General features: G+C 63.5%; 50 protein-coding genes, 1 pseudogene and 2 riboswitches (1 of these 53 running past the window's edge). Of the genes and pseudogenes, 42 read left to right on the forward strand and 9 right to left on the reverse strand.

Annotated features, from left to right (window positions below; translation table 11 throughout):
• The 9 genes and pseudogenes from F464_RS0123795 to F464_RS0123835 all read left to right on the forward strand — a co-directional run.
• On the forward strand, nucleotides 1–1,281 hold a 1,281-nt coding region (locus tag F464_RS0123795), incomplete at its 5' end, for an L-serine ammonia-lyase (protein WP_018989911.1).
• 17 nt (nucleotides 1,282–1,298) lie between these two features.
• Nucleotides 1,299–2,549 (forward strand): sarcosine oxidase subunit beta family protein, encoded by a 1,251-nt coding sequence (locus tag F464_RS0123800; RefSeq protein ID WP_018989912.1) that lies wholly within the window; start codon nucleotides 1,299–1,301, stop codon nucleotides 2,547–2,549.
• 14 nt (nucleotides 2,550–2,563) lie between these two features.
• Nucleotides 2,564–2,863 carry a sarcosine oxidase subunit delta gene (locus F464_RS0123805; protein WP_018989913.1) on the forward strand — a complete coding sequence of 100 codons (300 nt, stop codon included), beginning with the start codon at nucleotides 2,564–2,566 and terminating at the stop codon, nucleotides 2,861–2,863.
• Entirely contained in the window at nucleotides 2,860–5,889 is a 3,030-nt protein-coding gene (locus tag F464_RS0123810) for a sarcosine oxidase subunit alpha family protein (protein ID WP_018989914.1), read from the forward strand. The genes F464_RS0123805 and F464_RS0123810 overlap by 4 nt, the downstream gene beginning before the upstream one ends.
• Nucleotides 5,882–6,580 carry a sarcosine oxidase subunit gamma gene (locus tag F464_RS29410; RefSeq protein WP_232429022.1) on the forward strand — a complete coding sequence of 233 codons (699 nt, stop codon included), beginning with the start codon at nucleotides 5,882–5,884 and terminating at the stop codon, nucleotides 6,578–6,580. The genes F464_RS0123810 and F464_RS29410 overlap by 8 nt, the downstream gene beginning before the upstream one ends.
• Nucleotides 6,581–6,692: 112 nt before the next feature.
• Nucleotides 6,693–7,492, forward strand: a pseudogene (locus tag F464_RS32115) (response regulator).
• 216 nt (nucleotides 7,493–7,708) lie between these two features.
• Nucleotides 7,709–8,182: a dihydroneopterin aldolase gene (locus tag F464_RS29420; RefSeq protein ID WP_018992367.1), complete on the forward strand. Its 474-nt coding sequence runs from the start codon at nucleotides 7,709–7,711 to the stop codon at nucleotides 8,180–8,182.
• Between the two features lie 8 nt (nucleotides 8,183–8,190).
• A complete protein-coding gene (gene pabB, locus F464_RS29425) occupies nucleotides 8,191–9,357 on the forward strand; it encodes an aminodeoxychorismate synthase component I (protein WP_018992368.1) in 1,167 nt (388 codons plus the stop codon).
• A 112-nt stretch (nucleotides 9,358–9,469) separates the two neighbouring features.
• Nucleotides 9,470–9,844: a hypothetical protein gene (locus F464_RS0123835; protein ID WP_018992369.1), complete on the forward strand. Its 375-nt coding sequence runs from the start codon at nucleotides 9,470–9,472 to the stop codon at nucleotides 9,842–9,844.
• Between the two features lie 16 nt (nucleotides 9,845–9,860).
• Here the strand turns inward: F464_RS0123835 and cobD are convergent, their stop codons facing one another.
• The 3 genes from cobD to F464_RS31995 all read right to left on the reverse strand — a co-directional run bounded on the left by cobD (nucleotide 9,861) and on the right by F464_RS31995 (nucleotide 12,258).
• Nucleotides 9,861–10,847: a threonine-phosphate decarboxylase CobD gene (cobD, locus tag F464_RS0123840; protein WP_026296277.1), complete on the reverse strand. Its 987-nt coding sequence runs from the start codon at nucleotides 10,845–10,847 to the stop codon at nucleotides 9,861–9,863.
• Complete coding sequence (gene cbiB / locus F464_RS0123845; protein WP_018992371.1) at nucleotides 10,840–11,745, reverse strand: adenosylcobinamide-phosphate synthase CbiB; 906 nt, start codon at nucleotides 11,743–11,745, stop codon at nucleotides 10,840–10,842. Before cbiB ends, cobD begins: the two co-directional genes overlap by 8 nt.
• 213 nt (nucleotides 11,746–11,958) lie before the next feature.
• Complete coding sequence (locus F464_RS31995) at nucleotides 11,959–12,258, reverse strand: CbtB domain-containing protein (RefSeq protein ID WP_040395749.1); 300 nt, start codon at nucleotides 12,256–12,258, stop codon at nucleotides 11,959–11,961.
• 14 nt (nucleotides 12,259–12,272) lie between these two features.
• A riboswitch (cobalamin riboswitch) is annotated at nucleotides 12,273–12,482 on the reverse strand.
• Nucleotides 12,483–12,612: 130 nt separating this feature from the next.
• Nucleotides 12,613–12,802: riboswitch (cobalamin riboswitch) on the forward strand.
• Nucleotides 12,803–12,883: 81 nt separating this feature from the next.
• Here F464_RS31995 and cbpA point away from each other — a divergent pair.
• Nucleotides 12,884–13,042: a modified peptide precursor CbpA gene (gene cbpA / locus F464_RS31740; RefSeq protein WP_018992373.1), complete on the forward strand. Its 159-nt coding sequence runs from the start codon at nucleotides 12,884–12,886 to the stop codon at nucleotides 13,040–13,042.
• On the forward strand, nucleotides 13,039–14,418 hold the full coding sequence (gene cbpB, locus F464_RS0123860; protein WP_051092349.1) for a peptide-modifying radical SAM enzyme CbpB: 1,380 nt from the start codon (nucleotides 13,039–13,041) through the stop codon (nucleotides 14,416–14,418). The genes cbpA and cbpB overlap by 4 nt, the downstream gene beginning before the upstream one ends.
• A 74-nt stretch (nucleotides 14,419–14,492) precedes the next feature.
• Here cbpB and F464_RS0123865 read toward each other — a convergent pair whose 3' ends face one another.
• From F464_RS0123865 to F464_RS0123875, 3 genes are all read right to left on the reverse strand, one after another.
• Nucleotides 14,493–16,055 (reverse strand): trimethylamine methyltransferase family protein, encoded by a 1,563-nt coding sequence (locus tag F464_RS0123865; protein ID WP_018992375.1) that lies wholly within the window; start codon nucleotides 16,053–16,055, stop codon nucleotides 14,493–14,495.
• Between the two features lie 577 nt (nucleotides 16,056–16,632).
• The gene (locus F464_RS0123870) at nucleotides 16,633–18,186 is read right to left on the reverse strand and encodes a BCCT family transporter (protein ID WP_026296278.1); all 1,554 of its coding nucleotides are present in this window, start codon (nucleotides 18,184–18,186) and stop codon (nucleotides 16,633–16,635) included.
• 375 nt (nucleotides 18,187–18,561) lie between these two features.
• A complete protein-coding gene (locus F464_RS0123875) occupies nucleotides 18,562–19,938 on the reverse strand; it encodes a hypothetical protein (RefSeq protein WP_232429023.1) in 1,377 nt (458 codons plus the stop codon).
• 805 nt (nucleotides 19,939–20,743) lie between these two features.
• Here F464_RS0123875 and dctP point away from each other — a divergent pair.
• The 14 genes from dctP to F464_RS0123945 all read left to right on the forward strand — a co-directional run bounded on the left by dctP (nucleotide 20,744) and on the right by F464_RS0123945 (nucleotide 37,112).
• Nucleotides 20,744–21,751: a TRAP transporter substrate-binding protein DctP gene (dctP, locus tag F464_RS0123880; protein WP_018992378.1), complete on the forward strand. Its 1,008-nt coding sequence runs from the start codon at nucleotides 20,744–20,746 to the stop codon at nucleotides 21,749–21,751.
• Between the two features lie 70 nt (nucleotides 21,752–21,821).
• The gene (locus tag F464_RS29435) at nucleotides 21,822–22,367 is read left to right on the forward strand and encodes a TRAP transporter small permease (RefSeq protein ID WP_157354120.1); all 546 of its coding nucleotides are present in this window, start codon (nucleotides 21,822–21,824) and stop codon (nucleotides 22,365–22,367) included.
• On the forward strand, nucleotides 22,355–23,650 hold the full coding sequence (locus tag F464_RS0123890; RefSeq protein WP_018992380.1) for a TRAP transporter large permease: 1,296 nt from the start codon (nucleotides 22,355–22,357) through the stop codon (nucleotides 23,648–23,650). The genes F464_RS29435 and F464_RS0123890 overlap by 13 nt, the downstream gene beginning before the upstream one ends.
• A gap of 308 nt (nucleotides 23,651–23,958) precedes the next feature.
• A complete protein-coding gene (gbdR, locus tag F464_RS0123895; protein WP_018992381.1) occupies nucleotides 23,959–25,128 on the forward strand; it encodes a choline metabolism transcriptional regulator GbdR in 1,170 nt (389 codons plus the stop codon).
• A 384-nt stretch (nucleotides 25,129–25,512) separates the two neighbouring features.
• On the forward strand, nucleotides 25,513–26,490 hold the full coding sequence (locus tag F464_RS0123900; RefSeq protein ID WP_018992382.1) for a dipeptidase: 978 nt from the start codon (nucleotides 25,513–25,515) through the stop codon (nucleotides 26,488–26,490).
• 46 nt (nucleotides 26,491–26,536) lie between these two features.
• Nucleotides 26,537–27,064 carry a DUF5943 domain-containing protein gene (locus F464_RS0123905; RefSeq protein ID WP_018992383.1) on the forward strand — a complete coding sequence of 176 codons (528 nt, stop codon included), beginning with the start codon at nucleotides 26,537–26,539 and terminating at the stop codon, nucleotides 27,062–27,064.
• A 15-nt stretch (nucleotides 27,065–27,079) separates the two neighbouring features.
• A complete protein-coding gene (dgcA, locus tag F464_RS0123910; RefSeq protein WP_018992384.1) occupies nucleotides 27,080–29,143 on the forward strand; it encodes a dimethylglycine demethylation protein DgcA in 2,064 nt (687 codons plus the stop codon).
• 124 nt (nucleotides 29,144–29,267) lie between these two features.
• Nucleotides 29,268–31,247: a (Fe-S)-binding protein gene (locus F464_RS0123915; protein ID WP_026296279.1), complete on the forward strand. Its 1,980-nt coding sequence runs from the start codon at nucleotides 29,268–29,270 to the stop codon at nucleotides 31,245–31,247.
• A complete protein-coding gene (gene etfA, locus F464_RS0123920) occupies nucleotides 31,244–32,494 on the forward strand; it encodes an electron transfer flavoprotein subunit alpha (RefSeq protein WP_018992386.1) in 1,251 nt (416 codons plus the stop codon). The genes F464_RS0123915 and etfA overlap by 4 nt, the downstream gene beginning before the upstream one ends.
• Complete coding sequence (gene etfB, locus F464_RS0123925; protein ID WP_018992387.1) at nucleotides 32,484–33,299, forward strand: electron transfer flavoprotein subunit beta; 816 nt, start codon at nucleotides 32,484–32,486, stop codon at nucleotides 33,297–33,299. Before etfA ends, etfB begins: the two co-directional genes overlap by 11 nt.
• Nucleotides 33,300–33,402: 103 nt before the next feature.
• Complete coding sequence (locus F464_RS0123930; protein WP_018992388.1) at nucleotides 33,403–33,624, forward strand: hypothetical protein; 222 nt, start codon at nucleotides 33,403–33,405, stop codon at nucleotides 33,622–33,624.
• A gap of 422 nt (nucleotides 33,625–34,046) precedes the next feature.
• Nucleotides 34,047–34,937, forward strand: a complete 891-nt coding sequence (locus F464_RS0123935; RefSeq protein ID WP_051092350.1) for a glycine betaine ABC transporter substrate-binding protein — start codon at nucleotides 34,047–34,049, stop codon at nucleotides 34,935–34,937.
• A gap of 101 nt (nucleotides 34,938–35,038) precedes the next feature.
• The gene (gene proV, locus F464_RS0123940; RefSeq protein ID WP_018992390.1) at nucleotides 35,039–36,250 is read left to right on the forward strand and encodes a glycine betaine/L-proline ABC transporter ATP-binding protein ProV; all 1,212 of its coding nucleotides are present in this window, start codon (nucleotides 35,039–35,041) and stop codon (nucleotides 36,248–36,250) included.
• Entirely contained in the window at nucleotides 36,243–37,112 is an 870-nt protein-coding gene (locus F464_RS0123945; RefSeq protein WP_018992391.1) for an ABC transporter permease, read from the forward strand. The genes proV and F464_RS0123945 overlap by 8 nt, the downstream gene beginning before the upstream one ends.
• Nucleotides 37,113–37,190: 78 nt before the next feature.
• On the opposite strand, the gene F464_RS0123950 is transcribed toward F464_RS0123945, so the two are convergent.
• The 3 genes from F464_RS0123950 to F464_RS0123960 form a co-directional block, all read right to left on the reverse strand.
• Nucleotides 37,191–40,385 carry an EAL domain-containing protein gene (locus tag F464_RS0123950; protein WP_018992392.1) on the reverse strand — a complete coding sequence of 1,065 codons (3,195 nt, stop codon included), beginning with the start codon at nucleotides 40,383–40,385 and terminating at the stop codon, nucleotides 37,191–37,193.
• A gap of 48 nt (nucleotides 40,386–40,433) precedes the next feature.
• Nucleotides 40,434–40,628: a hypothetical protein gene (locus F464_RS0123955; protein WP_018992393.1), complete on the reverse strand. Its 195-nt coding sequence runs from the start codon at nucleotides 40,626–40,628 to the stop codon at nucleotides 40,434–40,436.
• Between the two features lie 127 nt (nucleotides 40,629–40,755).
• On the reverse strand, nucleotides 40,756–41,775 hold the full coding sequence (locus F464_RS0123960; protein WP_228217884.1) for a GlxA family transcriptional regulator: 1,020 nt from the start codon (nucleotides 41,773–41,775) through the stop codon (nucleotides 40,756–40,758).
• 531 nt (nucleotides 41,776–42,306) lie between these two features.
• On the opposite strand from F464_RS0123960, the gene F464_RS29440 reads away from it, so the two are divergent.
• The 17 genes from F464_RS29440 to F464_RS0124045 form a co-directional block, all read left to right on the forward strand.
• The gene (locus F464_RS29440; RefSeq protein WP_198292330.1) at nucleotides 42,307–42,837 is read left to right on the forward strand and encodes a 4-vinyl reductase; all 531 of its coding nucleotides are present in this window, start codon (nucleotides 42,307–42,309) and stop codon (nucleotides 42,835–42,837) included.
• 125 nt (nucleotides 42,838–42,962) lie between these two features.
• Nucleotides 42,963–44,204, forward strand: coding sequence for an aromatic ring-hydroxylating oxygenase subunit alpha (locus tag F464_RS0123970; RefSeq protein WP_018992396.1), 1,242 nt, complete (start codon nucleotides 42,963–42,965; stop codon nucleotides 44,202–44,204).
• A 149-nt stretch (nucleotides 44,205–44,353) separates the two neighbouring features.
• Entirely contained in the window at nucleotides 44,354–45,460 is a 1,107-nt protein-coding gene (locus F464_RS0123975; protein WP_018992397.1) for a hybrid-cluster NAD(P)-dependent oxidoreductase, read from the forward strand.
• Nucleotides 45,461–46,097: 637 nt separating this feature from the next.
• Nucleotides 46,098–46,460, forward strand: a complete 363-nt coding sequence (locus F464_RS0123980; RefSeq protein ID WP_018992398.1) for an NADH-quinone oxidoreductase subunit A — start codon at nucleotides 46,098–46,100, stop codon at nucleotides 46,458–46,460.
• On the forward strand, nucleotides 46,448–46,957 hold the full coding sequence (locus F464_RS29445) for a NuoB/complex I 20 kDa subunit family protein (protein ID WP_051092351.1): 510 nt from the start codon (nucleotides 46,448–46,450) through the stop codon (nucleotides 46,955–46,957). Before F464_RS0123980 ends, F464_RS29445 begins: the two co-directional genes overlap by 13 nt.
• The gene (locus F464_RS0123990) at nucleotides 46,954–47,466 is read left to right on the forward strand and encodes an NADH-quinone oxidoreductase subunit C (RefSeq protein ID WP_018992400.1); all 513 of its coding nucleotides are present in this window, start codon (nucleotides 46,954–46,956) and stop codon (nucleotides 47,464–47,466) included. Before F464_RS29445 ends, F464_RS0123990 begins: the two co-directional genes overlap by 4 nt.
• A 10-nt stretch (nucleotides 47,467–47,476) precedes the next feature.
• Nucleotides 47,477–48,691, forward strand: a complete 1,215-nt coding sequence (gene nuoD, locus F464_RS0123995) for an NADH dehydrogenase (quinone) subunit D (RefSeq protein ID WP_018992401.1) — start codon at nucleotides 47,477–47,479, stop codon at nucleotides 48,689–48,691.
• A 43-nt stretch (nucleotides 48,692–48,734) separates the two neighbouring features.
• Nucleotides 48,735–49,241 (forward strand): NADH-quinone oxidoreductase subunit NuoE, encoded by a 507-nt coding sequence (gene nuoE, locus F464_RS0124000; protein WP_018992402.1) that lies wholly within the window; start codon nucleotides 48,735–48,737, stop codon nucleotides 49,239–49,241.
• A 29-nt stretch (nucleotides 49,242–49,270) separates the two neighbouring features.
• On the forward strand, nucleotides 49,271–50,533 hold the full coding sequence (gene nuoF, locus F464_RS0124005; protein WP_018992403.1) for an NADH-quinone oxidoreductase subunit NuoF: 1,263 nt from the start codon (nucleotides 49,271–49,273) through the stop codon (nucleotides 50,531–50,533).
• Between the two features lie 56 nt (nucleotides 50,534–50,589).
• Nucleotides 50,590–53,145, forward strand: coding sequence for a molybdopterin-dependent oxidoreductase (locus F464_RS29450; protein WP_018992404.1), 2,556 nt, complete (start codon nucleotides 50,590–50,592; stop codon nucleotides 53,143–53,145).
• Nucleotides 53,145–54,131 carry an NADH-quinone oxidoreductase subunit NuoH gene (gene nuoH, locus F464_RS0124015; RefSeq protein WP_018992405.1) on the forward strand — a complete coding sequence of 329 codons (987 nt, stop codon included), beginning with the start codon at nucleotides 53,145–53,147 and terminating at the stop codon, nucleotides 54,129–54,131. Before F464_RS29450 ends, nuoH begins: the two co-directional genes overlap by 1 nt.
• A 33-nt stretch (nucleotides 54,132–54,164) precedes the next feature.
• Nucleotides 54,165–54,749 carry an NADH-quinone oxidoreductase subunit NuoI gene (gene nuoI / locus F464_RS0124020; protein ID WP_018992406.1) on the forward strand — a complete coding sequence of 195 codons (585 nt, stop codon included), beginning with the start codon at nucleotides 54,165–54,167 and terminating at the stop codon, nucleotides 54,747–54,749.
• A 209-nt stretch (nucleotides 54,750–54,958) separates the two neighbouring features.
• Nucleotides 54,959–55,462 (forward strand): NADH-quinone oxidoreductase subunit J family protein, encoded by a 504-nt coding sequence (locus tag F464_RS0124025; RefSeq protein WP_018992407.1) that lies wholly within the window; start codon nucleotides 54,959–54,961, stop codon nucleotides 55,460–55,462.
• The gene (gene nuoK, locus F464_RS0124030) at nucleotides 55,462–55,764 is read left to right on the forward strand and encodes an NADH-quinone oxidoreductase subunit NuoK (protein WP_018992408.1); all 303 of its coding nucleotides are present in this window, start codon (nucleotides 55,462–55,464) and stop codon (nucleotides 55,762–55,764) included. Before F464_RS0124025 ends, nuoK begins: the two co-directional genes overlap by 1 nt.
• Nucleotides 55,765–55,768: 4 nt before the next feature.
• Entirely contained in the window at nucleotides 55,769–57,244 is a 1,476-nt protein-coding gene (locus F464_RS0124035; RefSeq protein WP_018992409.1) for a monovalent cation/H+ antiporter subunit D family protein, read from the forward strand.
• Nucleotides 57,241–57,495 (forward strand): hypothetical protein, encoded by a 255-nt coding sequence (locus F464_RS0124040; RefSeq protein WP_018992410.1) that lies wholly within the window; start codon nucleotides 57,241–57,243, stop codon nucleotides 57,493–57,495. The genes F464_RS0124035 and F464_RS0124040 overlap by 4 nt, the downstream gene beginning before the upstream one ends.
• Nucleotides 57,488–57,671, forward strand: the 5' end (the start) of a protein-coding gene (locus tag F464_RS0124045; protein WP_018992411.1) for a Na(+)/H(+) antiporter subunit D. 1,568 nt of this gene lie beyond the right edge of the window; the window shows 184 of its 1,752 coding nt (coding positions 1–184); it begins with the start codon at nucleotides 57,488–57,490; the stop codon falls past the right edge of the window. The genes F464_RS0124040 and F464_RS0124045 overlap by 8 nt, the downstream gene beginning before the upstream one ends.

A 57,671-nucleotide genomic window follows, 5' to 3' on the forward strand; every position in this document is an offset into this window, starting at 1 on the left:
CTCAAGGACGACGGGCTCTTGCCGCGCGTGTGCCGTATCCGGGCCGAGCTGTACGGCTCGCTCGGTGCCACCGGCAAGGGCCACGGCAGCGACAAGGCGGTGCTGCTGGGCCTGGAAGGCGAGGCGCCGGATCTCATCGACCCCGACACCATCGACAGCCGCCTCGCGGCGATCCGCGGGGCCAGGCGCCTCACCCTGCTGGGCCTGCATGGCGTGCCCTACGAGGAGAAGACCGATCTCGTCTTCCTGCGCCGCCAGACGCTGCCCTATCACCCGAACGGCCTGCGCCTGACGGCCTTTGGCGAGGGCGAGTGCGAACTGTCGAGCAAGGTGTACTACTCGGTCGGCGGCGGCTTCGTCGTCAATGAAGAAGCCGCGGGGGCGGATCGCATCGTCCAGGACAGCACCTCGCTGCCGTACCCCTTCCACAGCGCCGACCAGCTGCTCACGCAGTGCGCGGTGAATGAGCTCTCGGTCAGCCAGCTGATGCTGGAGAACGAGAAGGCGTGGAGGAGCGAAGCCGAGACGAGGAACGGCCTCTTGCACATCTGGAAGGTGATGCAGGCCTGCGTGCGCCGCGGCTGCGAGATCGAAGGCACGCTGCCGGGCGGCATGAAGGTCAAGCGCCGCGCGGCCGAGATGCACCGCAAGCTCTCGGGCGCGCCCGAAGCGAGCCTGCGCGATCCGCTCACGACCATGGACTGGGTGAATCTCTACGCGCTGGCGGTCAATGAAGAGAACGCCGCGGGCGGGCGCATCGTCACCGCCCCGACCAACGGCGCGGCCGGGATCATCCCCGCGGTGCTGCACTACTACTACCGCTTCATCCCCGGCGCGACCGAGGACGGCGTGGTGCGCTTCCTCGCCACGGCGGCCGCGATCGGCATCCTCTTCAAGGAGAACGCCTCGATCTCGGGCGCCGAAGTCGGCTGCCAGGGCGAAGTCGGCGTGGCGTGCTCGATGGCCGCCGGTGCGCTCACCGAAGTCATGGGCGGCACGCCCGAGCAGGTCGAGAACGCGGCCGAGATCGGCATGGAGCACAACCTCGGCCTCACCTGCGACCCGGTGGGGGGCCTCGTGCAGGTGCCGTGCATCGAGCGCAACGCGATGGGCTCGATCAAGGCCATCAACGCCGCGCGCATGGCGCTCAGGGGCGACGGCAAGCACTTCGTGTCGCTCGACAAGGTGATCAAGACCATGCGCGACACCGGTCGCGACATGAAGGACAAGTACAAGGAGACGTCGCGCGGGGGACTCGCCGTGAACGTCATCGAATGCTGAAGACGAGGAGATAGGACATGCAGCATTACTCGGGATTCGGGCTCGTCAAGCACGCGCTCACCTACCACGAGAACTGGCAGCGCGCGTGGCGCAACCCGACGCCGAAGAAGAAATACGACATCGTGATCGTCGGCGGCGGCGGCCACGGGCTCGCCACCGCCTATTACCTCGCCAAGGAACACGGCATCACCAACGTCGCGGTGGTCGAGAAGGGCTGGCTGGGCGGGGGCAACACCGCGCGCAACACCACCATCGTGCGCTCGAACTACCTGTGGGACGAGGCCGCGTGGCTGTACGAGCACGCGATGAAGCTGTGGGAAGGCCTCTCCCAGGATCTGAACTACAACGTGATGTACTCCCAGCGCGGCGTGATGAACCTCGGCCACACGCTGCAGGACATGCGCGACATCCACCGCCGCGTCAATGCCAACCGCCTCAACGGCATCGACGGCGAAGTGCTGGACGTCAAGCAGATCCAGGAGATCGTGCCGATCATGGACCTGTCGAAGAACACGCGCTATCCGGTGATGGGCGCCTCCTGGCAGCCGCGCGGCGGCGTGGCGCGCCATGATGCGGTGGCCTGGGGCTTCGCCCGCGGCGCGGACGCGCTGGGCGTGGACATGCTGCAGCAGACCGAAGTCACCGGCATCCGCAAGAACGGCAACAAGGTCGTCGGCGTCGAGACCAACCGCGGCTTCATCGCCGCCGACACGGTGGGGGTCGTGACTGCCGGCAACTCCGGTGTGCTCGCGAAGATGGCGGGCTTCCAGCTGCCGATCGAATCGCACCCGCTGCAGGCGCTGGTGTCCGAGCCGATGAAGCCCATCCTCGACACCGTCGTGATGTCGAACAAGGTGCACGGCTACGTGAGCCAGTCGGACAAGGGCGACCTCGTGATCGGCGCGGGCATCGACGGCTACAACGGCTACGGCCAGCGCGGCAGCTACGCGACCATCGAACACACGCTGCAGGCCATCGTCGAGATGTTCCCGATCTTCTCGCGCGTGCGCATGAACCGCCAGTGGGGCGGCATCGTCGATACCTGCCCGGACGCGTGCCCGATCATCTCGGCCACCCCGGTGGGGGGGCTCTTCTTCAACTGCGGCTGGGGCACCGGCGGCTTCAAGGCCACCCCGGGCTCGGGCAACGTCTTTGCGGCGACCTTGGCCGCGGGCAAGGCGCATCCGCTCGCCGCGCCGTTCTCCATCGACCGCTTCATCTCCGGAAAACTCATCGACGAGCACGGCGCCGCGGGCGTCGCGCACTGACAGGAGCCGCACCCATGCTGCACATCTACTGCCCGCACTGCGCGGAAACCCGCGAAGAGGAAGAGTTCCGGCCGAAGGGCGAAGCGCACATCGCGCGCCCGGTGGAACCGGAAGCCACGAGCGACGAAGACTGGGGCAACTACCTCTTCTTCCGCAAGAACCCGCGCGGCCTGCACCACGAGCTGTGGTACCACGCCGCGGGCTGCCGCAAGTTCTTCAACGTGACGCGTGACACCGTGAGCTACCAGATTCACGAAACCTACAAGGTCGGCCAGAAGCCTTCGGTCACCGCTGACAAAGGAGCGGCCAAATGAGCCAGCAGAATCGTCTCGGTACGGGCGGGCGCATCGACCGCAGCCGCCCGCTGCGCTTCAGCTTCAACGGCCAGACCCTTGAGGGCTTCGCCGGCGACACGCTCGCCTCCGCCTTGCTCGCCAACGGCGTCGATGTCGTGGGCCGCAGCTTCAAGTACTCACGCCCGCGCGGCATCGTTGCCGCGGGCGCCGAGGAGCCGAATGCGATCGTGCAGCTCGGGGCCACCGAAGCGGGCCAGGTGCCCAACGTGCGTGCGACGCAACAGGCGCTCTACGGCGGGCTGGTGGCCGCGAGCACCAACGGCTGGCCGAACGTCGACCGCGACCTGCTGGGCGTGATCGGCAGCGTCGGCGGGCGCATGATGCCCCCGGGCTTCTACTACAAGACCTTCATGGCACCGGCCTCGCTGTGGCCGAAGTACGAAAAGTACATCCGCAAGGCCGCCGGCCTCGGGCGCACGCCGAAGGAGAAGGACCCGGACATCTACGATCACATCAACCGCCACTGCGACGTGCTGGTGATCGGCGCGGGCCCGGCGGGATTGGCCGCAGCCTTGGCGGCGGGCCGTTCCGGCGCACGCGTGATCGTGTGCGACGAACAGGACGAGATGGGCGGATCGCTGCTCGATGCGCGCGAACTCGTCGACGGCCGCCCGGCGTCCGCGTGGGTCGCCAGCGTGCTCGCCGAGCTCGCGACCCTGCCCGAAGTGCTGGTGCTGCCGCGCACCACCGCCAACGGCTACCACGACCACAACTTCGTGACGCTGCACGAGCGCCGCACCGAGCATCTCGCGGATCTCGCGCCGAGCATCAACGGCCGCCGCCAGGTGCGCGCCCGCATGCACCGCGTGCGCGCCGGCGAGGTGATCCTCGCCACCGGCACGCACGAGCGTCCGCTCGTCTTCGCCAACAACGATGTGCCGGGCAGCATGGTGGCCGGTGCGGTGTCGACCTACATCCGCCGCTACGCCGTCGTCCCGGGCCGCCGCCTGGTGCTGTCGACCGCCAACGACCACGCCTACCGCGCCGCGCTCGACTGGGCGGACGCCGGCCGCGAAGTGGTCGCGATCGTCGATGCCCGCGAGCATCCCGAGGGCGACCTCGTCAACGAAGCGCGTGCGCGCAACATCCGCATCATCCCCGGCTCCGCGGTGATCGAAGCGAACGGCAAGAAGCGTGTCACGGGCGCGCAGGTCGCGCGCATCGACATCGGCGGCTTCAAGGTCGCCGGTCGCGTCGAAACCTTGTCCTGCGACACCATCGCGAGCTCGGGCGGCTACAGCCCCGTCGTGCATCTGGCGGCGCACACCGGTGCGCGTCCCGAGTGGCGCGATGACATCCTCGGCTTCGTGCCCGGCAAGGTGCCGGGCATGACCCCGGTGGGCGGCGTGCACGGCAAGAGCGCGATTGCCGAAGCGCTCGCCGACGGCGCCGCGGCCGGCGTGGCCGCGGCCCAGCGCACCGGCTTCAAGGTCGAAGCGCCCGCGCTGCCCAAGGTCGCCAAGGTGCGCGAAGGCAAGGCCGCGGCGCTCTACCAGGTGCCGCACGTGAAACCCGCGATGCGCGCCCCGAAGCAGTTCGTCGATCCGCAGAACGACGTCACCGCGGCCGGCATCGAGCTCGCCACGCGCGAAGGCTTCGAGTCGATCGAGCACGTCAAGCGCTACACCGGCATGGGCTTCGGCACCGACCAGGGCAAGCTCGGCAACATCAACGGCATGGCGATCGCCGCGCGCTGCCTGAAGCAGACCATCCCGCAGACCGGCACCACGGTGTTCCGCCCGAACTACACGCCGATCACCTTCGGCGCGATCGCCGGGCGCCACTGCCGCGAGTTCTTCGACCCGCGTCGGTTCACGGCACTGCACGCGTGGCACGTCGAGCACGGCGCGAAGTTCGAGGAAGTGGGCCAGTGGATGCGTCCGTGGTACTTCCCGCGCGGCAACGAGACCATGCACGAGGCGGTGCAGCGCGAATGCCGCGCCGTGCGCGAAGGCGTCGGCATCCTCGACGCCTCGACGCTGGGCAAGATCGAGATCCAGGGCAAGGACGCGCGCGAGTTCCTCAACCGCATCTACACCAACGCCTGGACCAAGCTCGACGTCGGCAAGTGCCGCTATGGCCTCATGTGCAAGGACGACGGCATGGTGATGGACGACGGCGTGACCGCGTGCATCGGCGACAACCACTTCCACATGACCACGACGACCGGCGGCGCCGCGGCGGTGCTGGACTGGATGGAGCTGTGGCACCAGACCGAGTGGCCCGAGCTGGAGGTGTATTTCAACTCGGTGACCGACCACTGGGCGGCGATGGCGATCAACGGCCCCAACGCGCGGAAGCTCCTCGCGGAGCTCACCGACGACATCGACCTCGCGCGCGACAACTTCAAGTTCATGGACATGCGCGAAGGCACGGTCGCGGGCGTCCCGGCGCGCGTGTATCGCATCTCCTTCACCGGCGAGCTCTCCTACGAGATCAACGTGCAGGCCAACCACGCGCTGCATGTGTGGAAGGCGCTGTTCGAGAAGGGCGAGAAGTACGGCCTGACGCCCTACGGCACCGAGACCATGCACGTGCTGCGCGCCGAGAAGGGCTTCATCATCGTCGGCCAGGAAACCGACGGCTCGATGACGCCCGAGGATCTGGGCATGCAGTGGTGCGTGGGCTACAAGAAGCCCTTCTCGTGGATCGGGCGGCGCGCGCTGACGCGCCCGGACACCAAGCGCGAGGACCGCAAGCAGCTCGTCGGCCTCAAGCCCCTCGACCCGCAGCTGGTGCTCGACGAGGGTGCGCAGATCGTGCTCGAGAAGGAGATCCGCATCCCGATGCCCATGGTCGGGCACGTCACGTCGAGCTATTACAGCCCCAACCTGGGCCACTCGTTCGCGCTCGCGGTCGTCAAGGGCGGCAGCCAGCGCATCGGGCAAACCGTTTATCTGCCGATGGCCGACGGCCGGGTGCATGCGGCCGAGGTCGTGAGCCCGGTCTTCCTGGATGCAGAAGGAGCACGCCAAAATGTCTGAGATTGCACAGATGGACCTGAATCCGCGTGGCGCGGTGAAGTCCGAGTCGCCGCTGGCGATGACGCGCGTGAACGTCGTGCTCGCCGCGTCGGCGCGTGACGCCGGCGTGGTGGTGCGCGAGAAACCCTTCCTCGGGCATCTCGTGCTGCGTGGGCGCGCCGAGGACGAAGCCTTCCGCGCCGGTGTCGAGCGCGTGCTGGGTCTGGCGCTGCCGCTCGCGCTCGGTCCGGTCGCGCGCGACGAGGCGCGCGGCGTGAGCCTGCAGTGGATGTCGCCCGACGAGTGGCTGATCGTCGTGCCGGCCGGGCTCGAGTTCGACGCCGAGGCGGCGCTGCGGCGCGAGCTCACCGGTCACTACGCGGTGATGAACACCAGCGGCGGCCAGACGGTGCTGGAGCTCACGGGCCCGAAGGTGCGCGAGCTCTTGATGAAGTGCACCCCCTACGACGTGCATCCGCGCGCCTTCCCGGTCGGCAAGGGCGTCTCCAGCGTCTTCGCGAAGAGCTCGGCAGTCATCCGCCGCGTCGATGAAGAGCGCTGGGAACTCGTGATCCGCCGCAGCTTCGCCGATTACCTGTACCGCTGGATCCTCGATGCGGCGGAGGAGTTCGGGGTGTTCGTCTCGCCGTCGGAATCCGCAGGCTCAGTTGAACACCGTATGGCGCGCGAGGCGGCGGTCGAGGGTCGCTAGACGGGAGAATGCAAGCAAATGGGAACGCCGGGCGTGCGACATCGGGCTGGATGTCGAGCGCCTGGCGTAGCCAGCCGGTGAGCGGAGATATTGCGGAGAGGAGTCTGGCAGCATGCCCGAGGGTGCGAAAGTGCTGGTGGTCGATGATGACCCGGTGACCCGCAACTGCCTGGCGGAATACTTCGCTGCAGAAAATTACGATGTGATCGTCGCGGAGACGGCCGAGGAGGCTGGACGCATCGCCGTGACGGACGATGTCGACCTCGTGCTGCTCGATATCCGGCTGCCGGGGAAGACGGGCTGACCCTGACGCGCGAACTGCGTGTGCAGTCCGATCTCGGCATCATTCTCGTGTCGGGGCGACAGGACGAGATCGAGCGTATCGTCGGCCTCGAATGCGGCGCCGACGAGTACGTCACCAAGCCGTTCAACCCGCGGAAAATCCTGGCACGGGCCAAGAATCTGATCCGGCGGGTGAAGCAGGCACGTGCCGCGCCCGCCGACGCGGTTCGGGAAAACGTGGTGGTCTTTGCCGGTTGCACCCTGCATATCGACCGGCGGCGCCTCGCGTTCTCGGAAGAGCCTCTCGTCGCTGACCCTGTCGTGCTCTTCGTCCGCCGCGACCGGCAGTTCCCGTTCGCGCAATGGTCCGACCTCGCAGGCAAGACGGTGGGGCTGCTGCTCGGGGACAGTTTCGACGAGCGTTTCGACCGTTTTGCCGAGGCGCGCCTGAAGGTCGAACGGGTGTCGAGCAGCGAGCAGAACGTGCGCAAGCTGATGCTCGGGCGCATCGATTTCATGCCGGTCGGCCTGCGTACCTGGCGTCTGCAGGGGCAATGGTCGGCAGCGGCCAATGCTTGCGCGCGACCTGGAGGATGCAGAGGGCTATCTGCAATAGCGGTGGATTCGTGACAGAGGATGGCGGATCGGTGCTATCCGCGCGTGATCGAAGCCTATCTTGAGGGAGCGTGTGCAAAATTGTGATGACTTGTGCGGTCGCGATTTACATCCAGGCCCGCGACGGTGATACCCGTCGTCGCTGGATTGCTCGCACCTGTCGCAATGCGGCACGTTAAGGTCTGATCGCTGATTTATCTTGGGTCTTCGTAACACCGGACGGGGACGAACATGAACCAGATCTTCATCGATGACATTCACGCAGACGCGCAGGTCGGCATCTACCCGCATGAGCTGGTCGGTTCGCAGCCCGTGTCGATCACCTTGCGCCTCGGCATCGGCGGACGGGCTGCCCGCAGCGACCGCATCGAGGACACCATCGACTACGCGGAGCTGGTCGTGCGCCTGCGGGAGTACCTCGCGCAGCGTCGCTTTGCGCTGCTCGAACACCTGGCAGATTCACTGGCCGGCGTGATCTTCGACAAATTCCGCCCGAGCTGGCTGACCCTGTCCGTGCATAAGCCACAGGTGCTGGAAGGCGTGGGGCGCGTCGGCGTGATGATCGAACGCAAGCACGACGAATACGTGGCGCAGGCTCCCTTCCCGCTGCACCAGGCGGCGAAGGAGGGCGTCGACGTCTTCCGCGTGTTCGACTCGCTCAACGACAAGGTCGCGGCGCGGGATCTGCTGGTCGAGCTCGCCTGAGAACGGATATGGGACGCCGCGAAGACGCCTTGTCGGGTGACGAAGCCGTGACGCGCTTGCGTTTCGACTTTCCGACGCTCGATGAGCGCGAAGGACCGCTGGTATTCGAGCAGCCGTCCGAAACCATCGAAGCCCGCGAAGTGTCGCAGGTCCGCACCGCGCTCGCCCGGGCAGATCGCGCCGCCCGCGAGGGCAAGTGGGTCGCCGGCTTCGTCTGCTACGAGGCTGGCGCGGCCTTCGACCCTGCGTTTCGTTTCCGCGGCCGGGCGGATCTCCCGCTCGCATGGTTCGGCGTTTTCGATGAGCCCGTCGCGGCAATCGCCCCAAGGCAGGCTGCGGCCCCGGCCTTCGACTGGGGCCTGTCGGCGGGCCGCCCGCGCTACGAGCAGGATATCGCGGCGATCCTGGAACACATCCGCGCGGGCGATGTGTATCAGGTCAACCACACGCTGCGCCTGGCCGGGCGCTACGCCGGCGACTGGCACTCGCTTTACGCCGGCTTGCGGCAGCGGCAGGCGACGGGGTACTGCGCCTGTATCGAGTTGGGCCGGCACCGCATCCTGAGCGTTTCGCCCGAGCTGTTCTTCTCCCGTGAGAGTCGCCGCCTGACCTTCAAGCCGATGAAAGGCACGGCGCGGCGGGGCGCTTCGAAGGAACTGGATCGTGCGCTGCGGGATTCGCTTGCGACGGCGGAAAAGGAGCGGGCCGAGAACCTCATGATCGTCGATCTCATCCGCAACGACCTGTCACGCATCGCGCAACCGCATTCCGTGTCGGTGCCGTCGCTGTTCTCCATCGAGAAATATCCCACGGTATGGCAGATGACGTCGACCGTGACCGCCGACATCGCGCCTGATATCGGACTGGAAGAGATCTTCGCCGCGACCTTTCCCTGCGGATCGATCACCGGCGCACCGAAGATCGAAGCAATGAAAATCATTGCCGAACTTGAGACCGAAGCGCGGGGAATTTATTGCGGTGCGATAGGAATGCTGCGGCCCGGCGGTGATGCGGTTTTCAATGTCGCAATTCGCACGCTCGCATTGGACACCATTGCAGGTACAGGCCAATACGGCGTTGGAAGCGGCATCACCGCCGATTCGATTGCCCGCAGCGAATACGACGAGGTCTTCGCGAAATGTCTGGTGGTGCAGGAATTATCGGTAATCGATTGATATTGAAGCGTCGCGAAAACGGACCACACCCTGCGTACTTCTGTTCGTGCCGGTGGCGGCCCCGATATAGAAGAATTCTGTTTATGGAAAGATGCCAGGAAGCACTCGACGGTTGTTCTCCCTCTCCAACCCGCATTCCCTCGCGTGCGGCATCTTTCCCTTTTATTGGCAGCAACATGAACTGCAGGAGAAAGTCGTGTCCAGGGATGCAGCAAAGAAACTGAAGCAGGCTTTTGCGGCTGCGCAGGACGAGGTGCAACGCAAGGCGGCGGCCGTTGCGTTGTTGAAACATAGTCTTGACCTGGGACACCGCCGGCTTTCATTGATGCGCCTGGAAGCCGCCATCGGTTGCGGCGCTGCTCTTGCCGACGAGGACCTCCACCGTTGTGCGGATCTGGCGTTGATGGTCAGTGATCCGGGCATCCATGCCCGACTGGCGCAGGTGAGCCGTCGGCTTGCTGCCGTGCTTTCTTCCTCCGCGCCCTGATTGGCGAAGGCGCAGCTCACCGCCACTCCGCAATTGCCGCCGCCAGTCGCTGCCAGTGTGCGTCGCCCGCCGGCAACCCGAAACGGAGCAGCGGTTGGGGATCGTAGTGCCGAACGAGAATGCCTCGTTCGGCAAAATGTTTGAAGAGGGAATGGGCGCGGTCGGTGGTGACGGTCGCGAATAGCGGCGTTGCGGCAACCTGGCCGAGCGGCGCCAGGACCTGCTGCAGTCGCCGACTGCCGGCTGTCAGCGCGTCTCGGGTTTCGGCCTGCCAGGTGTGATCAGCCAAGGCCCGCTTGGCGACTTCCCGGGATGGCCCGGCGAGCGCCCAAGGGCCGATGGCTTCGCGCAGGCGGGCGAGGATTTCGGCAGTCGCGAAGACGAAACCCACCCGTGCGCCGGCCAGTCCGAAAAACTTCCCGAGGGAACGCAGAACGATCAGGTTGGGCGCCTGCGCGCTGCCGGCCAGGTCGGCGACGCTGTTCTCCGGTTGGGAATCGGCGAAAGCCTCGTCCACCACCAGCCAGCCCCCCCGGCGTTGGAGTTCGTCGGCTGCGGCCAGCACGGCGCTGCGCGTATGCAACTCCGCGGTCGGGTTGTTGGGATTGCAGACCACCACCACGGGCGTGGCGGCGGCGAGCGCCTGCGCCAAGGTGGAATACGCCAGGGAGAGGACCCGATGCCCGGCCTTTGCCCACGCCTGCGGGTGCTCGTTGTAGATCGGAACCAGGCAGGCGACCGTGCCCGTGGGAAACAGGCCAGGCAAGAGCTGGATGGCGGCTTGTGATCCCGGGACGGGCAGCAGGCCATCGCTGCCGTAATAGCTTGCCGCTGCCGCTTCCAGTCCGTCGTCGTCTTCCGGCAAGCGTTGCCAACTGGCGGGCGGCAAGGGCGGCACCGGCCAGCCGCGTGGGCTTATTCCGGTTGAAAGGTCCAGCCATTCGGAGGGAGGGATTCCGTATCGTACGGATGCGGCGAGGAGGCGGCCACCGTGTTCAAGCATTAAGGGCTCCGATGATCAAAAGGACGGCCAGCCAAAGCCAGAGCCCGCGCTGGACCAGGGCGACGGCACGGCCGATGTCGGCGGCGCAGGCTGGCCCGCCTTTGCCCAGGGGCGGACGCTGCTCTTCGCGGCCGTGGTATATGGCGCTGCCGCCCAGGACGATGCCGAGCGTGCCGGCACCGGCTGCCATGACCGGACCGGCATTGGGACTTTCCCAGGCACCGGCCTGCGCTCGCCAGCAGGCCAGCGCCCGAACCGGGTGGCCTAGAAGGGCGTAGGTCAGTGCAGTCAGGCGGGCCGCCGGCCAGTTGAGGAGATCGTCGAACCGCGCCGCTGCCCAGCCGAAATCGAGGAAGCGACCGGTCTTGTAGCCCCACATTGCATCCAGCGTATTGGCCAGGCGGAAGAGCAGGGCGCCGGGGCCGCCCAGGAGAGCAAACCAGAACAGGGCGCCGAACACCGCGTCATTGCCGTTTTCCAGCACCGACTCGACGCCGGCTTTTGCGACGCCGGTGGCATCCAGGCTTGCGGTGTCGCGGGACACCATCCAGCCGACGCGTCTGCGCGCCTCCGGCAAGTCGCCGCTGGCCAAAGGGATTTGCACCGCCGTGGCATGTTCCGAAAGGCTCCTGGCGCCGAGCGCGAAATAGAGCAGAGCCGCGTCGACGACAAAGGGCATCAAGGGCCGCAGCCAGAACGCCAATGCGACCCAGGGGCCGACCGTCAGTCCCAGCGCGAGAATGCCGCCGGCGCGAGTGCGCCGGTTGAGGCGTGCCTCGGCGAGCGCGGCCAGCCGGCCGAAGCCGACCAGAGGGTGCCAGCGCCTCGGCTCGCCCAACAAGCGGTCGAGAAGCACGGCTGCGAGGGCAGCGAGCGGCAGCGAGAAGGCGTCTTGCATCGGATCAGGCCTCGGAGAGGGCCGACGGACCTCGGTGCTGCGGTACACGGTGCTGGCCACGCATGTCGCGGCGGCTGACGATGGTCCGATACACGGAGGCGCGTACTCGAGCGGAAAAGTGGTGTTCGGTCCGGATGGCTTGGCTTTCCATGGGATTCATGCCTTGGCGAGAGAGAGTGCTGCCGATGACGACCCGTGACGGGGGCTCCGTGTTCAGGGGCAGGGGAAGACGTTGGCGTGGCGCGTGTCGTGTGCGGCATTGTGGGCCGCGATGAGGTGGCTGAAGCCGAAGCCGGAGACAGTCACGGCGCCGGGCAAAGCGGCGGCTTCCCACACCAATGGCGTGCCGGTGTAGCGGTGTACCGTTTTCCGAATGCATGACGACTCCCCGCGAGTGCGTGATAAACGCGCGCCGGGGAATGTCGGATCGGTACTTGTGGCTGGGTCGATGAGGCGTGGCGGACGGGCCTGAGCCCGCGACGGACGCGATCGGATTCCAGTCGGCAAGCCCACACCCCGGGGCGCAAACCTTCCAAATCGATCGGGCCGGTCTTCTGGCTTGCCTTCTTCCGGAACCCCGCCGCCTTCCCGAGAGTAAAGGCTCAGTGGCGTATGGCGGATCCGTCAGGCTTACAGCAGCGGGGGCTGCGCCGGAATGTCTTGTAATCCAAGAGTCACCGGCTTCCCGTTTCACCCGCTCCACGGTCGTGGAGCAAGGTACCCGTGTTCGAAGTGTACCTAAAGCTAAAGTCATTTGGGAAGTGTTTAAATGCAAACCCATGACAATGCGACCAGGTCGTGCTCAATAGCGTCATTTGTGCGATTGGCATGGGCGCGAACCATTGACCGATTGAATCCGGCCAGGCGAGAATCCCGTTTCCTTTCGGTTCGACGAAACGGAACACGGTGCGAATCCGTGGCGGGCCCGCCGCTGTATCCGGGGACGGCCGCTGCCAGGTTGAAGAAACCAGCCACTGACGGGGACCACCCCGGCGGGAAGGCGCAGCGATCCGGCTGATCCGGTAGCCAGAAGACGTGTCGAACCGATTCGGAGCCAAGGCAAGGGCTCCGGCTGAACGCATGCTTGCGCGTGCGCTCAGCCGGAGCCCTTTTTGTTTTTCATCTCGAGGAATAGATCATGACCCGGACCGTTCAAACCCAAACCCAAACCCAAGCGCAAGCCAACATTCAGCAGCCCCAGGCAGCCGCGCCGACCATCGCCGTCCGCAAGAGCTGTAACCCGGACGGCATCGGCCTTTCGCACTATGTCCTGATGGACAAGAAGGCCGCCAAGTGACGGCGGCCCTGCCGAGCCGGGCCTTGGCGGGCCCGGCCCTCATTCCGGTGGACATCGGCCACCCCGTGTATGCGGCCGTGACCGATCCCGATACCGCCTTCTGGGCCCTGGTGGACAAGACCCGCCTGGCCGAAACCGTGGCCGGCGGCCCGCTGCTGGATGCCTACCGGGAGCAGGCCGGAGCTTTCGGGCAAGAACTGCATGCCCTGCGCTTCGGCTTGAAGCCTTCGGGCGTCTACCTCAACCCGACCGAGCGCTGCAATCTCGATTGCACCTATTGCTACCTGCCCGGCAAGCAGCGCAGCGGCGGCCAGCACATGCCTGCGGAAACCCTCATCGCCTCGCTCGGCCGGCTGCGCGACTATTTCCGCTCCGTCATGCCCGAGGGGCGGAAGCCACGTGCCATTTTCCACGGCGCCGAGCCGCTCATGAACCAGGCTGCGGTATTCGCTGCCATCAACGAATTCGCCGACGATTTCGCTTTCGGAGTACAGACCAACGGCACGCTCCTCAACGACGCTGCCGTCGATTTCCTGACCAGCCGCAATGTCAGCATCGGCCTTTCCCTCGACGGGCCAGTGGCCGGCATCACCGACGCCACCCGCCGCACCTGGGGCGGCAAGAGCGTGCACGGCAAGGTGTTGGCGGCGATGGACAAGCTGAAGGGTTACGGCTCGTGGAGCGTCATCACCACCTGCACCACCGAGAACCTGCCCCACCTCACTTCCATGGTCGAGCTGTTCCATGCCCATGAGGTGCCGACCTGCATGCTCAACACCCTGCGCTGCACGCTGCCGGGCGCGCGCGGGGTGAAGCCGGCGGACGGAGAGATGGCCAAGGCTTTCTTTGCCGCCCTCGATCGCAGCCATGCCTTGTACCGGGAGTCCGGGCGGAAGCTGGTGGTGGCGAATTTTGCCAACATCCTGATCGGCATCCTGGCGCCGACGGCGCGGCGGTTGATGTGCGACATTTCGCCCTGCGGCGGCGGTCGCGCCTTCTTCGCCCTGGCGGCGGACGGCAGCCTTTATCCGTGCAGCGAATTCATCGGCCTGCCGCGCTTCAACGGTGGCTCGCTCCTCTCCGAGGGGGGTGTCGAGGCGGCACTGGCATCCGAAGCCTTCAAGACGGTGATCGGGCGCGACGTGGATAAATTCAGTCCCTGTGGCGACTGTGCCATCCGGCATTTCTGCGGTTCGCCGTGTCCGGCCGAAGCCCACGAAATGAATGGCGGCATGGAGAAAATCGGTGCCTTCTGCGACTTCTACAAGGAGCAGGTCAATTACGCCCTGCGCCTGATCGCCGATGGCAAGGCTGACGACTATCTGTGGGACGGCTGGGACGAGGGCACCGAGACGCTGTTCGATCTCTCCCTCTGAACTTCAGGAAGATCGCGTAGATGCAGAAAAGGCCGGTTCATACCGGCCTTTTTCGTGGTGCGCCCAGGTGTCGCTCAGGTGTTCGAGTCGGGGAAGGACTCCTTGCGCTGGCGCATATAGTCCTGGAGCGCCTCGTCGATGGCGGGGTCGAGCTCGGGCGCCTCGTACTCGCCGAGCATCTTCTTCCAGCGTGCGTTGGCGCGCTGGGCCATGTCGAGGCGGCCCTCGGCGTCCCATTGCTCGAAGCTGTTGTTGTCGGCGATGGGCGAGCGGTAGAAGGCGTTCTCGAAGTTCGCCTGGGTGTGGGCGCAGCCGAGGAAGTGCTTGCCGGGACCGACTTCGCGGATCGCGTCCATCGCCTGGCCGTTTTCGGACAGGTCGACGCCGCCCATCAGGACCTGCATCATGCCGGCCTGGTCGGCGTCCATGATGAACTTCTCGTAGCCCATCGCCAGACCGCCTTCGAGCCAGCCCGCGGTGTGCAGCGCGAAGTTCACCCCGGCGAGCGCGGTGGGCAGCAGGGTGTTGGCGCTTTCGCTCGCGGCCTGTGCGTCGGGGACCTTCGAGGCCGTCAGCGATCCGCCGGAACGGAAGGGCACGCCGAGGCGGCGCGCGAGGTTTGCCATCACGTACAGCACCAGCGCGGGCTCGGGCGTACCGAAGGTGGGGGCGCCGGACTGCATCGACATGGAGCTCGCGAAGCTGCCGAACACCACCGGGGCGCCCGGATTGACCAGCTGGACGAAGGCCATGCCGGCCATCGCCTCGGCGAGCGTCTGCGCGGCAGTGCCGGCGACGGTTACCGGCGACATCGCGCCGGCGAGGATGAACGGGGTGACGATGCAGGCCTGGTTGGCGCGCGCATAGACCTTGGCGGCGCCGAGCATCGTGTCGTCGAAGGTCATCGGCGAGTTGGCGTTGATCAGGTTGATCACGGCGGTGCGCGGCTTGCCCGTTTCGGGGTCGATCCACTGGTCGCCGAACAGGATCCTGGCCATTTCGACCGTGTCCTGCGCGCGCTCGGGATGGGTGACCGAGCCCATGAAGCACTTGTCGGAGTACTTCATGTGGCTGTAGACCATGTCGAAGTGGCGCTTGTTGACCGGTAGGTCGACCGGCTCGCAGATCGTGCCGCCGGAGTGGTGGAGGCCGGGCGACATGTAGGCGAGCTTGACGAAGTTGCGGAAGTCTTCGATGGTGCCGTAGCGGCGGCCGTCGTCGAGGTTGTGGATGAACGGGCAGCCATAGGCGGGCACGAAGACCGTGTTGGCTCCGCCGATGCGTACGCTGCGTTCGGGATTGCGCGCGATCTGCGTGAATTCGCGCGGTGCGTTCTCCTGGATCAGCTTGCGGCACATCCCGCGGGGCATCCGCACCCGCTCGCCCTGCACGTCGGCCCCGGCATCGCGCCAGATCTGCAGCGCCTCGGGGTCATCGCGGAAGTCGATGCCGATTTCCTCGAGGATCGTGTCGGCGTTGTGCTCGATGATCGAGAGCCCTTCTTCGTTGAGCACTTCGTAGAAGGGAACCTTGCGGGTGACGTACGGGATGCTCATGCCCTGCCCGCGCGACCGCGCCGCACGGCGTGCCTCGCTTCCGCTGCGACCGCCGCGCCGGCGGGTTTCGGTGGTGCTCATTGTCTCGCTCTCCATCGTGTTGTTCGGGACACATCTCGCTGTCAGTATGCGGAGGGAAGGGGGAGGCAGACATGGCAGGGAGCGACCCGCGAATAGCGAATTGCGCCATGCCCGGGTCGGGCGGTCAGGGGATGAGGGCGCCGGCCTGCCGCGACAGCCCTTCCTGCCACAAGCACAGGAGCCCGCGAAGCGAGAGCGGGTCGACGGAGGCCGGCTTGCCGTTTCCGCTTGCGACGTAAGGCGTGGGCGCGGTGGGCGGCCTACCCCGTGGGGTCTGCTCGCCCGCGGGCGGCCGCTTCGTCTCGGGGGCGCCACAGTGGATCGTCCGGCTTGCCGTCGGTTCGGGCGGATAACCGGTGGCAGGTGAAGGCATCACCAGTGCGGCTGCGAGGGCTGAGAAAAGCATCGTGAGGCGGGGCCTGGAGGCAAAGACTCTCACTGGAAACTCCCTCGGTGTCTTCAATGCGACAGGCTTCGCACTGCACGAGTGTGACGTGCGAAGCGGGCGCGACTGCCTGTCGTGCCCGCCACGTGGTCTAAGCCAGCGCGAAGCCGTCCGTGGAACGGCCGCGTGTGTTCAGGCGTAGTGGCACTCGTGCAGTGCCTTGTAGAGGCCGATCATCATCACCAGCAATACGACGGTGAAGGGCAGGCCCGCGGTGACTGCGCCTGCCTGCAAGGCGTTGAGCGCATCCGTACCGCCAGCCGACAGGAGGATTGCGGCGATGATGCCTACCAGGCAGGCCCACAGCACCTTCTGCCGCCGTGGAGCGTCGACCTTTCCGCCGGCCGTGATGCAGTCGATCACCAGCGCGCCGGAATCCGCCGACGTCACGAAGAAGACCAGAATCAGCATGACCGCCAACGCGGACGTGACCGAGCTCATGGGCATGTTCGCGAGCATCTGGAAAAGGGGCAGCGACACATCGCTGATTCCCTTGGCCAGTTCCCCGATTCCCCCCGTGGCCTGCGCCAGCGCGTTACCACCGAAAGCGGTCATCCAGAGCAATGTGACCACGGTCGGGACGATGAGGACCGCGGTCACCATTGCGCGTACCGTGCGGCCACGGGAGATGCGTGCGATGAAGATGCCGACGAAGGGCGACCAGGAGATCCACCATGCCCAGTAGAAGACCGTCCAGCCGTGGAGCCATTTGTCATCCTCGCGACCGATCCAGTTCGACAACTGGAACAGATGTGAGGCGTAGTCGGCGGCTGTAGTGCCGATCCAGCTGAAATACGCAACGATGCCGCCCGCGAATGCGACGAACACCATCAATGTGGTCGCCAAAGCCATATTGATGTTGCTGAGGAGCTTGACGCCTCCGTCGATGCCGCGCCAGACGGACAACACGGTGATGGCGCTCACCACGACGATGATCCAGATCTGCAGATCGAGGGAATTATCGGCCCCGGTCAGGAAATGAAGGCCGCTGGCTGCCTGGGTTGCGCCGAGCCCCAGCGAGGTGGCGAGACCGAAGATCGTCGCCAGTACTGCGACGATGTCAATGATGTGGCCCGCCCAACCACGCACTTTGTTGCCGAGCAGCGGAAAGAATGCTGCACGCAGCGACAGCGGTAACCCCATGTTGAAGGTGAAGAAGCCGATCGCGACCGCAACGACGGCGTAGATTGCCCACGGGTGAAGGCCCCAGTGGAACATCGTGGCGCCCATCGCCGCGCTGGCCGCCTCCGGCGTTCTCGCCTGCGCATTGAGCGGAGTGCCATACCAGTCGGTGTAATAGGCGACGGGCTCGGCGACGCTCCAGAACATCAATCCGATCCCCATGCCCGCAGCGAAAAGCATCGCGAACCAGGACGTTGTCGAGTATTCGGGCCGCGCCTTTGCGCCTCCGAGCCTTACCTTGCCGATCGGGAGTAGAACCAACGCAAAGCAGAACAGCACGAATGCGTTGCCCGCAAACATGAACAGCCAGTCGAAATGCTCGATTGTCCACGTCCGCGCGGCCACCATTTGCGCGCTGGCCGTGGCCGGGTCGAAGAGTGCGTAAAAAATGAAAAGGAGGGTAAAGCCGGCCGAAATCGGGAACACGGGATTATGAAAATCCATGCCCCAAAACTGCTTGTTGTCGATACCTGGCTCCAGAACCAGGGTTTGACTAACGCTCATCTAGTTATCTCCTCGGATTTTGGTCGTGGCTTGTTGTCGGTTGTTATGGGTCCCGGAACTGCGTACTCCCCTATGTACAAGCCCTATTGTTCGCGCAGTGCCTTTCCCGTATCTGTCAGGATGCGACCGGCTACAGCCTAAATTGGTCATTGGTGCCCTGGCGACCTGCGCGAAGATGCGGGCGGGAGATGGGATCAACCATGATTCGCAACGAAAGATCGATGCGAATTAATCTGTCTTTCGATTCATTTCGCGATGAAGAAAGCGATTGCCGTTTTTCGCGGCAATCGCTCGAGGGGGCGATCCACGGCTGCGGGAACGAGTGCAAGCCCGTCTTTGCAATCAGGAATCGAATTGGCGGCCGCTCAGCCGAGCTCAGAAGTAGTAGCCGATACTGGCGTTGAATCGCCGTCCCGTGGTATTGGAGGAGCCGCCGGCGGCGAGTGCGTCGCCGAAGACAGGCGAGAGATACGGCTGGTTCTTGCCTTGGGCATAGTCGAGCATGATCCACCAGCCCCCACTGCCGAATTCGATGCCCGTCACATTCTGGACGCTACGGTCATAGCCGGATGCCGACTTCCTCAACTGACTCCAGTCGTTGTAAACGCGGAAATTGCTGAATGGCCCGATCGACCCCGGAATCTTGTAGCTGAGGCTGACGATATCGATGTTGCCCTTTGCGGCCATGCGGTTCGTAAAGCCGTACGATCCGATGATCACGCAATCGTTATTGCAGGCGGACCACCAGTTGCCGTCCACCGAGCCGTTTCCGGAAAAGCTGTTGCGATAGCGGATCGTCTCGAGCTTTACCCCGAAATTGCCGAATTCACCGGTGTAATGGATGGCCTGGGCATTGCGGCGGCCGTTGGACAGCGAGGAATCGGTCGTGGCGAGTTCGCCGGTGAGCGCAGAAATGCCGATTTCCGATTTTCCGCCGCCGAGTTCCAATTCGTAGGCCAGGCGGCCCACGACCGTATTTCTCTCCTCGCGCCCGTAAGTCTTCATCAGGTGGTTGCTGAAACGGAGCGAATCGTAGCCGTCGAGTACCCTTGTATTGTCGGCTGCACCGAGCAGATGACCGCCGTCGGACGGGAAGAAACCGAGCGCAGAGCTGAGGCCGCCGTCCTTGCGCGAGTACTTCACGCCGAGTGCGAAGGTGTCCTCGAAACCCGCGTAATACGCCATCGATTCGAAGAAATTGTGCGAAGCGTAACGGCCGCTTCCGAAGGGCACGAGATCCTGGCCGACGTGAAGTTCGCTCTTGTCCGCGAACTTGAGCCCCGCCCAGAGGTATTCGTTCATCAGGATGCTCGCGCCTTCGTCCGCGCCGGTCTGACGGGTCGAATAATGGTAGTAGCGCTCGCGGCCGGACGAGATGAAGCGACCATCGTCGTACGTATATCCGAGGCGGATCGTGTCGAACTCGAGCGTCCCTTTGCGATCCGGATTCCAGTCGAGGTGCTCGGCTCGAATGCGCACCGCACCGTCGAATTTCAACGGGGACTCGGCGACCTGGGCGACTGCCGCCGATGCCGACATGAACAGGCAGGTGCCTGCAATTGCGAGCGGCGCTGACCTTGCACGCTTCATGAATTTCATTGACCTATCTCCTTCCTTGATGGCGATTGCTCTTATGTAGTTATTGAAAAGCTCGAGCGGGCACGGGCGGAAATTTCTTTCCTTTTTTTCGGCGGCTATTCCCGGTTTCGCCGATGGCGGGCTCGATCGAGTTAACGGGTGGAATCGATGCATACAGCCCGGGCGAATCGGGACGCGACAAAATGCAGGCGAATATCGCAGCGAGGATTGCGTCCGGGTGCGGTCAGATGAAACCGCAGTGCCGAATCGGCTTCAATAGATGCGGCGCAGGAAGAATCGCGAGGGTCGCAATGGGAACATTGCTGCGCCGCGGTGGAGTCCGGAGTGGCGCGGGCCGAGGTCCCGTGAAGGGGCGGTCGCTCAGGGGCGAGGCAAAAAAGGAATCCTCCCGCTTCAAGAGCCGCAGGCGTGCGTCGAGTCGCGAGGCTCTTGATGAAAATGAAAGGTGCCACGCGGAGGGGTGGAGAGCGAGGTGAAATAACCTGGCCCGCGTGGCACCTTTTGGAAAACGCTCGTCGGGGTTGAGGGAGTGTTGCAGGCGAAGCCAGGCGTGGCGACCGGGCTCCGCCGTACGAGCGCGAAGCCGATGAAACCGGATATTCCGCGTCACGACAAGCATGGCTACGCAAATGGAACATCCGGTGTCGCATCGGGACGATCCGCTGCAGACGCCACTCCCGGTCCGCTTGTTGAGTTGTTGCGGACATGTCGTGCAAGCCATCCCGGACCGTCGTTTCGCCCCGGGGGCACGGCAAACCCGCGCAACTGTTCTCGAAGCGACATCCGCCCATACTGTTTGCGATCGACGTCTTGAATGCGCGTGGTCTCTGCTGTCTGATCGCCCTGCGACGTACCCCTGATCCCGGTGTGGTTGTTGCGCATCATCTGCCGGCGCCCCCGTAGGCCAGAAGAAGCGGGCTGCGAGGCCGTACATGAAAAACGTTTGGAGACGACGGAAATGACCAGAAAATTGAAGTTGCGGAGCTTCCTCCTTGCAGCTGCGGCGATCACCTGCCTATTCGGCGAAGTCGCAAGTGCGGCGACGACCCTGAAAATGGCGACCGATTCGGGCGCCAAGGGCTCTCCCGCAGGCAATGCCCTGAAGAAATGGGCGGACCTGATCGAGCAGAAATCCAAGGGCGATCTCAAGGTCAAGGTGTTCTACCAGAACGAGCTCGGGGGACAGCAGGAGGTGTTCGACCTGCACGTCGCGGGCGACGTGCAATTGATGCTCAACTGGCCGATGACCTCCTACGACAAGCGGATCGGCGTCATCTACACGCCCTACATGACCACGTCGTGGGACGATGCGCTCAAGGCCTACAGCCCGGGCGGCTGGGTGAATAACCTGCTCGGCGGCATCTACAAGGATATCGGCCTGAAGTTCTTCGGCCCCTGGCCGGAGGGCTTCAACGGCGTCGCCACGCGCGGAAGCCACGCGCTGACGATTGCGGACGCCAAGAACATCAAGGTGCGCACGATGACGGTGTTCCCTGCGCCGCAGACGATGCAGGCGCTCGGTTACCAGACCGCCGCGATCGACTGGGGCGAGGTCTATACGGCGATGCAGACCGGCGTCGTCGATGGCGAGGCCGGCAACGTGATCTTCTGGGATTACGAGTACTTCCGCGACATCGTCAAGACCTACGTCCGCACCAAGCACTTCTTCATGACGGGCGTGCTGAGCATGAACCAAAAGGCCTGGGACAAGCTCACGGCCGAGCAGCAGAAGGTGGTCAGCGAGGCCTCGCTCGAGATCATGAACGAGCAGTTCAAGGCAGCGAGGGCACAGGACGAGTTCTACGTGAAGAAGGCCGTCGATGCGGGTATCAAGTACATCGAGCCGACGCCGGCCGAACTCGCCGTTCTCGGCAAGGCGGCGCGCGAGAAGGTGTGGCCGCTGATGGAGAAGGAAATCGGCGCGGAGATCGTCAAAACGATCCGCAGCAACGCCTCGCCACTCTGATTGATGCGTGCCTGCATGAAACCCGCCCAGCCCGCACGTTCGGGCTGGTTTTCGTCAAAGGGGTAAAAAAATGACAATGAGAGCGATTGCCGCGCTCGGGAAAGGCGCGGCCTGGCTGCTCGATGCCGCAGCGTTCGTGTCCAGCGTGCTCGTGGTCGGGCTGATGCTGCTGCTCGTCGTGGGGCGCTATCTCTTCGGATGGTCGATCGTCGGCCTGCTCGAAGTGATCATGATGTTCGGCATGTGGCTTTACATGCTGGGCGCCCTGATCGCGAGCCGGCGCAAGGAGCATCTGGTCGTGGACTTCTTCGCGCAGAAGTTCGGCGACGGATGGGCGCGCGAAGCGCACAGACTGCTCGTTGGCAGCGTCACCTTCGCGGCCACCGCATTCTTCACGCTGCTTGCATGGCGCATGCTGCGGTGGAGCTTCGGCCATCCGCAGACGACGCCGGGCATGGGCATTCCGCTATGGATCCCGCAATCGGCGATCCTGGTCGCCGCTGTCGGCAGCGGCCTCTATGCGCTGCGCGACATCGTGGCGGCGGGCTTCGACCTCGCTTCCGCGCGCGCACGTACCGTAACCCGCCGCGAGGAGGCGCTGTCATGGAAGGCTTGATCGCAGTCGGGCTGCTGCTCGTGATGATGGTGATCGGCGTGCCGGTCGCATGGTCGTTCGCGGGCGTACTGGCGTATCTCGTGTCCGCCTACGACGTCAATATCGACACGATCATGATGCAGGGCTACCGCTCGCTCGATTCGGTGATCCTGATCGCCCTGCCCCTGTTCGTGCTCACCGGCTACTTGATGCAGGGCGGGGGTATCGCGAGGCGGCTCGTCGAGTTCATCGAAGTGATGGTCGGAAAGCGGCGCGGTGGCATGGGCGCTTCGATGGTGCTCGCCTCCGGCATCTTCGGCGCGATCGCCGGCACCGCGACCGCCGCAGTGGCATCGATCGGCACGATCATGATCGGTCCGCTGGAGCAACGCGGCTATCCGCGCCACTATTCGTCGGCGCTGCTGGGCATCTCGTCCTTGCTCGGCATCCTGATCCCGCCGTCGATCACGATGATCCTGTTCGCGGTGGTGACCCGTCAGTCGGTGGCCGCCTGTTTCGCAGCGTCGATCGGCCCGGCGATCCTGCTGATTCTCGGTCTGATCGTCGCGAACCGCTTCAGCGTCGGGCGGCTGTTCCACGAGACCTTCGCGGCCGCTTCGGATGGGCAGGAGCGGATGTCGAAGGGCCGCGCGACGATAAGCGCGCTGCCGGCCCTGTCGTTGCCCCTGATCATCCTCGGGGGGATCTACGGCGGGATCTTCACGCCGACCGAGGCGGCGGCGGTTGCAGCCTTCTGCGCGATGATCGTAGGCTACTTCTTCTACCGGGACCTGACCGCGAAGGGCTTCGTGCACAACCTGGTCGCAGCCGCCGAGACGACCGGTACGGTGATCCTGATCCTGCTCTTCAGCTTCATGATCGGGCGCATCCTCGCATCCGAAGGTATTCCGCAGGATCTCACCGAATGGGTGACCTCGATGGTGAGCAATCCGCTGTTGATCCTGATCACGGTCAACCTCGTGCTGATCCTCGCCGGCATGATCATCGACGACGTATCCGTGACCGTCGTCGTGGCGCCGCTGTTCCTGCCGCTGATGATCGAATCCGGCATGCATCCGGTGCATTTCGCGTCCATCGTCGCGTGCTCGGTCGTGATCGGGGCGAACAGCCCGCCGGTTGCGCCGATCCTCTACATGGCGTGCCGTATCGGGAAGGCGGATATCCATCGCACGATCGCGCCCGCGATCGCGCTGATGGTGTTCGTGGCCCTGCCGGTGATGGTGATTACCACGTTTGTGCCGGAACTTTCGCTCGCGCTGCCGCGGCTGCTCGGCTTCCTCTAGAAACATGGTGAGACGCAGTCGCAGGAGGACTTGTCCTCGTTTGTCGTGTTTGAAACAAGGCGCGTCGTAATGAGGCAAGCCTGACGCCTCTTCGCTGTTGATTAGCCCTTCGCAGAGTGTCACTATTTCCCCGTCGGAAACGACGCGGCGAACGGTGCGCCGCGTCCCTGAAAAAAATCCCGTTCTACGACTTTCTGAGTAGGACTCCAGGGCGCGCGCACCGGCGGTGCACGAGGGATATTCAAACGACAAGGCCGGCAAATAGACCGGTCTGCGTGGCACCCGAGGGTGCCAGTGGAGGAGGGGTAATGAAGTACGAACGCAATGGCTCCGCGACCGGCCGGTCGGCGGAGCCGGGTGTCGGCGCGAGGCCGACCCGTATCGGTTTTCTGCTGCTCGACAATTTCACTCTCATCGCGCATTCGTCGGCCATCGAGCCCTTGCGCATGGCCAATCACCTGAGTGGGGAAGAGCATTACCAGTGGTTCACGCTGAGCGAGAACGGTGATCCGGTTCGCGCGAGCGACGGCCAGCGCATCCTCCCCGATGCGCCGATGGACGACGCGCACGACCTGGATATCGTGATCGTCTGTGGCGGCGTCGCACAGCAGCAGGCGATCCGCAAATCGCACCTGAACTTCCTGCAGGCCCAGGCCCGCCGCGGCGCGTTGGTCGGCGGTGTGTGCACGGGATCCTGGGCGCTGGCGCAGGCCGGACTGCTCGACGGCTACCGGGCCAGCATTCACTGGGAGTGCATTTCGGGCTTGCAGGAAGCTTTCCCGAAAGTGCTTGTCACGACTCGCCTATTCACGATCGAGGCGAACCGTCTCACCGCATCCGGCGGAACGGCCCCGCTCGACATGATGTTGAACCTGATCGGCAAGCAGCACGGGCGCGAGCTGATGGGGGCCATCTCCGAAATGTTCATGTGTGAGCGCATCCGCAACGATCAGGAACAGCAGCGGATTCCCCTGCGCCACGTGCTGGGGACCTCGCAGCCGAAGCTGCTCGAGATCGTCGCGCTGATGGAGGCGAACATCGAGGAGCCGCTCGAACTCGAGGACCTCGCGGCCATCGCCGGCATCTCGAGACGCCAGCTGGAACGCCTCTTCCTCAAGCATCTGAACTGTTCGCCGTCCCGTTATTACCTGACCATCCGCATCAACCGCGCGCGCCAGCTGCTGCGGCAGACCTCGATGATGATCATCGAGGTCGCCACCGCCTGCGGTTTCGTATCGACGCCGCATTTCTCGAAGTGCTACCGCGGCTTTTTCGGCGTTCCGCCGAGCAGCGAGCGGACCATCGAGCCCGTGCCGCGCGGCGCCCGGGGACGGCGCGAGGTGTTCATCGCCGACGAGAGCGCCGAAGTCCATGATGCAGTCCTGCCGGCATCGACCGCCGAACTGGCGCTGATGGCCGCCAGGGGCGAAGCCACCTACGGGAGCGTGATGCGCGTGCCGCGACGCTCGCTTTGTTGAAGCTGCTTCCTGCCGCAGCACACTGACGCGGGACAGAAGTTCGCGTCCCGTCGGTATCGAAGCCCGCCCTGGACCGATCGGTCTTCGGCGGGCTTCTTGTCAAGGTGACAATCCAACACGGCCGTTCGCCCTGCGCTCGTCGAAGGGCGATGGCAGGGCTTCGACAGGCTCGGTCCGAACGGTATCTGCTTGCCGGGCGAATCAGGTCTGAAACCCCGTCCCGCCGGGCGGACGGGCTGTCGCGCACTTGCTGCGTGCAAAGCTTGTCCCGGTGCGCACCGAAATGACGCATTTTGACTCGTCCCCGTCGCTTCCCGTGCGATAGGTCTTTCGGCGGGAACGCTATTCTCATCTCCACGAATAGCGCTTGCCGAGGAGCTGAGAATGGATGCGAAGGAAGTTCACGATAGTGCCGTTGTCATCGATGGCCTGATCATTGCGAAGTGGAGCAGGGACCTGTTCGAGGACATGCGTCGCGGTGGTCTGACTGCGGCGAACTGCACCGTTTCGGTGTGGGAAGGATTCCAGGCGACCATCGACAACATCGTGATGGTCAATCGCCTGATGGCGGAGAGCACCGACCTGGTGATGCCGGTGCGCACCACCGCCGACATCGCGGCGGCGAAGGAAGCCAACAAGACCGGCATCATCCTCGGCTTCCAGAACGCGCATGCGTTCGAGGACAAGCTGGGCTACGTCGAGATCTTCAAGAAGCTCGGCGTGGGCATCGTGCAGATGTGCTACAACACGCAGAACCTCGTCGGCACCGGCTGTTACGAGCGTGACGGCGGGCTGTCCGGCTTCGGCCGCGAGGTCGTCGCCGAGATGAACCGCGTCGGCATCATGTGCGACCTCTCGCACGTCGGCGCGAAGACCTCCGAGGAAGTCATCCTCGAGTCGAAGAAGCCGGTCTGCTACTCCCACTGCCTGCCGTCCGGCCTCAAGGAACATCCGCGCAACAAGTCCGACGCCGAGCTGAAGTTCATCGCCGATCACGGCGGTTTCGTCGGCGTGACGATGTTCGCACCCTTCCTCAAGAAGGGCATCGAATCGACGATCGACGATTACGCCGAAGCCATCGAGTACGTCATGAACATCGTCGGCGAGGATGCGATCGGCATCGGCACCGACTTCACGCAGGGCCACGACAAGGATTTCTTCGAGTGGCTCACGCACGACAAGGGCTACGCCCGCCGCCTCACCAACTTCGGAAAGATCGTCAATCCGCTCGGCATCCGCACCGTGGGTGAATTCCCGAACCTGACCGAAACATTGCTGAAGCGCGGCATGCCCGAGCGTGTCGTGCGCAAGGTGATGGGCGAGAACTGGGTGCGCGTGCTGCGCGACGTCTGGGGCGAGTGAGCCCGACCCCTTCCCGCCCCGACAACATACTGGAGACAAACCGAACATGAAGACCGCACCGCAACTGCCGATCGAAGTCGATTCCGAAACCGGCGTCTGGACCACCGACGCGCTGCCCATGCTGTACGTGCCGCGCCATTTCTTCATCAACAACCACAAGGGCATCGAAGAGGAGATCGGCGCCGAGCGTTACGCCGACATCCTCTACAAGGCGGGCTACAAGTCGGCCTGGCACTGGTGCGAGAAGGAAGCCGCACTGCACGGACTCTCGGGCGTCGCGGTGTTCGAGCACTACATGAAGCGCCTGTCGCAGCGCGGCTGGGGCCTTTTCTCGATCGAGGCGATCGATCTCGACGCGGGCACGTGCCGCGTGCGCCTCGACCACTCGGCCTTCGTCTATGAGTACGGCAAGGTCGGCCGCAAGATCGAATACATGTTCACCGGCTGGTTCGCCGGCGCGATGGACCAGATCCTCGCCGCCGCGGGCAGCCCGCTGCGCACGCTGGCCGAGCAGGCCCAGAGCGGCGCCGAGGAAGGCTGCGACTACGGCGTGTTCATCACCCGCCCGCGCTGACAGGAGTAAATGGCAATGGCCCAGTTCGACGCCCTTTTCCAGCCGATCCAGATCGGCAAGCTGACGATCCGCAACCGCATCGTCAGCACCGCGCACGCCGAGGTCTATGCGACCGACGGCGGAATGACCACCGAGCGTTACGTGCAGTACTACGAGGAAAAGGCCAAGGGCGGCATCGGCCTGTGCATCTGCGGCGGCTCGTCGGTGGTTGCGATCGACAGCCCGCAGGGCTGGTGGAAGTCGGTGAATCTGTCCACGGACAAAATCATCCCGCACTTCCAGAACCTCGCCGACGCGATGCACAAGCACGGCGCGAAGATCATGATCCAGATCACGCACATGGGCCGGCGCTCGCGCTGGGATGGCGAGAACTGGCCGCACCTGGTGTCGCCGTCGGGCATCCGCGAGCCGGTGCACCGCGCGACCTGCAAGACCATCGAGCCCGAGGAAATCGAGCGCATCATCGGTAACTACGCGCAGGCGGCACGCCGCGCGAAGGAGGGCGGGCTGGACGGGGTTGAGCTGTCGGCGGTGCACCAGCACCTGATCGACCAGTTCTGGAGCCCGCGTGTGAACCAGCGCTCCGACGAGTGGGGCGGTTCCTTCGAGAACCGCATGCGTTTCGGCATGGAGGTGCTGAAGGCCGTGCGCGCCGAAGTCGGCCGCGATTTCGTCGTCGGCATGCGCATCTGCGGCGACGAGTTCCACCCGGACGGCCTCACGCACGAGGACATGAAGCAGATCGCGAAGTATTACAGCGATACCGGACTGCTGGACTTCATCGGCGTCGTCGGTTCGGGCTGTGATACGCACAACACGCTGGCGAACGTGATCCCGAACATGAGCTATCCGCCGGAGCCCTTCCTGCATCTGGCGGCCGGGATCAAGGAAGTGGTGTCGGTGCCGGTGATCCATGCGCAGAACATCAAGGATCCCAACCAGGCGCAGCGCATCCTGGAAGGCGGCTATGTCGACCTCGTGGGCATGACGCGCGCGCATATCGCCGATCCGCACTTCGTCAACAAGATCAAGATGGGCAAGGTCGACCAGATCCGCCAGTGCGTCGGCGCGAACTACTGCATCGACCGCCAATACCAAGGCCTGGACGTGCTGTGCATCCAGAACGCCGCGACCTCGCGCGAGCATCAGGGGCTGCCGCACATCATCGAGAAATCGACCGGCCCGAAGCGCAAGGTCGTCGTCGTCGGCGGCGGGCCGGCCGGCATGGAGGCGGCGCGCGTCGCGGCCGAACGTGGTCACGACGTGACGCTGTTCGAGAAGAAGGACGCGCTGGGCGGCCAGATCTCGATCGCCGCGCGGGCGCCGCAGCGCGACCAGATGGCGGGCATCACGCGCTGGTACCAGCTCGAGCTCGCGCGCCTGAAGATCGACCTGCGCCTCGGTGTCGGGGCCGACGCGGCGACGATCCGCGACCTCAGGCCCGACGTCGTCGTGCTCGCGGTCGGTGCTCATCCCTTCCTCGAACAGAACCCGCACTGGGGCGCCGCCGAAGGGTTGGTCGTGAGCAGCTGGGACGTCCTCGAAGGCCGGGTCGCGCCGGGCAAGAACGTGCTGGTCTACGACACGATCTGCGAGTTCTCCGGTATGTCGGTCGCCGATTACCTCGCCGACAAGGGCGCCAAGGTCGAGATCGTCACCGACGACATCAAGCCGGGTGTCGCAATCGGCGGCACGACCTTCCCGACCTACTACCGCAGCATGTACCCCAAGGAAGTGATCATGACCGGGGACCTGATGCTGGAGAAGGTGTATCGCGAGGGCGACAAGCTGGTCGCGGTGCTGGAAAACGAATACACCGGTGCGAAGGAAGAGCGCGTCGTCGACCAGATCGTGGTCGAGAACGGCGTGCGGCCGGACGAGGCGCTGTACTACGAGTTGAAGCCCGGTTCGCGCAACAAGGGCCAGGTGAACATCGAGGAGCTCTTCGCGATGCAGCCGCAGACTTGCCTCGCCGAAAAGGGCGACGGCTACCTGCTGTTCCGCATCGGCGACTGCGTGTCCCAGCGCAACACTCACGCGGCGATCCTCGATGCGCTGCGGCTGTGCAAGGACTTCTGAGTACGCGGAGGTCCGGGGGCCGATGCGAGGAATTAGCCGGTCGTAGGGCGGAAGGCGCGCTTCGCGCTTTTCCGCCCTACCCGATGTGCGTTCCGTATCCGCCCCTGCATCCTAGGAGAGACGAATGCTTGACGTAGTACTCCCCATATTGATCTTCGCCTCGCTGGCGCTCGCCCTGCTGGGCGCCGTGCGGCGCATCCGCCTGTGGCGCCAGGGGCGCCCCTCGCCGGTCTCCGTGCTCGGCGGGCTGGCCGCGATGCCGCGCCGCTACCTGGTGGACCTCCACGACGTCGTCGCGCGCGACAAGGTGTTCGCGAACACGCACGTCGCGACCGGCGGCGGTTTCGTCGCGGCGGCGGTGCTGCTGATCCTGGTGCACGGCTTCCAGCTCGAGAGCCGCCTGCTCGCCTGGGCGCTGCTCGCGGCGACGGTCGTCATGTTCGCGGGCGCGCTGCGCGTCGCGGCACGGCGCAGGAATCCCCCGAAGCGCCTTTCGCGCGGCCCGTGGATGCGCCTGCCGAAGAGCCTCCTCGCGTTCGCGAGCGGCGTGTTCCTGGTGACGCTGCCGACCGCCGGCGTCCTGCCTGCTGGATTCGGCGGCTGGGCGCTGGCCGCGGTGCTGACGCTCGCCGTCGCGTGGGGCGTCAGTGAGATGTTCCTCGGCATGACCTGGGGCGGGCCGATGAAGCACGCCTTCGCCGGTGCGCTGCACCTGGCTTTCCATCGCCGTCCCGAACGCTTCGGCGGGGGCCGCTCGACCGGCCTCAAGCCGATCGACCTCAAGGACCCCGCCGCGCCCCTGGGCGTCGGCAAGCCCGCCGACTTCGCGTGGAACCAGCTGCTGGGCTTCGACGCCTGCGTGCAGTGCGGTCGCTGCGAGGCGATGTGCCCGGCCTTCGCCGCAGGTCAGCCGCTGAACCCGAAGAAGCTGATCCAGGACATGGTCGTCGGCATGGCCGGCGGCACCGATGCGGCCTATGCTGGTTCGCCCTATCCGGGAAAGCCGGTCGGCGAGCACGGCGGCGATGCGCACAGCCCGATCGTGCTGCGAGACGTACGTGAAGGCCGCGCGCTGGTGGACGCGGAGACGCTGTGGTCCTGCACGACCTGCCGCGCCTGTGTCGAGGAATGCCCGATGATGATCGAGCACGTCGACGCGATCGTCGACATGCGGCGTTACCTGACCATGGAGCACGGCAATACGCCGAACAAGGGCAGGGAGGTGCTCGAGAATCTCGCGACTACCGACAACCCGGGCGGCTTCGATCCGGCCTCGCGCATGAACTGGGCGGCGGACCTGGATCTGCCGCTGATGGCCGGGCGCGGCACGGCCGACGTGCTGCTGTGGATGGGCGATGGTGCCTTCGACATGCGCAACCAGCGCACGCTGCGGGCGCTGGTCAAGGTGCTGCGTGCGGCGCGGGTGGATTTCGCGGTGCTCGGCAACGAGGAACTCGACAGCGGCGACGTCGCGCGCCGGCTCGGCGACGAAGCGAGCTTCCAGGCGCTCGCGCTGCGCAACGCCGCGACCCTCGCCAAGTACCGCTTCCGCGAGATCGTGACCTGCGACCCGCACAGTTTCCACGTGCTGAAGAACGAATACCCGGCCTTCGGCGCGAGCTATACGGTGACCCACCACAGCACCTTCATCTCCACGCTGATGGAGAAGGGGCGGCTCGCGCTGGGCGAGTGGGCAGGCGGCAGTGTGACCTACCACGACCCGTGCTATCTCGGCCGCTACAACGGTGAATACGAAGCGCCGCGCAAGGCGCTGAAGGGCATCGGCATCAAGGTCGTGGAGATGGAGCGCTCCGGCTTCCGTTCGCGCTGCTGCGGCGGCGGCGGCGGCGCCCCGATCACCGACATCCCCGGCAAGCGGCGCATCCCCGACATGCGCATGGAGGAAATCAACTCGACCAAGGCCGATATCGTGGCGGTCGGATGTCCGCAATGCACGGCGATGCTCGAAGGCGTCGTCGGGCCGCGCGCCGAAGTGCTCGATATCGCCGAACTCGTCGCGGCGCAGCTCGTCGCGACACCCGCGCCGGCACCGCGCGCCGGCAAGACGGCTGTAGCCGAAGGCGCAGTGGAGGTGGTGGCATGAGTGAAATCGTCAGACGCGATCCGCGCACCGAGTGGATCGCCCGCAACCGCCTGCATCCCGAGCACGACGCCGTGCTCGCGCAGCTCCACGGCGGTGCGCCCGCCGCGCAGTGGATGGGGCCGAACGGCATCATCCGGCGCAATCCGCACGCGGTCGGCTTCATCGGCCCGAACGGCATCCGCCGCATCGACCGCAGCGGCGCGCAGACGGCGAATGCCGCGGGCGCGTCCAGACGCGATACGGCTGCGGCGCCAGCGCGGCGTCGCGTGCAGATCGACATCCCGGCGTTCATCATCGCAGTGGTTGCGGACATGCCCGGCGGCCGCCTGTCGGCGCACGACCGCGACCTGCTCGGCCTCGCGCGTCAGCTCGCCGACGGCGCGGTGCAGGGCGCCGTGCTGCTGGTGAGTTTCGGGGAGTCCCGCGACGAGGGGCTGGCCGAAGCCGGTGTGGACCGCGTCGTGAATTTCTCCGGCGAGGCATTCGACGGATACGCGCCCGAGCAACGCCTGACCGCGTTGGGCGGCATCGAACGGCAGCACGAGCCGCGTCACTGGCTGTTCCCCGATTCGCCGCTGGGCGGCGCGGAGCTGGGCCGGCGTTTCGCGGCACGGCAGGGCGAGCGGCCGGCGACGCAGGTGTGGCAGATCGCCGATGGGCAATGCACGGGGCGTGGAGCGGCCGGCACGATCGACGTCACGCGCGGCCTGCGGCGCATCGTGCTCGCGTTGCCCGAATGTGCCGAGCCGGTCAGCGACACGGTCCATGCGGCCGAAGCGGTTGCGCCGCCCGCGGCCCTGCCGCAGGCGCTGCGCCGTATCGAGGACCTTGGCGCGGTGGCGGTCGATCCGGCGGGTGTCGCGCTCGCGGAAGCCGAGTTCATCCTGTCCGCGGGCAACGGCATCCGCGACTGGGACGGTTTCCATCGTACGGCGCGCGTGCTCGGGGCGACCGAAGGGGCGTCGCGCGTCGCGGTGGACAACGGCTTCATGCCGCGTCACCGCCAGGTCGGTGCGACCGGAACATGGGTGACCGCAAGGGTGTACCTGGCCGTCGGCATTTCGGGCGCGATCCAGCATCTGCAGGGCATCCAGCAGTGCGACAAGGTCATCGCGATCAACACGGATCCGGGCTGCGACATGGTCAAGCGCGCGGACCTGTCCGTCATCGCGGATTCGAGCGAGGTGCTCGCGGCACTGGTGGAGTTGGTCGAGGGCGTTCGCAGGGAGCAGCGCAATGCAGCGTGACGGCAAGGAAAAAGTGGGTGCTGAGGGCCTGAAGGTCGCGGCCCTGGTTTCGGTGGGGCGCCACCCGGTGACGGGACGGTCCCGGCGGGCGGAATACGATGCGCGGGCCGTCGAGATCGGCCTGTCGCTGGTGCGGTCCGGGGACTTGTCCCTGGTGCACGCCGGCGAGTGTTCGCCCGAGACGGAAGGCGCGCTTCGGGCTTACCTGGGCATGGGCATCGATGCCATCGACGTCCTGCAGCAGCCGGCGGGGTCGGACATCGTGCCGGCGCTCGAAGCCTGGTTGCGCGCCGCGGGACCTCGCGTCGTGCTCTGCGGTGCGCGGGGCGAAACGGGCGAGGGCTCGGGGCTGGTGCCTTTCCTGCTCGCAGAGCGCCTGGGCTGGTCTCTGGTGTCCGGGCTCGCCGAAGTCGAATCGGTCGAGCGCGACACGATGACGGTGCTGCAGGCCTTGCCGCGCGGTCAGCGTCGCCGGCTCAAGGTGCGCCTGCCCGCGGTCGTCACCATCGACGCCGCCGCGCAGCCTGCACGGCAGAGCGCCTTCGGCCCGGCGCGACGCGGCGAGTTGTGCCCGCTTGCTGCCGAAGTGACGCCGGATGCGGCGGCGCGGGAATGGACGACCGCGCCGGCACGCAAACGTCCCAAGCGCCTCAAGATCGTCAAGGCGAGCTCCGCGCGAGACCGTTTCAAGGCCGCCGCGGCGAAGGCGGAAGGCAGCGGCGGGCAGGTGCTCACCGGGATTTCCGCGCAACAGGGGGCTGAGGCTATCCTCAAGCTCCTGCGCGAGGAAGGGGTCTTGCGATGAGCGCCGGACTGGCTGGACGCCCCGAGGAGGACCTGTCGACGCATGGAGTGGGGAAGGGGCTTCCGGCGACGGCGCTCCTGGATCCTTGCGGGAGGACGATCCGATGATGTTTGCCGACCTCGTCGACGTCGATGACTTCCGTCAGCGCCTGGGCGAACTGGGGATCGATCTGCCCGTGGGAGGCTCCCCCGACGACTGGGCCGGGCTCGTGCGCGCAGCCCAGCCCGTCGACGGCCTGCCGGAGCTGATCGGAATCTTGTGCGCCGAAGGCGTCACGCTGCAGCCCGAGGTGCGCCAGACCGTCGACATCATCCTCATGCCCTGAGGCTCGCGAAGAAACCGGTCATCACTCCGGGTCGCCAGGCTCGGGGCGAACGGTCGTAGCGGCCGGTCAGGGGGCTCGAAAACGGGCAAGTTCCGGCCTCCCGGCGCCGCATTTCGGGGCGCCGAATGCACCATGAAAATGCGCTGAAAATCCTTTGCGCCGACAGCACTTTGATTTGACGCAAATAGGGTGGATGGAGGTCGTAACGGAGTATCTTGCCTAATCAGGAGACCCCTAGACTGGCCTCGCCTACCCGCTGCGAAGTGCTCGTGCCGCAACGCTTGCTTCACCGAAGGCGCGAATCCCCGAAGCCGCTGGTCGGCTGTTGCACTGCAGGACAGAAGCTCTCGACTCGCATTCACAGAGACTCACCCACATACGGGCCGCCGCATAGAGCCCGACACAGCAGACTGGAGGAGCAGATGTTTTCAAGACTGAGGCAAGCATTCAAGCAGGCAATCGGGGCAGCGATGATCGTATCGGCGGTGGCCGGAGCGACGGGCGCCCACGCCGCCGAGCAGAAGGCGATCAAGATCGGCTGGACGGCCTGGTCCGACGCCGAGGCGGTGACCAATATCGCCAAGCAGCTGCTCGAACAGCGGCTCGGCTACAAGGTCGAGCTGGTGATGACCGACATCGGCCTGCAGTACCAGGGCGTCGCCAAGAAGCAGCTCGACGTGATGCTGATGGCGTGGCTGCCGAACACGCACAAGGCCTACTGGGACAAGCTCAACGGCGAGCTGGTCGATCTCGGTATTCTGTATGACAACGCCAAGCTCGGCTGGGCCGTTCCCGACTACATCCCGGCCTCCGAGCTGTCGTCGATCGACGACCTGAAGAAGCCCGAAGTTGCGAAGAAGCTGAAGAGCCAGGTCCAGGGGATCGACCCCGGTGCCGGCCTGATGCGAGCCTCCGAGCAGACGCTCAAGGACTACGACCTCGCCGGCTACGACCTGCGCACCGGTTCCGACGCGGCGATGATCGTCGCCCTCGATCGCGCGATGAAGCACAAGGACTGGATCGTCGTCACGACCTGGAATCCGCACTGGATGTTCTCGAAGTACAAGGTGCGCTATCTAGAGGATCCGAAGAAGTCCCTCGGCGGCGCGGAAGCGATCCACGCGATCGGCCGGAAGGGCTTCGACCAGGACTTCCCGAAAGCCGCGGCCTTCATCAAGAACTTCAAGATCCCGCTGTCTGACCTCGAAGGCATCATGGCGAAGGCGAAGGAATCGTCCTACGAGAAAGAGGCCGCAGCCTACATCGCGAGCCATCCGGAACTGGTTGCGAGCTGGTTGAAGGACGCCCAGTAAGGGGGCGTATTTCGCGCAGACGCGAAACCGGTGTCCGCAGCCGTCGCGGACACCGGACTCGATTCACGGATGGAGCAGTACCGCTGGAGGCACCCGAGGCCATGCAGGAAAAGATTGTCGTAAAGGATCTGTACAAGATCTTCGGACCCAAACCGGATCAGGCGATGCAGATGCTGCGTTCGGGCAAGGACAAGGATCAGATCGTCCGGGAAACCGGGATGGTGGTCGGTGTCCAGAAAGCGAACCTCCACATCAACGCCGGCGAGATCTTCGTCATCATGGGTTTGTCCGGGTCGGGCAAGTCCACGCTGATCCGCCTGCTCAACCGGCTGATCGAGCCCAGCTCCGGTCAGGTTCTGGTCGACGGGCAGGATGTCGCGTCGATGGACCCGCGCGAGCTCATCAAGCTGCGCCGCCGCGACATGGCGATGGTCTTCCAGTCGTTCGCGCTGCTGCCGCACCTCACGGTGCTCGCGAACGCCGCCTTCGGGCTGGAGGTCTCCGGCGTGCCGCGCAAGGAGCGCGAAGCGCGGGCGATGAAGGTGCTCGAACAGGTGGGCCTGGGCGCGTACGCGAACCGCTATCCGCGCGAGCTGAGCGGCGGCATGCAGCAGCGCGCCGGACTCGCGCGCGCGTTGGCCGTCGATCCGTCGCTGATGCTGATGGACGAGGCCTTTTCCGCGCTCGACCCCCTTAAACGCACCGAAATGCAGGACCTGTTGCTCGACCTGCAGCGCGAACAGCAGCGCACGATCATCTTCGTCTCCCACGACCTCGACGAGGCCTGCCGCATCGGCAACCGCATCGCCATCATGGAAGGCGGGCGCATCGTGCAGATCGGCACGCCCGACGAGATCATCCGCAACCCCGCCGACGAATACGTGCGGGCCTTCTTCAACGGGGTGGATGTGAACAAGTACCTGTCCGCCAAGGACATCGCCGACGCCGACGCCGTGCCGGTCTTCAAGGCGCACGGCGATTTCGCGAACGGCTTTCACGACGCGATCGAGCGGCTGCGTGCAGTGCGGCGCAATTACGGCTTCGTCGTGGATGGCGAGCGCAAGCTCGTCGGCACCGTGTCGATCGACTCGATGATCCGCTCGCTCGAATCCGGCTCCACCGAGCTCGCGCACGCGCTGCTGACGGACCTGCCGCCGGTCAATGGCAACCTCAACCTGCGCGAACTCATCTGCCGCATCGTGAAGATGCCCTATCCGCTGCCCGTGATCGAGCCGCAAGGCCAATACATCGGCGCGGTCACGCAGACGATCCTGTTGAAGAAAATGGCGAAGGAAGAGCTCAGCCATGCGTGATTTCCTGCCAATCGGCGAATGGGCCGAGAAGACCATCAACTTCATCCTCGAGAACGACCACGGGGTGCTGGAGAACCTGGGCGACGTCGTAGGGGAAATGACGGCACTGACCGAGCAGCTCCTGCAACTGGTGCCGGACTGGCTCCTCGCGGGCATTTTTGTCGCCGTCGGATTCTGGCGCCTGGGCTGGAAATTCGCCCTCATCTCGGCCGCGGCCTTCGTCGTCATCATCGGTACGGGCTTCTGGCCGGCGACGATGGTCACGCTCGCGCTGATCATCGCGGCGACGCTCATCAGCCTCCTCGTCGGCATACCGCTCGGCATCGCCGCGGCGCTCAACCGGCGCATCAACTACTTCCTGCGTCCGGTGCTGGATTTCATGCAGACGATGCCGGCCTTCGTCTACCTGATTCCCGCCGCGATGGTGTTCGGCCTCGGTCGCGTACCCGCGGTGCTGGCGACGGTGATCTTCGCGATGCCGCCCGTGGTGCGCCTGACCGCGCTGGGCATCCGCCAGGTGAACAAGGAGCAGGTCGAAGCCGGCATCACCTTCGGCTGCACGCCGTTGCAGGTCCTGCTGAAGATCCAGATCCCGGGCGCGCTGCCCTCGATCATGGCCGGCATCAACCAGACGATCATGATGGCGCTGTCGATGGTCATCATCGCGTCCATGGTCGGCGGCGGCGGACTGGGCAACAACGTGCTCGCCAGTATCCAGCGCCTCGACATCGGGCTGGGCTTCGAGTCCGGCCTCGCGGTGGTGCTGCTCGCGATCATTCTCGACCGTCTCACCGAGAGCTTCGGCGTGCGCAAGGAAGAGCGCATCGCACGCCGGCAAGGCGGCCAGGGTCAGGAGTCCTGACAACCGAGGCGCCCCGGCGCGATCCATGCGCCGGGCACCGCGCCGGTTTCATTCCCGGATCCGCAGTCGCCCCGCGGGTCACCAGGTCGGCGCGCTACGGATCATCCGCTCGGCGGTCTCGGCGTCGAGCGGCGGGCCGAAGAAATAGCCCTGGCCACAGTCGACGCCCAGCTCCCGCAGACGGGCGAGCTGGGCCGCGTTCTCGACACCCTCCGCGATCACGCTCATGCCGAGCGTCCGCGCCAGCGTGACGATGGTCTGGACGATGTCGTCGGCCGTACGGTCGGCGTCCATGCGGCGCACGAAGGACGCGTCGACCTTCAGGGTGTCGAGCGGGAAGCGGTGCAGGTAGGACAGCGACGAATAGCCGGTACCGAAGTCATCCATCAGCAGTTCGATGCCGAGCGCCCGCAGCTTCGTCAGTACCGCGGCCGCGGCGTCGGCGTGCTCCATCAGCACCGTTTCGGTCACCTCGAGCTTGAGGCTGTCGGCTTCGAGGCCGGTTTCGGCGAGCACCGCCCGGATCTGCTCGAGCAGGTCCGGCTGCGCGAATTGCCGGCCCGCGAGATTTACGCTGATCTTCCCCGCCGCGCGGTCCGGGAAGCGCTGGTGCCAGTCCCGCATCTGCCGGCAGGCTTCGGCCAGCACCCAGCGTCCAATCGACACGATGAGGCCGGTCTCCTCGGTGAGCGGAATGAACTCGCCCGGAGGGACCAGCGTGCCGTCGGTGCGGCGCATCCGCACCAGCGCCTCGAAGCCGGCCAGGCGTCCCGTGGGCAGGGCGACGATGGGCTGGTAGTAGACGCGGAACTCGTCGCCGCGCGCGACGGCCCGGCGCAGTTGCGTCTCCATGTCGAGCAGCGCGACGACGCGCTCGCGCATGTCCGCGGCGAACACCTCCTGGCACGCACCGCCGCGCCGCGCCGCGTTGTGCGCGGCCGTCTCCGCGTCGCGGAGGATGTCGGCCGGGTCCGCGTAGTCCGGCCGGCTGAGCGCGATCCCCACGCTCGCCGAGGAGAAGAGCGCATGCCCGTCCACATTGAACCCGGCAGCGAGCTCGCCTTGCAGTCGCTCGGCGAAGCGGACCGCCTCCGCGACATCGTTGGTGTCCTCGAGCAGGATCGCGAAATTCTCCCCGCCGAGGCGAGCCGCCGTGTCCCCTGTTCGCAGTCCCGAGCCGAGGCAGCGCGCGACGGCGATCAGGAATTCGTCGGCGACGGCCGCACCGAGGCTGTCGCCGATGAGACGGAAACGATCCAGGCTGACGAACAGGACTGCGAAGCCGTGTGCACTGCCGAGCCGGGCGCGGTCGAGCGAATCACCCAGACGGGTCAGCAGCAGGCTGCGGTTCGGCAGCCCCGTCAGGCTGTCGCGCAGCAGCTCTTCCTCGACCACCGAGCCCAGCACGAGGCGCGCGGATGCGGCGCCGATGACGCCGGAGAGCTGCGCCTCGCAGTAACGCGCGAGGTCCGCATCGACGTCCCGCGGCCATGCGAGACCGTGTCGGCCCGCGTAGGCGATCATTGATTGACGGGCGTTCTCGGGCCCGAGGAAGCGCCCCATGAGCGCGTGCAGATCGGCTAGCGAACCGCGTGCGCCCCAGGCGCGTTGGGCGCTGCGGTCGTGCCGCGACGCGTCGACGAACAGCGCCGCCTGGGTCTGCTCCACGCTGTTCTGTTCACTGAGGACCGACACCGCAACGTAGGCGCCGATATTCGCGAACATGGTCCACAGAACCGCATGGCTGGTCTCGTCGAGGCCTTCCAGGCCCAACAGCGCGAGCGGGCGCAGCAGCGCGACGCCGAAAGGGCCGTGTTCGAGCAGCGTCGGCGACAACCAGCCCGCACGGGCGAAGGCCGGCACGACGAGGGTGTAGAGCCACAACGCGAACCCTGCGCTGAGTCCGGCCAACGCACCCGCCTTGGTGCCTCCCTTCCAATACAAGCCGCCGAGCAGCGCAGGCGCGAACTGCGACACCGCAGCGAGCGAGATCAACCCGATGGAGGCCAGTGCATACGCTTCGCCCGCCAGTCGGTAATACGCGTAGCCGAGCAGGAGTCCCGCCACGATCGTGATGCGGCGGATCGCGAGCAGCAGGCCCGAGAGATCCCTCCGTTCCGCGAGGCGCAGCGCCTTGACGCGCAACAGGATGGGCATCACGAGGTCATTGCACACCATCGTCGACAGCGCAATGACCTCGACGATCACCATGCCGGTCGCCGCGGCGAAGCCACCGACGAAGACGAGCAGGGCCAGTGCCTCCCGCTGCGCAGACATCGGCAGCGCGAGAACGTAGGTTTCGGGACTCACGGTGCCGTCGGAGCCGAACCGCAGCAAGCCGCCGAAGGCCAGGGGCAGGACGAAGAGGTCGAACAGGAGGAAATACAGCGGAAACAGCCAGATCGCCCGGTTGACGTGTGTCTCGTCGACGTTCTCGATCACCGCGACCTGGAACTGCCTCGGCAGGAACATGACCGCGAGCATCGTGACGAGATAGATCGAAAAGACGGAGCCCCAGCTGTTTCCGCCGCTCCCTTCACCGCCGATCGTGAAGAGCGCCGCGAGTCGAGGCACCTGGGCTGCACGCGCGAAAATGTCGCCCGGCCCGTCGTACATGCCCCAGGTGACGAAGATGCCGACGGCGAGAAAGGCGACCAACTTGACCAACGAGTCGAAGGCGATGGCGGCGACCATGCCTTCGTGGCGCTCGGCGAGATCGAGCTTGCGCGTGCCGAATACGACGGTGAACGCGGCCAGCAGCACCGTCACGTAGAAGGCCGTGTCATGCCAGATGCTTTCGGCCCGCGCCGCGGTCGCCAGCACGTCCGGATAGCCCCGCAGCACGTGGAAGCTCATCGAGATCGCCTTCAGCTGCAGCGAGACGTAGGGCGTGACGCCGAGGGTCGCAATCACGGTCACGAGTCCCGCCAGCAGGCCGCTCTTGCCGTAGCGCGAGGAGATGAAGTCGGCCAGCGACGTGAGGCGGTTGTCCTTGGCGATGCGTATGATCTTTCGCAGCACCATCCACCACAGGCAGGCGATCACGCAGGGCCCGATATTGGCCGGGAGGAAACCGATGCCGGTGGCTGCGGCCACTCCGACGTCGCCGTAAAAACCCCATGCAGTCATGAAGACGCATAGCGAGAGTGCATAGACGTAGGGGTTGGCGATCAGGCTGCGGCCCGCGTCCGCGGCGCGCTCGCCGAGATAGGCGATCCCGAACAGCAATCCGAGATACGCCGCGATCACCGCCGCGATAACCCATGTCGGCACGACGAGTCTCCGGGCTGCAGCCGAGCGGCGCCGTGCTGCAGTTCGCCGCTACGTCCGCTCGATCACCAGCATCAGGAGGGCGACAAGCAGTGCCCACGCGACGAAGGCGTACACGTACAGAATCGGAATCCCGGCGACCAGCGTCGGATGGTTGAACAGGGCCAGCAGCGGATAGTTGAACAGCAGCACGCCGAGAACGAACATCGCCGCCAGGCGATACGTCTTGATGTTGGGCCTGTTCATGGTTTCCGCTCCCGATGGTTCTTCGACGACCGGCCTTTGCGCGTTCCCGTGGTACAAGGATAGGAAACGGCTCCGCGCATTGCACGGAGCATCGAACGAATCGGCGGCGATCAGCGTATCGGGGGCGTCACGCTGCGAAATGATGCACGACCGGTTTGTCCCGCTGCTGCGCATCTTCAGCCCCTGCTCCCTGCGGCCGACGCTCGCTGCTGGGCGGCTTGCCGAACAGCGCGCGGTAGCACTTGCTGAAATGACAGGCGGACTGGAAGCCGCAGGCGACCGTGATGCTCGTGATCGACATCTCCGTCTGCATCAGCAGCTCGCGCGCGCGCCGCAAGCGCAGTTCAAGATAGTAGTGGCTGGGGGTGACCTGGAGCGCCTCCTGGAACAGGCGCTGCAGATGGCGCTGCGACAGCCCGGCCAGTTGCGACAGCTCCTCCAGAGACAGCGGCTCCTCGATGTTCGCTTCCATCAGTGCCGCCACTTCCACCAGGGCCCGGCGGTTGCAACCCGCGCGCGCCGCCAGCGGAATATGTTGGCGGTCCTTGCTGTCGCGAACCCGTTCGAGGATGAACTGCTCGGAGATCTCCGCGACCAGCGTCTTCCCGCAGCGCTCGCGCACGACGGAAAGCATCATGTCGATCGGCGCGATGCCGCCCGTACAGGTGATGCGGTCGCGGTCGATGACGAAAAGCTCCTCGACGAAAATGATCTTGCCGTGCGCTTCGCGCAAGGCGCTCAGATTCTCCCAGTGGATCGTCGCACGGTAGCCGTTGAGCAGGCCGGCCTTCACCAGCGCGTAGGTTCCGGTGCACAAGCCGCCGAGGATCACCTTGTCGTGTGCGATGCGCCGGAGCAGGGCGAGTACCTTGTCATCGACGAAGCGCGTGACGTTGGTGCCGCCGCATACGAACACCATGTCGAACGGCCCGGAATCCTCGTAGGTTCCGATCTGCGCAGGCGCGAGGCCGTTGCTGGACGGTACGGTTTGGCCGTCCGCGCTGATCACCGACCAGCTGTAAAGGGGCTTGCCACTGATGTGGTTGGCCATGCGCAATACTTCGACCGCACTCGAGAAGGCGATCATCGTGAACTCGTTCAGCACCAGGAAGCCGACGCGCGTCACGGATGAGAGGGGAGCGGACACTTTGTGCCTCCGAGCTCAGGGTTGGGCAGTTTCAAACGATAAAGTGGGCAGGCGCCGGCTTTCGCCGGCACCGTCGCTGTGCGCTGTCAGCGCGAACCATGCCGCCTCGTCGGCCCGTACGAAACCGACAGGATGGCAAGGGTCGGAAACTGCCGGTCAGCCCTTCGACCCGTGAGTCCCGACAGCGCAAACGCAAAGGGCGCGACGGATTCGTGGGGGCGGAAAGGAAGGTGAGGCAAGCCTCGGCGCCGCGGGCGGGCGGAAGTGGCACATCGTCGTCTCCTGTTGGTCGTCCTCGCGCTTTGCGCCCCAAGACGGGGCATGCGCCGGCGCTTCTTGTCGGTTCTGGTGCGCCGCTCGGATCGATCTATGTTTCTGTAAACATAGCGTCTTCTCGTGTCCTTGGCCAGTACCCGGCCTGTGGTGGATCGGCACTGTCGCAATTGAACGGAAATGCGTCGGAACCAGACCGACCCGCGCGAAATTACGGGTGAATAATGTTGCAATGAGGCAAATGGGATGGTGCGCAACGTGAATTCGCAAGCGCCCGGTGAGGGGCAGGACAACGATGATCGCCTCGCGACCGGGCACGACTCCCTTCAGCGCGTCACGCGTGACTTCTGCCGGAGCATGCAGAAAGCAGCCGGTAGCGGGTCAGGTGGCGAACCCTATGCGGAGATCCTCTACCACGCCAGCTACAAGTCGGCCCGTCACTGGTGCGAGAAGGAAGCTCGGACTCTGGGTCTTTCCGGCATGGCGGTGTTCGAGCATTACCTCCACCGCCTTTCGCGCCGCGGCTGGGGCCGTTTCAGCGTGGTGGAGGCCGACGCGACCAACGGCTTCGCGGATGTCCGCCTCGACCACTCGACCTTCGTCCTCGCCCAGGCGGAAGCCTGCGCGACCAAGACCTGCTACATGTTCGCGGGCTGGTTCGCGGGCATGATGGACTGGATCGCCGAGAACGCCGGCCAGCCGGTGAAGACGATCTGCTGCGAGACGCAGTGCGGGGCCGACGGCTTCGACCACTGCATCTTCGCCATCCGGCCGCAACTGTTCACCTGAGCGCTCCGCGACGCCGACGCGGGCCTCGATGTCGGAATTGAATGGGATTGCGTCCACAAAGCACAAGTGACCGCGGGCAGGCTGCGGGAATATCCCTCCAACGTTTCTGCACGGAGGAGGAAAAAATGAAAGTCAGCAGTGAGGTGAGGGAACTCCTCGCCAACCGACGCAAGGGGCACAGCCTCGATGCGCAGTTCTACACCAGCCAGGAAATCTTCGACCTGGACATGGAAGCCATCTTCGGCCAGCACTGGATCTACGTCGGGGTCGAACCCGACGTCCCCGAGCCGGGCGACTACTTCACGGTCAAGCTCGGACGCGCCTCGGTCGTCGTGCTGCGCAACGACGACATGGAGCTGCGCGCCTTTCACAACGTCTGCCGCCATCGTGGCGCGCAGCTGTGCAACGCGCACAAGGGCAGCGTCGGCAACCTCGTGTGTCCCTACCACCAATGGACCTACGACCTGTCGGGCAAGCTGATCTACGCCGAGCATATGGGCGAGGACTTCGACCCGTCCGGCCGCGGCCTCAAGCGCGTGCATGTCGAGAGCGTCGCGGGACTCATCTTCGTGTGCCTGGCCGAGAATCCGCCGCAGGACTTCAGCCGGATGCGCGAAACGATGTCGCGCTACATCGGGCCGCACCAGCTCTTCGAATGCAAGATCGCGGTGCAGGACGAGATCGTCGAGGCCGGCAACTGGAAGCTGGTCATGGAGAACAACCGCGAGTGCTACCACTGCGTGAGCAATCACCCGGAACTCACGATCTCCCTCTACGAATACGGTTTCGGCTATCAGCCTTCCCCGTCGAACGTCGAACAGGTCCAGGCCTTCCGCGACCTGATCGAGCGTGAGCACGCCCGCTGGGAAGCCGCGGGACTCCAGTCGGCGGAAATCGACGAACTGGATAGCCGTGTCACGGGTTTCCGCACGCAGCGCCTGCCGCTGGACAAGGCCGGCGAATCCCAGACGATGGACGCCAAGGTCGCCTGCCATAAGCTGCTCGGCAAATTCGACCAGCGCAACCTCGGCGGCCTGTCGTTCTGGACCCAGCCGAACTCCTGGCACCACTTCATGAGCGACCACATCGTGACCTTCACGGTGCTGCCGATCGGCCCCGATCAGACGCTGGTGCGCACGAAGTGGCTGGTGCACAAGGACGCCGTGGAAGGGCGCGACTACGATCCCGCCAAGCTCACCGCGGTGTGGCGCGCGACCAACCAGCAGGACCGCGAACTGGTCGAGATGTCCCAGCGCGGCGTCGCCGATCCGGCCTACGAACCGGGCCCCTATTCGCCCTACACGGAGGAGCTGGTCGAGAAGTTCGCCAACTGGTACGTGGGGCGCCTTCAGGCCGCCGCGGAGTAAACGACGCGAGCCGGGACGTGCCGTTCGGCTGTCCCGGCCCGAAGTGAGGCGGAAGGACAGCATCGGCTCCCCGTCCGCCATTCACAGCAAGTCGCCGCGCCGGCGTTCCCTACGCCGGCGGGGCCTGGAATCCCGAGGAAGTATTCAGCATGAACGGACCGATTACTCGTGATGTATGGCAGCTCGTGCCGCCCCTGTGGAACGCCGAGGAGGATGACCTCCTGCTCTGCTGCCAAGTCCGCCAGGAAACGCACGACGTCAAAAGCTTCATCCTTCGTCCCCGGACGCCCGGCCTGGTCCGCTTCCTGCCGGGGCAGTTCCTCACGCTGGAACTGGAAATCGACGGCGAGACGGTCAATCGGTGCTACACGATCTCGTCTTCCCCGACCCGTCCGGACACCCTGTCGATCACCGTCAAGCGCGTGCCCGGCGGCCTCGTCTCCAATTGGCTGCACGACAATTTCACCGCAGGCATGAGCCTGCGCGCGCTGGGGCCGAGCGGCGAGTTCGCATGCGCATTGCATCCGGCGGCGAAGTACCTGTTCCTCTCCGGCGGCTCGGGGGTCACGCCGCTGATGTCCATGTCGCGCAGTTTCCACGACCTGGGCGAGGATCGGGATGTTGTCTTCGTGCATAGCGCACGCACGCCGGCGGACATCATCTTCCGGCGGGAGTTGAGCCTGCTGGCCACCAATCAGCCGGGCTTCCGCACGGCCTTCGTGTGCGAAGGGCGGGGCAGCGAGGCCGATTGGTCTTCGCCGACCGGCTACCTCGACCTCTCGCTGCTCAAGCGAATCGCTCCCGACTTCGCCGAGCGCGAGATCTTCTGCTGCGGACCGGAGCCTTACATGGCCGCCGTCCGGGCCTTGCTGGCCGAGGGTGGCTTCGACATGAAGCACTATCACGAGGAAAGCTTCAGCTTCGCCGAAACGCCCAACGATCAGGAAAGCGAGGACGCCGGCGAGGCAAACGATACAAGCGCTGCCGACGCAGTCGGTTTCACCGTCGAGTTCGCGAAAAGCGGCCGTACAGTGGTTTGTGCGCCTGGACAGAAGCTGCTCGACGCAGCGCGCGCGGCGGGCCTGCGGCTGCCATCGTCGTGCGCCAAGGGCGTGTGCGGCACCTGCAAGTCGCGCCTCGTTTCCGGCGAGGTGGACATGGTCCATGGCGGGGGCATCCGCCAACGCGAGATCGATCAGGGCTTGATCCTTCCCTGCTGCAGCACGCCGCGGAGCGACCTCGTTATCGAGCGATAACGGCAGCTCGCACCTTCGCTGCACGCAATTTGTCGATGCTTACCCGAGCCACTTCCGGTTCGGTAGGTCGGGGCTCGCGCCCACGGGCAGGCATTCATTCGGGTCAGGAACTTCGGGCGGTCCGTGCCTTCAAAGCAGGGTGTTGCCCTTATGAGCGGCCGCGAATCGGCGAAATCGAATCATGGTCAAGAGATCAATCGTTGGAGCGCGTCGGAAGTCTTTCCGATGTTCCTCACCCTGGTCGCAGACGGTGCCGTGACTCGCGTGATACCGGATCATCTGGGCGCGATGGCGCGCACTTCTGAGCAGTTTTTCCGGGATTGCCCCGGATACTCCTTGAAAGTGGCGTTGGATTTCCTATCCTCAGGACCATAGTCATAGCTCTATGGCCAACGTAAGCCTATGGTCGCTACTCGCAGTTGATCCAGTCGTTAATTCGTACTTTCGAGCCTGGAAGTACAGGGTTTTCACATCAACTTGCCGGGCACTGGATTACTGCGATTGGTTCGAACACCGGGAACCTTCTCACAAGCGTGGTCGATGCGGCTCGCAGGCTCGCCACATCCTGCATGCTGCGGGTTCTTTGGACGAATCACTGGAGCAGATCAATAGCCTGAACGATCAGGGGTGAGAGTAGATGTTATCGGACTATTTCCCTGTTTTTCTGATGGCCGGGGTGGTTACCCTGCTGGGGCTATTTATCCTGAAAATATCGTCGCTCCTTCGACCCGCCAACCCCTATCCTGCAAAAAACCAGCCCTATGAGTGTGGCGTCGATCCCGTTGGCGATGCCTCGGTGGGGCAAGTCAAGATCCACTATTTTGTCATTGCCATTGCCTTCATTATCTTCGATGTCGAGACGCTGTACTTGTTTCCGTGGGCCGTGGTGCTGACGGATATTGGCCTGTTCGGTTATATCGAAATGTTTGTCTTTATCTTTCTGCTTTTGGTTGGCTTTATCTATGCGTGGGCGACTGGGGCACTGGAATGGCAAATCTAGAGAACCGTTTTTCCAATAATGTATTTTTCGGCACCGTTAATTCCCTCATTAACTGGAGCCGTAGTTCGGCGCTGTGGCCCGAGACTTTCGGAATTGCCTGCTGCGCCATCGAGATGATCTCGGCCGGTTGTGCACGTTATGACCTGGACCGCCTGGGCGTAGTGTTTCGTCCTTCACCCCGGCAATCCGACGTAATGATCATCGCCGGCACCGTGACCAAGAAATTCGCCCCGATCGTCCGCTTGCTCTATGACCAGATGACCGAACCCCGTTGGGTCATTGCCATGGGTACCTGTGCCATCTCCGGTGGTGTCTATAACACCTATGCGGTGGTCCAGGGTTCAGAGCGCATCGTGCCGGTGGATGTCCACGTCCCGGGTTGCCCCCCCCGGCCGGATGCACTGATTCATGGCATCTTGATGCTGCAGGAGAAGATCAAGAAGCAACATGTACAACGCAGAAAAGACCCGCAAGAAACAGGGAAGGTATCGCCATGAGCAACCACCCGCTGCGCGAACTGCTTCAACGGGAGTCGATACAGCAGCACTGCGAGTCGGTGTATGAAACCTTCGGGATGCTTACTTTGACGGTAAGCAAGGAGAACCTGCTGGCCCTCTGCCATTTGCTGAAACACGATAGCGCTCTGCAGTTTAATTTCCTCTCCGATATCTGCGGTGTCGATCATTATCCCCAACGCCCGCGCTTCGAGACCGTCTATCACCTCTATTCGATACCGTTCAAATATCGTTTGCGGCTCAAATGCCGCTTTGAGCTGGATGAGTTTCCCCCGTCGGTGGTGCCGGTGTGGCAGACCGCCAACTGGCATGAGCGGGAGGCCTATGACATGTACGGGATTGCGTTTGTCGGGCACCCGGATCTACGACGTATTTATATGTGGGAAGGCTATGACGGATACCCGATGAGAAAGGACTATCCATTGCGTGGCTACGCTGACCACTACAACCCGTTTGGCGAGGCGCGTAGCGAAAAATCAGAGGGGGCGTGACGGTGGCCTTATGACCGACATCAGTCTGTTAAGCAAGGGCGAAGCGGGTCAGAAACTGACCAAAGAGCTGTTGCTCAACCTCGGACCGCAACACCCCAGCACGCATGGCGTCCTGCGCATCATGCTGGAGTTGGACGGGGAAGAGATTCGCGGGGTGGATACCATCATCGGCTACCTGCATCGCGGCACTGAAAAACTCGCCGAAAACTTTACCTATACCCAGATCATTCCCCTGACCGACCGGCTGGACTATCTCTGTGCGCCCTCGAACAACCTGGCCTATGTATTGGCAGTGGAGCGCCTGCTGGGGATCAAGGCCCCCGAGCGTGCCCAGTATATTCGCGTCATGATGGCCGAGATGGCCCGTATCTCCGGTCATCTGCTGATCAGCGGCGCGCTGCCGATGGATCTGGGGGCCATGACCACCTTGCTCTATGTGATGCGCGAACGCGAGATGATCATGGATCTGATGGAGATGATCACCGGCGCGCGCATGCACACTTCATTCTGTCGGGTCGGCGGGGTGCGCGAGGATCTGCCTGATGGATTCGAGCCGCGTTGCCGCGAGTTCTGTCACGTGATGAAGCAGCGCATTGACGATTACGAGCGCCTGATTGCAGAAAATCGTATCTTCCTCAAACGCACCCGGGATATTGGCAAGATCAGTGGCGAACAAGCCATCGATTGGGGCTTGAGCGGGCCCTGCCTGCGTGCCTCGGGGGTTAACTGGGATATGCGGCGCGATAACCCCTATGAGATCTACGACCGGCTCTCGTTCGAGGTGATCGTGCGTGAAAACGGTGACTGCTACGACCGTTGGAAGTGCCGCATGGACGAGATGCGCGAGAGTGTAAAACTGATCGAGCAGTGCCTGGATCAGATGCCACCGGGGCCGGTGGCCGTGGCGATGCCCGATATTGCCTTTCCGCTCAACAAGATCACGGTGAAGTCGTCCATGGAAGCGATGATTCATCACTTCGACGTCTCCGCCTATGGTTTCCCGGTGCCCAAGGGCGAGGCCTATGTCAGCATCGAAGCGCCGAAGGGCGAGTTGGGCTTTTACATCATCAGCGACGGTAGCCCCAAGCCTTTACGGATGAAGGTCAGAGCCCCTTCTTTCATCAATCTGCAGGCGCTTGCCGTGCTGGCCAGGGGGTGTTACCTGGCCGATGTGATTGCCATTATCGGCAGTCTGGACCCGGTGATTGCCGAGGTCGACAAGTAATTCCGACGAACCAGCGGGTTGCGCAATTCACGAGAAAAAAGTGATGAAGGACCAGACCCTGAAGCAGCAGATCACCGAGATGGCTACACGCTATCCGGCCGCCCGGTCGGCGGTGATGCCGGCCCTGCATCTGGCCCAGGCCCACTATGGTTATCTGACGCAAGATGCCATGGCCGAGGTGGCCGAGTATCTGCACCTGCCGCGGGTGGCGGTGCTGGAAATCGCCACCTTCTACAGTCTGTTTCACACCCGGCCGGTGGGTAAATACCACCTGCAACTCTGTACCAATCTCAGCTGCATGTTGTTGGGCGCAGAGCGGCTGCAGCGACAGCTGGAACAGCAGCTGGATATCCGTTGTGGCGAGACCACCGCCGACGGACGTTTTACCCTGACCGCGGTGGAGTGCCTGGGGGCCTGTGAAATGGCGCCGGTAATGCAACTCAACGATGACTACTGCGGTCATCTGAATGAGCAGCGCCTGGCAGAGATGCTGCAAACACTACAAGAGGAAGCAAACCGCAAGCCGGAAAACGGACCACCGAGCAGTTGATCAAACAGTCTGCCAATGGAGAGCCCGAGATGTACGAGCAGGTACTCTTGCTGGAGAAGCGCGATTCTGAGTACCAGGATCTTGCAGGCTATCGTTCGGTGGGCGGTTATTCGGCACTGAGCAGCACCCTGCGTGACTCCACTCCCGAGCAGTTGATCGATCTGGTGAAAGAGGCCAAATTGCGTGGCCGGGGCGGGGCGGGTTTTCCCACCGGGTTGAAGTGGTCCTTTGTGCCGAAGGGTAGCGCGTCTGCCAAATGGCTCCTGTGCAATGCCGATGAGGGTGAGCCGGGCACCTTCAAGGACCGGATCATCATGGAACAGACGCCCCATCTGTTGCTTGAAGGGATGATTCTGGCCGCCTATGCCATTGGCGCGGCCAAGGCCTATATCTACATCAGGGGAGAATACGTCACCGCGATCAGGCGCTTGGAGCGGGAGATTCAGGCCTGTCGGCAGGCCGGTCTGCTGGGCAAGAACATCCTCGGTTCCGGGTTTGATCTTGATATCTATCTGCACCGTGGTGCCGGTGCCTACATCTGTGGCGAGGAGACGGCGCTGATCGAATCCCTGGAGGGAAACCGCGGCCAACCCCGCTTCAAACCACCATTTCCCGCCGTCTCCGGCTTCTATAAGGGACCGACAGTGGTCAACAATGTCGAAACCCTGGCCTGTGTTCCGCCCATTGTGCAACGCGGTGCCGACTGGTTTCGCTCCATCGGTAGCGAGAAATGTCCCGGTCCCAAGCTCTATTGCCTCAGTGGGCATGTAAAACGCCCCGGCCTGTATGAACTGCCCATGGGCATCTCGCTGCGGGAGCTGGTAGAACAGCACGCCGGTGGCACGCACTCGGGGAAAAAGATCAAGGCGGTCATTCCGGGGGGGATCTCCGCCGCCCTGTTACCCGAACCGGCGCTGGACATTGCCATGGACTTCGATGCCTTGTCGGCCGCAGGCACCATGTTGGGCTCGGCTGGGGTGATCGTGATGGATGAGAGTACCTGCATGGTTCAGGTGGCGCACCGCATCATCGAGTTTTTCCATCATGAATCCTGTGGAAAGTGCACCCCCTGCCGGGAAGGATTGGCCTGGGTCGAGCAGATGCTTAGACGCATTAAGGACGGCGAGGCAAAGTCGGGTGAGCTGGAATCGATGGAACGGATATATGGAAATATCGAGGGCAACACCTTCTGTCTACTGGGTGATGGGGCGGTGATGGCACTGCGTGGGGTGGTGAAAAATTTTCGCCACGAGTTTATCGAACGAATACAGCAGGGTGGCCGGGCCGCATAGTGGTATGTGTCTGATGCGGCGATTCGATGGGATATTTGGGATCGGATACGAGAGCGATGGTCAAGATTTCTATCGACGGACAATCAGCCGAATTTGAGGCCGGTACCACCATCCTGGATGCCGCCCGTCAGATGCAGATCGTCATCCCGACCTTCTGTTATTACCCCGGGCTCAGCCCTTCAGGCTCTTGCCGCATGTGCCTGGTCGAGATTGAAGGACAGCGCCGCCTGCAGCCGGCCTGTATTACCGCCATTGCCGATGGCATGGCGGTACAGACAAAGTCAAATGCGGCAAAGCGGGCACTGGAAGGTAACCTGGAATTCTTCCTCTCAAGCCATCCGCTGGATTGCCCGGTTTGTGATAAGGCGGGTGAATGCGAATTGCAGGATCAGGTGATGGACCATGGCCCGCGGATGGGGGTATTCGTGGAACAAAAGCGTATCTTCAATAACCGGGATATGCCGCTCAATGATGTGATCATCTTCAATGCCAATCGTTGTATCCAGTGTGTGCGTTGTGTCCGCATGTGTGACGAGGTCGTCGGGGCCCATGTCCTGGGAGCGATCGAACGCGGCAACTACAGCCAGATCGCCGGCTTTGGCGATGATCTGAAAAACTGCGATCAGTGCGGTAACTGTATCGAGGTCTGCCCGGTGGGGGCCTTGATGAATCGTCCCTACCGTTACAAGGCCCGGCCTTGGGATCTGCAGCGGGTGGATAGCGTCTGCCCCTTGTGCGGCACCGGCTGCCAGTTCACGGTCGAGTCGCGGGATGGCGCGCTGGTGCGGGTCCGCTCGCAACAGGCGCTGGGACTGAACAATGAGACCCTCTGTGCCCGGGGTCGCTTCGGTATCGATTTTGTCAATCACCCGGACCGCATCAAGAGCCCGATGCTGCGACAGGGTGAAGCGTTGGTGGCGGTTTCCTGGGACGAGGCGGCGGATTTTCTTAAACAGGCGTTTGCCGGAATGTTTGACCGGGGAAACCGGGTCGGGGGCCTGATCTCGCCACGCCTGGGCAATGAGGCGCAATTCCGCTTCCAGCAACTGATGCGCGGAGTCGTGCAGACCAACAATATTGATAGCTTCAGCCGTTGGTCCTATGCCGTGGACCGTGCCGACTCGCCGTATCCGGTTCTGCAGGATCTGCTCCGCAATCACTATAGCCGTCAGCCGCTCACCAGTCTGCTCAAAGGTGATCTGACCCTGCTCTACGGCTGCGATGTGGAAGATGAGAACCCGGTTTCGGATTATCTGATCCGCCGTAGCCTGACACGAACGGCAAACCGGCTCTATCTTATCTCACCCCGTCCGCTACGCCTCGAAGAGCATGCCGCCGCAGCAATCAACTGCATTCCCGGGGATGAGGGCTTGCTGCTGGCCTGGGCGCTGCACGGGATGCAGGCGCAGAGCGGCGATCCCGCATTGGGTAAGGCCCTGCCCGATGGCCCGCTTCCCGACTTGCCCACCGCAGCATGTCGGCGGTTTGTCGATCAACTGACCACCGGGCTTTTGGCCGCTGATGAGATCACCCTGCTTACGGGTACCGACCTGCTCAGAACGTCATCGGTGTTGTCCGGCCTACAGCTGCTGAACAACCTGACACAGGTGCTCAAAAAACTCGGCAAACAAGTTCATCTGCAATTTCTGCATGACCAGTGCAATCAGATGGGCAGTTGGGATCTGGGGGTTAGCCCGTATTGGTTACCCGGCGCAATCGCCCTGTCTGATACGGCGGGAAGAGCAGCCTGTGAGCGGCATTGGCGTATGACGCTGCCGGCGATGTCGGGTATGGATTTTAATCAAATGCTCGATAGTTGCATCGATGGTCAAATGGACTGCCTCTATCTGGTGGCAGAGGATCCGCTGGTCAGCACGCCGGATAGGGATCGCGTGGCAAACGCTTTGGATAAGGTGAACTTGCTGATTGTGCAAGATGCCTTCATGACCGCCACGGCACAGCAAGCCGATCTGCTCTTGCCGGCCACCAGCTACGCCGAGACTGATGCCAGCTACACGAACAATGAGGGCCGGCTGCAGCAGGTGCGGGGGTTTTACCCGCAGCCCGAAGGCATAAAATCGGATTGTGAGATCTTTTGTTGGATGGCCAGCAGCCTGGGGGCTGAACTGGGCTCAAGCCGTCCTGAAGCGATTCGGCAGGAGATCGAACAGCAGCTGCCAGCTTATCAGGGCTTGATCGAGGAAGCCAACGCCGGGGGCCGGTTTACCCGGGGCTTGACGACTGAACAAACCCCGGCGGTACTGGTGCGTCCCGTGTTGCCGCCGCGGATAAAACCGGCCGGCCTGCTGCTGATCACCGGCAACACCAGGACTCATGCCGGTTATTTGACCGAGCGATCCCCTACCTTGTGTCAAATATTGGCTGAACCCTATATCGAGCTCAATACCGATCAGGCAGCAACACTGGGTATCAGCGAGGGCCAACGACTGGAGGTGCAGGCTAACGGGTATGCGATAAGCGCCAACGCCCGACTCAATCCATCGCTGCAACCGGGTGTGGTCTTTGTACCTGGCCATTTCAGTAAGGTCGAGTTGAACCGTCTGTTCAAGGCTGGCGAGTACCCCTGTCCGGTCACGTTGAGGATTGCCTGATGGAACTGATGATTGCCGCCGCAGTGATCATGGTGAAGGTGATATTGATCACCGTCATCCTGTTTATCGTGCCGGTGCCATTGACCTGGCTGGAGCGCAAGATAGCCGGGCATATTCAACAGCGTATGGGACCCATGCGGGTCGGCTGGCATGGCCTGTTGCAACCGGTGGCCGATGGTCTGAAATTGTTGACGAAAGAGGACAACATCCCGGATCAGTCCGACCGGGTGCTGTTCAAGATTGCTCCCTTTGTCGCCTTGGTACCGCCCTTTATGGTGTTTGTCGCCGTACCCTTTGGCGACGACGTCAGTATTTTTGGCTACGAGACTCCCCTTTATCTGTCCGATATGAATGTCGGACTGCTCTATATTCTTGCTGTAGCTGGACTTGAAATCTACGGCGTCATCTTTGGTGGTTGGGCCTCCAACAGCAAATATGCCCTGTTGGGCAGCTTGCGCACCTGCGCACAGCTGATCAGTTATGAGATCCCCATGGGGTTTGCGGTGATCGGTGTGGTCATGCTGAGCCAGTCCATGAACCTTTCGGATATCGTCGACGCTCAGGAGCCCCTCTGGTTTATCGTCTATCAGCCCTTGGGCTTCTTTGTCTTCTTTATCGCCGGCCTTGCCGAAGCACAACGGATTCCTTTTGACCTGGCCGAGGCCGAAGGCGATCTGGGGGCGGGCTACCATACCGAATACAGCGGTATGCGGTTCTCCTTTTTCATGATCAGCGAGTATCTGGTGATGCTGACCATCTCGGTGCTCTGTGTCTTGCTCTTTTTTGGTGGTTGGCATGGTGTGTTGATCCCATTGCCCGCACCCATTTGGTTTGCCCTGAAGGTTGGTTTCTTTATCTACCTCTTCATGTGGTTCCGCTTTACCTTCCCCCGCTATCGTTATGATCAACTGATGAGTATCGGCTGGAAGGTACTGGTTCCGCTCTCAATTCTAAACATCCTGATTACCGGGATATTTGTCTATTGAGGTCTGTCTGGATATCCTGACAAGGCATCTCTTATGTACAACGAAAATACGCTGAACAAGTTCAGCCGAGAGCACCGATGGATCGGCGTGACTTTTTTTCTCGATCTGATCAATGGTCTCTCCCTGACCTTCAAGTACATGTTTTCAAAAAGTGTCACGATGCAGTATCCGGACAGGGAGAAATGGGTGCCGTATCCACGTCATCGTGGGCACCATGTGTTGCGCCGGGATGAGAATGGCGAGAATAAATGTGTCGCCTGTGAGCTTTGTGCAAAGATCTGTCCCTGCAACTGTATTACGGTGGTGCCCTACGAGGATGAGAATGGCAAACGGCGACCCTTGGTCTATGATGTTGATATGGCGCGTTGCCTCTACTGCGGCCTATGTGAAGACTCCTGCCCGGAAGAGGCCATTGCCCTCGGAAGCGTATTCGAATACTCCAGTTATACCTCGGAAGAACTGGTGGTAGGCCGCGATTCGTTGCTTGAGATGGATGGTAAGACCGAGTACCCGGGAAGTGTCGTCAAGGCGCGGTACCTACCATTGGCGCAGTCTACGGTTGAAGCGCAGGAGTCTTCCGGGTATGACTGGTGGAGGTTTATCCATAGAAAGGATTGAAGGTTATTGGGTCTGAACGCAAGGGAATGCACGGGTTGGCTATACAACAAACAAGGACCCAATAGCCTAGCCATCGGCAGTGCTGGATGCCATGTCTGGCGTCGGCAGCGCACCGAACAAAGACCATAGGGGCTTTGTTTGATACGGGAGAGAAGGAATCCGGAATACCACAGCGGCATTAATAATGATGAACAAAAAGGGCTGGCTAAATGGAACAGGCTTTTTTTCTCCTCTTCGCCTCGATCGCCGTAGCTTCGGCCTGTGGTGTGGTGCTGCTGAAAAATCCTGTCCATAGTGCGGTCTCCCTGATGGCCTGCTTCATCCAGATCGCCGCCCTCTATATCCTGCTCCATTCCCCCTTCCTGGCGGCGGTGCAACTGTTCGTCTATGTGGGCGCCATCATGGTGCTGTTCATATTCGTCATCATGATGCTGGAGATTCGCCAGGCGACCCTGGAACGGTTTCTGCCCGGAAGTAAATATATCGCGCTGGTGTTTTCCGTGGTCCTGGGGAGTGCCATGTTGTGGCTGCTGTTCAGCAGCCCGCTGTTATCGCAGATTCCGCCACCCACGCCGTCAGCGAGCCAAGGCAGCGTCAGCGAACTGGGCCAGGCCCTGTTTACCCAGTATTTGCTGCCCTTTGAGGTTGTATCGATCGTCCTGCTGGTGGCCCTGGTTGGGGCCATCTTCATGACGCATAAAGGGGATGGGTGATGGCGCCACTCTCCTGGTATATCGCACTCAGTGTCAGTCTATTTGTCATCGGCCTCTACGGCGTGTTGAGCCGACGCAATGTCTTGATCGTCCTGATGTGCCTGGAGTTGATGCTCAGCGCAGTCAATATCAACCTGGTGGCCTTCTCGTACTTTCTTTCGCATCTGGGTGGCCAGATCTTTGCGATCTTTGTCATCACGGTGACGGCCGCCGAGGTGGCGGTGGCCCTGGCGATTGTCATTGCCTTTGTGCGCCAAAAGGGCAGCCTCAAGATCGACGAAATCAGCATCATGAAAGGGTGATGCAATGGCGGCCAGCGAATCCATCACCCCCGTGCTTGCGATCCTGGTCTCCCTTGGTGCCGCCTTGGTCATCCTGGCACTGCATCAGCGCCCCAATCTGCGCGATGCGACTTCGGTCATCGCCGCGGTGATCAAGTTCATGCTGGTGATCTCCATGGCACCCATGGTGCTGCGGGGCGAGCTGATCGAATACAACTTGTTTACCGTCTTGCCCGGCATTGACTTCGCCTTCCGGGTCGACCCGCTGGGGATGGTTTTTGCGACCACCTCAAGTCTGTTATGGATCGTGGCGGCCCTCTATTCAATCGGTTATATGCGCAGCCTGAATGAGCATGCGCAGACGCGCTTTTATGCCTGTTTTGCGGTCAGCCTTTCAGCAGCCGTGGGCGGTGCCTTTGCCGCCAACCTCTTTACCTTGATCATCTTCTACGAGGTGTTAAGCCTGATCACCTATCCCCTGGTCTATCACCACGAGGATGAGGCGGCCTGGGAGGGGAGCAAGAAATATATCGTCTATCTCATGGGGGCCTCCAAGACCTTCCTGCTTATTGCGGTGGCGTTGACCTATTTTCTTACCGGAAGCCTCGATTTTGCCCACGATGGTTTGCTCAAGGCGGTATCAAGTTCACCCCTGATCCTGACACTGCTCTATTTCTGCTACCTGTTTGGTTTTGCCAAAGCCGCCATCATGCCATTTCATGCCTGGCTGCCGGCGGCCATGGTGGCGCCAACTCCGGTCAGTGGCCTGCTGCACGCGGTGGCCGTGGTGAAAATGGGGGTGTTCTGTGTGTTGCGGGTCATCTTCCATGTCTTTGGTGTACAGCTTATGGGCGATCTGGGGCTGGGCATTGCCACCGCCTATCTGGTGTCTTTCACCATCATCACGGCCTCGCTCTATGCCCTGACCCGCGATGATCTCAAGGCCCGGCTGGCGTACTCGACGGTTAGTCAACTCTCCTACATCGTCCTCGGCGCGGCACTGCTTAGTCCCGGCACGATGGTCGGTGGCATCATGCATATCGCCGGCCACGCCTTTTCCAAGATCACTCTGTTCTTCTGCGCCGGTTCCATCTTCTGCGCCTGTCGGCGACGAAAGATCAGCGAACTGGGCGGGATCGGGCACCGACTGCCGTGGACCATGACGGCATTCTTTATCGCTTCCTTGAGCATGATCGGCATTCCGCCGGTGGGAGGCTTTATCAGCAAGTGGTATCTGATCGTAGGCGCCATCGAGGCACAGCAGTTGGCATTTGTACTGGTCTTGCTGATCAGCTCACTACTCAATGCGGCCTATTTTCTTCCCATTAGCTACACAGCCTTTTTTGATAAGGAGGCGCCGCCGAATGGGGCCGCACCGACAGCACCGATCCGTGAGATTCCCCTGATGGCCGCCACCGTGATGACGACGGCCTTGCTGTCGCTGCTGCTGGGGCTTTATCCCGACTATTTCCTGAGCTTGGCACAGGAGGTGATCAAATGATCGCTAAGCTGGTCAACTTCTTTGGCGATCCGCAATATCGTGCGCGGCGCAGGCAGCTGTTCGTCATTATCCTGGCGATGACCCTGGCGGCCGATTTTCTGGTGAGGCGGGATCATGTCGAGGGCTTCTGGCAGGCGATACCCGGGTGGGGGGCTTTGTACGGGTTTATTGCCTGTTTCCTGATTGTTTTTGTCTCCAAGTTCCTCGGCCACCAGGGCAAACTGATGCGTCGGGAGGACTATTATGATTGAGTGGGTCCACCCGGGGATGGTCTATATCTTTGGGGCACTCTTGATTCCCCTGTTCAAGGGACGCCGCCGCCAGGGCTATTTGCTGTTGGTCACCTTGCTGGCCTTGTCTGCCGTATTCTCGCTGTCACCGGGGCAATACACCGTTTTCAGCTATACCGGCAAAGAGATCATCCTGG

It is taken from the genome of Aromatoleum toluclasticum ATCC 700605, from assembly GCF_000378245.1.
GTDB classification, from domain to species: Bacteria; Pseudomonadota; Gammaproteobacteria; order Burkholderiales; family Rhodocyclaceae; genus Aromatoleum; species Aromatoleum toluclasticum.

Coding starts and splice junctions, on each gene's coding strand:
- cbiB (WP_018992371.1), bottom strand. CDS start 11,745: ATGCAAGACGCCTTCTCGCTGCCGCTCGCTGCCCTCGCAGCCGTGCTT.
- nuoF (WP_018992403.1), top strand. CDS start 49,271: ATGTACGAGCAGGTACTCTTGCTGGAGAAGCGCGATTCTGAGTACCAG.
- nuoE (WP_018992402.1), top strand. CDS start 48,735: ATGAAGGACCAGACCCTGAAGCAGCAGATCACCGAGATGGCTACACGC.
- nuoK (WP_018992408.1), top strand. CDS start 55,462: ATGGCGCCACTCTCCTGGTATATCGCACTCAGTGTCAGTCTATTTGTC.
- F464_RS29410 (WP_232429022.1), top strand. CDS start 5,882: ATGTCTGAGATTGCACAGATGGACCTGAATCCGCGTGGCGCGGTGAAG.
- nuoI (WP_018992406.1), top strand. CDS start 54,165: ATGTACAACGAAAATACGCTGAACAAGTTCAGCCGAGAGCACCGATGG.
- F464_RS0123970 (WP_018992396.1), top strand. CDS start 42,963: ATGAAAGTCAGCAGTGAGGTGAGGGAACTCCTCGCCAACCGACGCAAG.
- pabB (WP_018992368.1), top strand. CDS start 8,191: ATGGGACGCCGCGAAGACGCCTTGTCGGGTGACGAAGCCGTGACGCGC.
- F464_RS0123980 (WP_018992398.1), top strand. CDS start 46,098: ATGTTATCGGACTATTTCCCTGTTTTTCTGATGGCCGGGGTGGTTACC.
- F464_RS0123805 (WP_018989913.1), top strand. CDS start 2,564: ATGCTGCACATCTACTGCCCGCACTGCGCGGAAACCCGCGAAGAGGAA.
- proV (WP_018992390.1), top strand. CDS start 35,039: ATGCAGGAAAAGATTGTCGTAAAGGATCTGTACAAGATCTTCGGACCC.
- cbpA (WP_018992373.1), top strand. CDS start 12,884: ATGACCCGGACCGTTCAAACCCAAACCCAAACCCAAGCGCAAGCCAAC.
- F464_RS0123975 (WP_018992397.1), top strand. CDS start 44,354: ATGAACGGACCGATTACTCGTGATGTATGGCAGCTCGTGCCGCCCCTG.
- F464_RS29450 (WP_018992404.1), top strand. CDS start 50,590: ATGGTCAAGATTTCTATCGACGGACAATCAGCCGAATTTGAGGCCGGT.
- F464_RS0123890 (WP_018992380.1), top strand. CDS start 22,355: ATGGAAGGCTTGATCGCAGTCGGGCTGCTGCTCGTGATGATGGTGATC.
- F464_RS0123870 (WP_026296278.1), bottom strand. CDS start 18,186: ATGAGCGTTAGTCAAACCCTGGTTCTGGAGCCAGGTATCGACAACAAG.
- F464_RS0123945 (WP_018992391.1), top strand. CDS start 36,243: ATGCGTGATTTCCTGCCAATCGGCGAATGGGCCGAGAAGACCATCAAC.
- F464_RS0123955 (WP_018992393.1), bottom strand. CDS start 40,628: ATGAACAGGCCCAACATCAAGACGTATCGCCTGGCGGCGATGTTCGTT.
- F464_RS0123865 (WP_018992375.1), bottom strand. CDS start 16,055: ATGAGCACCACCGAAACCCGCCGGCGCGGCGGTCGCAGCGGAAGCGAG.
- F464_RS0123900 (WP_018992382.1), top strand. CDS start 25,513: ATGGATGCGAAGGAAGTTCACGATAGTGCCGTTGTCATCGATGGCCTG.
- dgcA (WP_018992384.1), top strand. CDS start 27,080: ATGGCCCAGTTCGACGCCCTTTTCCAGCCGATCCAGATCGGCAAGCTG.
- F464_RS29435 (WP_157354120.1), top strand. CDS start 21,822: ATGACAATGAGAGCGATTGCCGCGCTCGGGAAAGGCGCGGCCTGGCTG.
- F464_RS0123915 (WP_026296279.1), top strand. CDS start 29,268: ATGCTTGACGTAGTACTCCCCATATTGATCTTCGCCTCGCTGGCGCTC.
- F464_RS0123800 (WP_018989912.1), top strand. CDS start 1,299: ATGCAGCATTACTCGGGATTCGGGCTCGTCAAGCACGCGCTCACCTAC.
- F464_RS0123875 (WP_232429023.1), bottom strand. CDS start 19,938: ATGCATCGATTCCACCCGTTAACTCGATCGAGCCCGCCATCGGCGAAA.
- nuoH (WP_018992405.1), top strand. CDS start 53,145: ATGGAACTGATGATTGCCGCCGCAGTGATCATGGTGAAGGTGATATTG.
- F464_RS0123810 (WP_018989914.1), top strand. CDS start 2,860: ATGAGCCAGCAGAATCGTCTCGGTACGGGCGGGCGCATCGACCGCAGC.
- F464_RS0123935 (WP_051092350.1), top strand. CDS start 34,047: ATGTTTTCAAGACTGAGGCAAGCATTCAAGCAGGCAATCGGGGCAGCG.
- etfA (WP_018992386.1), top strand. CDS start 31,244: ATGAGTGAAATCGTCAGACGCGATCCGCGCACCGAGTGGATCGCCCGC.
- F464_RS29445 (WP_051092351.1), top strand. CDS start 46,448: ATGGCAAATCTAGAGAACCGTTTTTCCAATAATGTATTTTTCGGCACC.
- nuoD (WP_018992401.1), top strand. CDS start 47,477: ATGACCGACATCAGTCTGTTAAGCAAGGGCGAAGCGGGTCAGAAACTG.
- F464_RS0124025 (WP_018992407.1), top strand. CDS start 54,959: ATGGAACAGGCTTTTTTTCTCCTCTTCGCCTCGATCGCCGTAGCTTCG.
- F464_RS0123990 (WP_018992400.1), top strand. CDS start 46,954: ATGAGCAACCACCCGCTGCGCGAACTGCTTCAACGGGAGTCGATACAG.
- F464_RS0123905 (WP_018992383.1), top strand. CDS start 26,537: ATGAAGACCGCACCGCAACTGCCGATCGAAGTCGATTCCGAAACCGGC.
- etfB (WP_018992387.1), top strand. CDS start 32,484: ATGCAGCGTGACGGCAAGGAAAAAGTGGGTGCTGAGGGCCTGAAGGTC.
- F464_RS0123930 (WP_018992388.1), top strand. CDS start 33,403: ATGATGTTTGCCGACCTCGTCGACGTCGATGACTTCCGTCAGCGCCTG.
- F464_RS0124040 (WP_018992410.1), top strand. CDS start 57,241: ATGATCGCTAAGCTGGTCAACTTCTTTGGCGATCCGCAATATCGTGCG.
- gbdR (WP_018992381.1), top strand. CDS start 23,959: ATGAAGTACGAACGCAATGGCTCCGCGACCGGCCGGTCGGCGGAGCCG.
- F464_RS29420 (WP_018992367.1), top strand. CDS start 7,709: ATGAACCAGATCTTCATCGATGACATTCACGCAGACGCGCAGGTCGGC.
- dctP (WP_018992378.1), top strand. CDS start 20,744: ATGACCAGAAAATTGAAGTTGCGGAGCTTCCTCCTTGCAGCTGCGGCG.
- F464_RS0124035 (WP_018992409.1), top strand. CDS start 55,769: ATGGCGGCCAGCGAATCCATCACCCCCGTGCTTGCGATCCTGGTCTCC.
- cobD (WP_026296277.1), bottom strand. CDS start 10,847: ATGCTTGAACACGGTGGCCGCCTCCTCGCCGCATCCGTACGATACGGA.